General features: G+C 71.6%; 53 protein-coding genes and 1 pseudogene (1 of these 54 cut by a window edge). 34 read left to right on the top strand and 20 right to left on the bottom strand.

What is annotated here, in order from left to right; genetic code table 11:
- A protein-coding gene (locus tag ACWF79_RS06745) for a DUF2330 domain-containing protein (protein WP_453726965.1) crosses the window boundary here: on the bottom strand, window positions 1–582 show its beginning. Its footprint begins 612 nt before the window's first position; 582 of the gene's 1,194 nt are visible here — the first part of the coding sequence; its start codon is at window positions 580–582; its stop codon lies beyond the left edge, outside the window.
- Window positions 583–890: 308 nt separating this feature from the next.
- The gene (locus ACWF79_RS06740; RefSeq protein WP_453726964.1) at window positions 891–2,138 is read right to left on the bottom strand and encodes a cytochrome P450; all 1,248 of its coding nucleotides are present in this window, start codon (window positions 2,136–2,138) and stop codon (window positions 891–893) included.
- A gap of 259 nt (window positions 2,139–2,397) precedes the next feature.
- On the opposite strand from ACWF79_RS06740, the gene ACWF79_RS06735 reads away from it, so the two are divergent.
- The gene (locus tag ACWF79_RS06735) at window positions 2,398–3,576 is read left to right on the top strand and encodes a steroid 3-ketoacyl-CoA thiolase (RefSeq protein WP_453726963.1); all 1,179 of its coding nucleotides are present in this window, start codon (window positions 2,398–2,400) and stop codon (window positions 3,574–3,576) included.
- 128 nt (window positions 3,577–3,704) lie between these two features.
- Here ACWF79_RS06735 and ACWF79_RS06730 read toward each other — a convergent pair whose 3' ends face one another.
- From ACWF79_RS06730 to ACWF79_RS06700, 7 genes and pseudogenes are all read right to left on the bottom strand, one after another.
- A complete protein-coding gene (locus tag ACWF79_RS06730) occupies window positions 3,705–4,106 on the bottom strand; it encodes an aggregation-promoting factor C-terminal-like domain-containing protein (protein WP_453726962.1) in 402 nt (133 codons plus the stop codon).
- Window positions 4,107–4,413: 307 nt separating this feature from the next.
- Entirely contained in the window at window positions 4,414–5,391 is a 978-nt protein-coding gene (locus ACWF79_RS06725) for an ECF transporter S component (RefSeq protein WP_453726961.1), read from the bottom strand.
- Window positions 5,388–7,379: an ABC transporter ATP-binding protein gene (locus ACWF79_RS06720; RefSeq protein ID WP_453726960.1), complete on the bottom strand. Its 1,992-nt coding sequence runs from the start codon at window positions 7,377–7,379 to the stop codon at window positions 5,388–5,390. The genes ACWF79_RS06725 and ACWF79_RS06720 overlap by 4 nt, the downstream gene beginning before the upstream one ends.
- Before the next feature lie 281 nt (window positions 7,380–7,660).
- Window positions 7,661–8,755, bottom strand: a pseudogene (locus ACWF79_RS06715) (energy-coupling factor transporter transmembrane component T); the annotation flags it as partial.
- Window positions 8,752–9,441, bottom strand: a complete 690-nt coding sequence (locus ACWF79_RS06710; RefSeq protein ID WP_453726959.1) for an SCO2322 family protein — start codon at window positions 9,439–9,441, stop codon at window positions 8,752–8,754. The gene ACWF79_RS06710 and the pseudogene ACWF79_RS06715, both read right to left, overlap by 4 nt.
- Complete coding sequence (locus ACWF79_RS06705; RefSeq protein ID WP_453726958.1) at window positions 9,438–10,697, bottom strand: prenyltransferase/squalene oxidase repeat-containing protein; 1,260 nt, start codon at window positions 10,695–10,697, stop codon at window positions 9,438–9,440. Before ACWF79_RS06705 ends, ACWF79_RS06710 begins: the two co-directional genes overlap by 4 nt.
- A 331-nt stretch (window positions 10,698–11,028) precedes the next feature.
- On the bottom strand, window positions 11,029–12,069 hold the full coding sequence (locus ACWF79_RS06700; RefSeq protein ID WP_453726957.1) for an MBL fold metallo-hydrolase: 1,041 nt from the start codon (window positions 12,067–12,069) through the stop codon (window positions 11,029–11,031).
- A gap of 592 nt (window positions 12,070–12,661) precedes the next feature.
- On the opposite strand from ACWF79_RS06700, the gene ACWF79_RS06695 reads away from it, so the two are divergent.
- From ACWF79_RS06695 to ACWF79_RS06685, 3 genes are all read left to right on the top strand, one after another.
- On the top strand, window positions 12,662–14,056 hold the full coding sequence (locus tag ACWF79_RS06695) for an ApeA N-terminal domain 1-containing protein (protein WP_453726956.1): 1,395 nt from the start codon (window positions 12,662–12,664) through the stop codon (window positions 14,054–14,056).
- Between the two features lie 100 nt (window positions 14,057–14,156).
- Window positions 14,157–14,600, top strand: coding sequence for a GntR family transcriptional regulator (locus ACWF79_RS06690; protein WP_453726955.1), 444 nt, complete (start codon window positions 14,157–14,159; stop codon window positions 14,598–14,600).
- A gap of 11 nt (window positions 14,601–14,611) precedes the next feature.
- On the top strand, window positions 14,612–15,181 hold the full coding sequence (locus tag ACWF79_RS06685) for an HD domain-containing protein (RefSeq protein WP_453726954.1): 570 nt from the start codon (window positions 14,612–14,614) through the stop codon (window positions 15,179–15,181).
- On the opposite strand, the gene ACWF79_RS06680 is transcribed toward ACWF79_RS06685, so the two are convergent.
- Window positions 15,169–15,642, bottom strand: a complete 474-nt coding sequence (locus ACWF79_RS06680) for an NUDIX hydrolase (RefSeq protein WP_453726953.1) — start codon at window positions 15,640–15,642, stop codon at window positions 15,169–15,171. The two genes, ACWF79_RS06685 and ACWF79_RS06680, sit on opposite strands and share 13 nt — an antisense overlap.
- Window positions 15,639–16,409 (bottom strand): helix-turn-helix domain-containing protein, encoded by a 771-nt coding sequence (locus ACWF79_RS06675; RefSeq protein WP_453726952.1) that lies wholly within the window; start codon window positions 16,407–16,409, stop codon window positions 15,639–15,641. Before ACWF79_RS06675 ends, ACWF79_RS06680 begins: the two co-directional genes overlap by 4 nt.
- Window positions 16,410–17,082: 673 nt before the next feature.
- Between ACWF79_RS06675 and ACWF79_RS06670 the strand changes: the two genes are divergently transcribed.
- The 8 genes from ACWF79_RS06670 (at window position 17,083) to ACWF79_RS06635 (ending at window position 23,755) form a co-directional block, all read left to right on the top strand.
- Complete coding sequence (locus ACWF79_RS06670) at window positions 17,083–17,346, top strand: DUF6284 family protein (RefSeq protein WP_453726951.1); 264 nt, start codon at window positions 17,083–17,085, stop codon at window positions 17,344–17,346.
- Window positions 17,343–17,681, top strand: coding sequence for a hypothetical protein (locus tag ACWF79_RS06665; protein ID WP_453726950.1), 339 nt, complete (start codon window positions 17,343–17,345; stop codon window positions 17,679–17,681). The genes ACWF79_RS06670 and ACWF79_RS06665 overlap by 4 nt, the downstream gene beginning before the upstream one ends.
- Entirely contained in the window at window positions 17,678–18,703 is a 1,026-nt protein-coding gene (locus ACWF79_RS06660) for a DUF2637 domain-containing protein (protein ID WP_453726949.1), read from the top strand. The genes ACWF79_RS06665 and ACWF79_RS06660 overlap by 4 nt, the downstream gene beginning before the upstream one ends.
- On the top strand, window positions 18,700–19,032 hold the full coding sequence (locus ACWF79_RS06655) for an RRQRL motif-containing zinc-binding protein (RefSeq protein ID WP_453726948.1): 333 nt from the start codon (window positions 18,700–18,702) through the stop codon (window positions 19,030–19,032). Before ACWF79_RS06660 ends, ACWF79_RS06655 begins: the two co-directional genes overlap by 4 nt.
- A 14-nt stretch (window positions 19,033–19,046) precedes the next feature.
- Window positions 19,047–19,259 carry a hypothetical protein gene (locus ACWF79_RS06650; RefSeq protein ID WP_453726947.1) on the top strand — a complete coding sequence of 71 codons (213 nt, stop codon included), beginning with the start codon at window positions 19,047–19,049 and terminating at the stop codon, window positions 19,257–19,259.
- An 82-nt stretch (window positions 19,260–19,341) separates the two neighbouring features.
- Window positions 19,342–20,928 (top strand): hypothetical protein, encoded by a 1,587-nt coding sequence (locus ACWF79_RS06645; protein ID WP_453726946.1) that lies wholly within the window; start codon window positions 19,342–19,344, stop codon window positions 20,926–20,928.
- Window positions 20,929–20,930: 2 nt separating this feature from the next.
- Window positions 20,931–23,057, top strand: a complete 2,127-nt coding sequence (locus ACWF79_RS06640; RefSeq protein ID WP_453726945.1) for a hypothetical protein — start codon at window positions 20,931–20,933, stop codon at window positions 23,055–23,057.
- 209 nt (window positions 23,058–23,266) lie between these two features.
- Window positions 23,267–23,755 (top strand): hypothetical protein, encoded by a 489-nt coding sequence (locus ACWF79_RS06635; RefSeq protein ID WP_453726944.1) that lies wholly within the window; start codon window positions 23,267–23,269, stop codon window positions 23,753–23,755.
- Here ACWF79_RS06635 and ACWF79_RS06630 read toward each other — a convergent pair.
- Window positions 23,752–24,684, bottom strand: a complete 933-nt coding sequence (locus ACWF79_RS06630) for a hypothetical protein (protein WP_453726943.1) — start codon at window positions 24,682–24,684, stop codon at window positions 23,752–23,754. The two genes, ACWF79_RS06635 and ACWF79_RS06630, sit on opposite strands and share 4 nt — an antisense overlap.
- A gap of 201 nt (window positions 24,685–24,885) precedes the next feature.
- Here ACWF79_RS06630 and ACWF79_RS06625 point away from each other — a divergent pair, with 201 nt between their 5' ends.
- The 7 genes from ACWF79_RS06625 (at window position 24,886) to ACWF79_RS06595 (ending at window position 31,527) form a co-directional block, all read left to right on the top strand.
- Window positions 24,886–25,839: a bifunctional DNA primase/polymerase gene (locus ACWF79_RS06625; protein WP_453726942.1), complete on the top strand. Its 954-nt coding sequence runs from the start codon at window positions 24,886–24,888 to the stop codon at window positions 25,837–25,839.
- Entirely contained in the window at window positions 25,836–27,392 is a 1,557-nt protein-coding gene (locus ACWF79_RS06620) for a DNA primase family protein (protein WP_453726941.1), read from the top strand. Before ACWF79_RS06625 ends, ACWF79_RS06620 begins: the two co-directional genes overlap by 4 nt.
- A 101-nt stretch (window positions 27,393–27,493) precedes the next feature.
- Window positions 27,494–27,724 (top strand): helix-turn-helix transcriptional regulator, encoded by a 231-nt coding sequence (locus tag ACWF79_RS06615; RefSeq protein WP_453726940.1) that lies wholly within the window; start codon window positions 27,494–27,496, stop codon window positions 27,722–27,724.
- An 84-nt stretch (window positions 27,725–27,808) separates the two neighbouring features.
- Window positions 27,809–29,074, top strand: coding sequence for a tyrosine-type recombinase/integrase (locus tag ACWF79_RS06610; protein WP_453726939.1), 1,266 nt, complete (start codon window positions 27,809–27,811; stop codon window positions 29,072–29,074).
- A 132-nt stretch (window positions 29,075–29,206) separates the two neighbouring features.
- The gene (locus tag ACWF79_RS06605) at window positions 29,207–30,676 is read left to right on the top strand and encodes an aldehyde dehydrogenase (protein WP_453726938.1); all 1,470 of its coding nucleotides are present in this window, start codon (window positions 29,207–29,209) and stop codon (window positions 30,674–30,676) included.
- Window positions 30,676–30,909, top strand: coding sequence for a ferredoxin (locus ACWF79_RS06600; protein WP_453726937.1), 234 nt, complete (start codon window positions 30,676–30,678; stop codon window positions 30,907–30,909). Before ACWF79_RS06605 ends, ACWF79_RS06600 begins: the two co-directional genes overlap by 1 nt.
- Window positions 30,910–30,993: 84 nt before the next feature.
- Window positions 30,994–31,527, top strand: a complete 534-nt coding sequence (locus ACWF79_RS06595; protein ID WP_453726936.1) for a hypothetical protein — start codon at window positions 30,994–30,996, stop codon at window positions 31,525–31,527.
- Window positions 31,528–31,550: 23 nt separating this feature from the next.
- Here the strand turns inward: ACWF79_RS06595 and ACWF79_RS06590 are convergent, their stop codons facing one another.
- Entirely contained in the window at window positions 31,551–32,198 is a 648-nt protein-coding gene (locus ACWF79_RS06590) for a TetR family transcriptional regulator (protein WP_453726935.1), read from the bottom strand.
- Between the two features lie 218 nt (window positions 32,199–32,416).
- Here ACWF79_RS06590 and ACWF79_RS06585 point away from each other — a divergent pair, with 218 nt between their 5' ends.
- The 3 genes from ACWF79_RS06585 to ACWF79_RS06575 are packed head-to-tail and all read left to right on the top strand — an operon-like array spanning window position 32,417 to window position 35,662.
- Entirely contained in the window at window positions 32,417–33,748 is a 1,332-nt protein-coding gene (locus ACWF79_RS06585) for a glycosyltransferase family 4 protein (protein ID WP_453726934.1), read from the top strand.
- A 55-nt stretch (window positions 33,749–33,803) separates the two neighbouring features.
- Complete coding sequence (locus ACWF79_RS06580; RefSeq protein ID WP_453726933.1) at window positions 33,804–34,586, top strand: class I SAM-dependent methyltransferase; 783 nt, start codon at window positions 33,804–33,806, stop codon at window positions 34,584–34,586.
- Window positions 34,583–35,662: a prenyltransferase gene (locus tag ACWF79_RS06575; protein ID WP_453726932.1), complete on the top strand. Its 1,080-nt coding sequence runs from the start codon at window positions 34,583–34,585 to the stop codon at window positions 35,660–35,662. The genes ACWF79_RS06580 and ACWF79_RS06575 overlap by 4 nt, the downstream gene beginning before the upstream one ends.
- A gap of 5 nt (window positions 35,663–35,667) precedes the next feature.
- Here the strand turns inward: ACWF79_RS06575 and ACWF79_RS06570 are convergent, their stop codons facing one another.
- Window positions 35,668–35,958 carry a hypothetical protein gene (locus ACWF79_RS06570; protein WP_453726931.1) on the bottom strand — a complete coding sequence of 97 codons (291 nt, stop codon included), beginning with the start codon at window positions 35,956–35,958 and terminating at the stop codon, window positions 35,668–35,670.
- 111 nt (window positions 35,959–36,069) lie between these two features.
- Between ACWF79_RS06570 and ACWF79_RS06565 the strand changes: the two genes are divergently transcribed.
- Window positions 36,070–36,633 carry a hypothetical protein gene (locus ACWF79_RS06565; RefSeq protein WP_453726930.1) on the top strand — a complete coding sequence of 188 codons (564 nt, stop codon included), beginning with the start codon at window positions 36,070–36,072 and terminating at the stop codon, window positions 36,631–36,633.
- Between the two features lie 23 nt (window positions 36,634–36,656).
- Here the strand turns inward: ACWF79_RS06565 and ACWF79_RS06560 are convergent, their stop codons facing one another.
- The 3 genes from ACWF79_RS06560 to ACWF79_RS06550 all read right to left on the bottom strand — a co-directional run bounded on the left by ACWF79_RS06560 (window position 36,657) and on the right by ACWF79_RS06550 (window position 39,546).
- Window positions 36,657–37,667 carry an LLM class F420-dependent oxidoreductase gene (locus tag ACWF79_RS06560; RefSeq protein WP_453726929.1) on the bottom strand — a complete coding sequence of 337 codons (1,011 nt, stop codon included), beginning with the start codon at window positions 37,665–37,667 and terminating at the stop codon, window positions 36,657–36,659.
- A 116-nt stretch (window positions 37,668–37,783) separates the two neighbouring features.
- Window positions 37,784–38,620, bottom strand: a complete 837-nt coding sequence (locus ACWF79_RS06555; RefSeq protein ID WP_453726928.1) for a DUF5336 domain-containing protein — start codon at window positions 38,618–38,620, stop codon at window positions 37,784–37,786.
- A gap of 92 nt (window positions 38,621–38,712) precedes the next feature.
- The gene (locus ACWF79_RS06550; RefSeq protein ID WP_453726927.1) at window positions 38,713–39,546 is read right to left on the bottom strand and encodes an N-acetylmuramoyl-L-alanine amidase; all 834 of its coding nucleotides are present in this window, start codon (window positions 39,544–39,546) and stop codon (window positions 38,713–38,715) included.
- Between the two features lie 326 nt (window positions 39,547–39,872).
- Here ACWF79_RS06550 and ACWF79_RS06545 point away from each other — a divergent pair, with 326 nt between their 5' ends.
- On the top strand, window positions 39,873–41,429 hold the full coding sequence (locus ACWF79_RS06545) for a hypothetical protein (protein ID WP_453726926.1): 1,557 nt from the start codon (window positions 39,873–39,875) through the stop codon (window positions 41,427–41,429).
- On the opposite strand, the gene ACWF79_RS06540 is transcribed toward ACWF79_RS06545, so the two are convergent.
- Complete coding sequence (locus ACWF79_RS06540) at window positions 41,426–42,049, bottom strand: class I SAM-dependent methyltransferase (protein WP_453726925.1); 624 nt, start codon at window positions 42,047–42,049, stop codon at window positions 41,426–41,428. The two genes, ACWF79_RS06545 and ACWF79_RS06540, sit on opposite strands and share 4 nt — an antisense overlap.
- Before the next feature lie 127 nt (window positions 42,050–42,176).
- Between ACWF79_RS06540 and ACWF79_RS06535 the strand changes: the two genes are divergently transcribed.
- Window positions 42,177–43,214, top strand: a complete 1,038-nt coding sequence (locus tag ACWF79_RS06535) for an alpha/beta hydrolase (RefSeq protein ID WP_453726924.1) — start codon at window positions 42,177–42,179, stop codon at window positions 43,212–43,214.
- Here the strand turns inward: ACWF79_RS06535 and ACWF79_RS06530 are convergent.
- Window positions 43,173–43,541 (bottom strand): MerR family transcriptional regulator, encoded by a 369-nt coding sequence (locus tag ACWF79_RS06530; RefSeq protein WP_453726923.1) that lies wholly within the window; start codon window positions 43,539–43,541, stop codon window positions 43,173–43,175. The genes ACWF79_RS06535 and ACWF79_RS06530 overlap by 42 nt on opposite strands.
- Window positions 43,542–43,723: 182 nt before the next feature.
- Between ACWF79_RS06530 and ACWF79_RS06525 the strand changes: the two genes are divergently transcribed.
- The 5 genes from ACWF79_RS06525 to ACWF79_RS06505 all read left to right on the top strand — a co-directional run bounded on the left by ACWF79_RS06525 (window position 43,724) and on the right by ACWF79_RS06505 (window position 50,238).
- Window positions 43,724–45,892, top strand: a complete 2,169-nt coding sequence (locus ACWF79_RS06525) for an acyl-CoA dehydrogenase (RefSeq protein WP_453726922.1) — start codon at window positions 43,724–43,726, stop codon at window positions 45,890–45,892.
- Between the two features lie 13 nt (window positions 45,893–45,905).
- Window positions 45,906–47,099, top strand: a complete 1,194-nt coding sequence (locus ACWF79_RS06520; protein WP_453726921.1) for a lipid-transfer protein — start codon at window positions 45,906–45,908, stop codon at window positions 47,097–47,099.
- Between the two features lie 238 nt (window positions 47,100–47,337).
- Window positions 47,338–48,192 (top strand): MaoC/PaaZ C-terminal domain-containing protein, encoded by an 855-nt coding sequence (locus ACWF79_RS06515; protein ID WP_453726920.1) that lies wholly within the window; start codon window positions 47,338–47,340, stop codon window positions 48,190–48,192.
- Window positions 48,193–48,205: 13 nt separating this feature from the next.
- Complete coding sequence (locus ACWF79_RS06510) at window positions 48,206–49,282, top strand: Zn-dependent alcohol dehydrogenase (RefSeq protein WP_453726919.1); 1,077 nt, start codon at window positions 48,206–48,208, stop codon at window positions 49,280–49,282.
- Window positions 49,283–49,296: 14 nt separating this feature from the next.
- On the top strand, window positions 49,297–50,238 hold the full coding sequence (locus ACWF79_RS06505) for a 3-oxoacyl-ACP reductase (protein ID WP_453726918.1): 942 nt from the start codon (window positions 49,297–49,299) through the stop codon (window positions 50,236–50,238).
- Window positions 50,239–50,495: 257 nt separating this feature from the next.
- On the opposite strand, the gene ACWF79_RS06500 is transcribed toward ACWF79_RS06505, so the two are convergent.
- Entirely contained in the window at window positions 50,496–51,605 is a 1,110-nt protein-coding gene (locus ACWF79_RS06500) for a hypothetical protein (protein WP_453726917.1), read from the bottom strand.
- A 256-nt stretch (window positions 51,606–51,861) separates the two neighbouring features.
- On the opposite strand from ACWF79_RS06500, the gene ACWF79_RS06495 reads away from it, so the two are divergent.
- From ACWF79_RS06495 to ACWF79_RS06480, 4 genes are all read left to right on the top strand, one after another.
- Window positions 51,862–52,902 (top strand): ABC transporter substrate-binding protein, encoded by a 1,041-nt coding sequence (locus ACWF79_RS06495; RefSeq protein ID WP_453726916.1) that lies wholly within the window; start codon window positions 51,862–51,864, stop codon window positions 52,900–52,902.
- 90 nt (window positions 52,903–52,992) lie between these two features.
- Window positions 52,993–53,826, top strand: coding sequence for a Nif3-like dinuclear metal center hexameric protein (locus tag ACWF79_RS06490; protein WP_453726915.1), 834 nt, complete (start codon window positions 52,993–52,995; stop codon window positions 53,824–53,826).
- Window positions 53,823–54,566, top strand: a complete 744-nt coding sequence (locus ACWF79_RS06485; RefSeq protein ID WP_453727188.1) for a zinc ribbon domain-containing protein — start codon at window positions 53,823–53,825, stop codon at window positions 54,564–54,566. Before ACWF79_RS06490 ends, ACWF79_RS06485 begins: the two co-directional genes overlap by 4 nt.
- Window positions 54,566–56,041 (top strand): bifunctional RNase H/acid phosphatase, encoded by a 1,476-nt coding sequence (locus ACWF79_RS06480; protein ID WP_453726914.1) that lies wholly within the window; start codon window positions 54,566–54,568, stop codon window positions 56,039–56,041. Before ACWF79_RS06485 ends, ACWF79_RS06480 begins: the two co-directional genes overlap by 1 nt.
- Window positions 56,042–56,086: the final 45 nt, after the last annotated feature.

Here is a 56,086-nt window from a genome sequence, read left to right as displayed (position 1 = left end):
TGCCGAAGTGTGGGGGGCCAGCTTTACGGCGACGTACTCCCACTTCCGCTCCACGTACGGCGTCAGTTCGGTGGCCAGGCTGTCGGAGAGCTCGAAGCCGTTCTCCTTCAGCCAACCGCTCAGCGCCGCCGGGTCGGTGGCGGTCAGGCGCGCCACGTCGAAGGGGCCGAGCCGTTCGCGTCCGACGACGCCGACGTCAGGCGCGCCCGCCTCGGGCGCCCCGGCCGACGCGCCGTCCGAGCCGCCGAGGTCGAAGGGCCAGTCGTTGCCGCGCGGCCAGAAGTAGGGTCGTGTCCTGTACTCGGGCCGGGTGAGGTCCTCCAGCGCGTCGAAGAGCGCCGGGTCGCCGAGCGCCACGTCCGCGCGGCCGGGTACGGGCATGATCCAGGCGGCCCGCTCGGCGTCACCTCGCACGGTGAAGCGCATGACGATCTGTTCCGTACGGCCGTCCCAGCGCACCGCCGAGGTCTCCCGGTCAACGCCGATCCGGTGGTTCCGGTCCGGGATCATCGCCCCGCAGCCGCATGCGTACGCCGGTGCGATCAGCGAGCCGAGCTGGAGCGCGAGCAGCGCGACGATCATGGCCAGAAATCTGTGTGTCCCCCGCATGCCGGATCAGACGTCACGGGGGAGGGTCCGGTTCCGCTGGTCGCGCAGGCAGGGACGGGTCCGGCGCGCAGGCAGGGACGGGTCCGGCGCGCAGGCGGGGACGGGTCCGGCGCGCGGGCGGGGACGGTCCGGCGGTGCGTGGTCGGGGACTGTTCCGGCGCGCAGGCGGGGGCGGTCCGGGGGTGCGTGGTCGGGGACTGTTCCGGCGCGCAGGCGAGGACCGGTCGTGGCGGGTGGCGGGGGCCCCGGCGTAGGGGGGAAGGCCCCCGCCTCCCGGTCTGTCAGGAGCCGGCCCGGACCTGCAACTCCTTGATCCCGTTCAGCCAGGCCGCGCGCAGCCGCCGCGGTTCGCTCACGAGTGTCAGGTCGGGCAGCTCGTCCGCGAGCGCGTTGAAGATGAGGTCGATCTCGTTGATGGCGAGCGACTTGCCGAGGCAGAAGTGCGGGCCCCCGCCGCCGAATCCGAGGTGTGGGTTCGGGTCGCGCGTGATGTCGAAGGTCTCGGGACGCTCGAAGACCTCGGGGTCGTTGTTGGCGGAGGAGTAGAAGAGCCCGACCCGGTCTCCCCGACGGATCTTCTGGCCGCCGATCTCGGTGTCCTGCGTCGCGGTCCGCTGGAAGGAGACCACCGGGGTGGCCCAGCGCACGATCTCCTCGGCGGCGGTCGCCGGCCGCTCCCGCTTGTAGAGCTCCCACTGCTCGGGGTGGGTGAGGAAGGCGTACATGCCGTGGCTGATGGCGTTACGGGTGGTCTCGTTTCCGGCCACTGCGAGCAGCAGCACGAAGAAGCCGAACTCGTCGGAGGAGAGGTTGCCCTGTCCCTCGGCGGCGACGAGCTGGGTCACGATGTCCTTGGCCGGGCACTCCTTGCGCTCGGCGGCCAGGTTCATCGAGTAGCCGATGAGCTCCATGGCGGCCTCGGCACCGATCTCCTCGGTGATCGCGTACTCGGGATCGTCGTACGCGACCATCTTGTTGGACCAGTCGAAGATCCGGGCCCGGTCCTCCTGCGGTACGCCGATGAGTTCGGCGATCGCCTGGAGCGGCAGCTCGACGGCGACCTGGGTGACGAAGTCGAAGGAGCCTCCGGCGGCGGCGTTCCGCTTCGCCTCCTCCACGATGGTCCGGGCGCGGGCGCGCAGGGCCGTCTCCAGGGTGCGGATCGCGCGGGGCGTGAAGCCGCGCTGGACGATCTGGCGGACCCGGGTGTGCTCGGGCGGGTCCATGTTCAGCATGATCAGCTTCTGGACCTCGATCTGGTCCCGGGTGATGTGCTCGTTGAACCGGATGACGGCCGTGTTCTCGGTGGAGGAGAACAACTCGGGGTGCGTGGAGACGTACTTGACGTCCGCGTGCCGGGTGACGGCCCAGTACCCCTCGTCGTCGAAGCCGGTGACGCCGCGCGGCTGGGGGCACCACCAGACGGGGGCGGTCTGCCGCAGTTGGGCGAACTCCGGGAAGGGTATGCGGCTCTGGAGCAGATCGGGGTCGGTGGCGTCGAACCCTTCGGGGAGGTGAGGGCAGGGCATCGGCAACACACTCCTGACGGTCCATCAGATGATGACCGCAAGGTAGTAACGGGTTCTACAAGTCGCAAGGGATGCGGCCGGAACTGTTGCTGTGGTGATTGTGGGTGCTCGGGGCGGGCGCGGGTGCGTGCACAACCCTTGCGTACCGGCGGTAGCAGTCATAAGACTTCACTCAGAACTAGAACGCGTACTAGTTCCCCGTACCGCCCCCGTCGCGGAGTGCCGGGACACCCCGCCCGGGCGAGGAGAGGACGAGCTCATGGCCGCGGAACCCGTCATCGTCGAAGCAGTACGCACCCCCATCGGCAAGCGCGGAGGCGCGCTCGCCAACCTCCACCCCGCCTACCTCCTGGGCGAGACCTACCGTGAACTCCTCGGCCGCACCGGCATCAAGGCCGACTGTGTCGAGCAGATCGTCGGCGGTACCGTCACCCACGCCGGCGAGCAGTCCATGAACCCCGCGCGCAACGCCTGGCTCACCATGGGGCTTCCCTACGAGACCGCCGCCACCACCGTCGACTGTCAGTGCGGCTCGTCCCAGCAGGCCAGTCACATGGTCGCCAACATGATCGCCTCGGGTGTCATCGACATCGGCATCAGCTGCGGCGTCGAGGCGATGTCCCGCGTCCCGCTCGGCTCCGGCTCCAAGCACGGTCCCGGAAAGCCCTGGCCGGACGAGTGGAACGTCGACCTGCCCAACCAGTTCGAGGCGGCCGAGCGCATCGCCCGGCGCAGGGGCCTGAGCCGCGAACGGGTCGACTCCCTCGGTCTGCTCTCCCAGGAACGGGCCGCGATCGCCTGGTCCGAGGAGCGGTTCAAGCGCGAGACCTTCGCCGTCCAGGTCCCGACCACCGAGGAGGAGCAGGCCGCCGGGCAGGGCATGTGGCGGCTCGTCGACCGTGACGAGGGGCTGCGCGACACCAGCATGGAGGCGCTCGGCCGGCTCAAGCCGGTCATGCCGACCGCCGTCCACACCGCCGGGAACTCCTCGCAGATCTCCGACGGGGCGTGCGCGCTGATGTGGGCGTCCCGGCGGACGGCGCGCGCGCTGGGCCTCAGGCCCCGAGCCCGGATCGTCGCCCAGGCCCTCGTCGGCTCCGACCCGCACTTCCACCTCGACGGCCCGATCGACGCGACCCGCGCGGTGCTCGGCAAGGCCGGGATGTCGCTCAAGGACATCGACCTGGTCGAGATCAACGAGGCGTTCGCGTCGGTGGTGCTGAGCTGGGCGCAGGAGTTCGAGGCCGACCTCGACGGGCTCGTGAAGGTCAACGTCAACGGCGGTGCGATCGCGCTCGGGCACCCGGTGGGGGCGACCGGGGCGCGGCTCATCACCACGGCGCTGCACGAACTGGAGCGTTCGGACAAGGAGTTCGCGCTCGTCACGATGTGCGCGGGTGGGGCGCTGGCGACGGGGACGATCATTCAGAGGCTCTGACCCGGGAAACGCCGCAGGCCCCGCCCCTCCGGGAGGGAGGGCGGGGCCTTGCGGGTGAGACTGCCTGCTGACTGCGGCTGTCGACTGCCTACTGACTGCGACGGCCGACCGACTGCCGACTGGTGCTCTTAGTACCAGCCGTTGGCCTGCCAGAAGGCCCAGGCGGCGTTCGGGCTGCCGTAGCGCTCGTTCATGTAGTTGAGGCCCCACTTGATCTGGGTGGCCGGGTTGGTCTTCCAGTCCGAGCCGGCCGAAGACATCTTCGAGGCCGGGAGAGCCTGGACCAGACCGTAGGCGCCGCTGGAGGCGTTGGTGGCGGAAGGGTTCCAGTCGGACTCGTGGTCGACGATCTTGCTGAACGACGCGTACTGCGAAGCCGGGACGATCTGCTTGGCAATCTCCTGGGGAGTCGCGGCCGAGGCCGTGGACGTCGTGCCGAGCACCGCACCCGAGGCGCCGAGCAGCACGGCTGCGGTGGCGGCGAGGGACTTCTTGCGGGACGAGACACGGGGGGAGAGCGAGCGGAACACGAAGCGACCTAACGTCGGGGACATGGGGTGCGCCGGGCGTTTTCGGCAAGCCGGAACCAGAGCCCGGGGATTCCGGATCCGGTGGGGAATCGGCCTGTCCGAGGCGCTGCGCTGAGCGCTGCTTGCCTGGCGACGTCCACCAGACAACCAGGGCCGAACGGGCGATGCAACGACCCCCGGTACGAAGCGGAGTCGGACACGCGCCGAACGGCAGGGGGTCGGGGATGAGACGTTTTCGCAGGTAGCGAGGGCCTATGGGGGGATTTGGGAGGGTCTGCACCCTCTCCTATTTCACTTCGTACGTGACCTAGGTCCTGTGGGGCGCCTCACCCCGGAGGCCCCCTTCCGAGCCCTCGAATGTGACCTGGGCCTCGAAGTTGGCGCGTCGCGTGGCGCGCCGGAGCGCCTTGAGGAGCGTGCCGCCGACGGTGAGGGTGAGGACGACGGTGAGGACGGCGCGGCCGAGGTCCCAGCCGAGGGAGGTGGCGAGGAGGAAGGCGAGGAAGCGGACCATGTTCTCGTCGGCCGGCGCCCCGGGTACGAAGAAGATCCCGCCGTCCTGACCGGCGCCGCCCAGCGTGACCCAGCCGTACAGATTGGTGACGGTGCCGTACGCGAACGCCGCCACGAACCCGTACGCCGACAGGGTCAGCAGCTCGGCCCGGCCCCGGAGCGTGTCCGGGCGGGGGAGCAGGCCGGCGCCCATGGTGAACCAGCCCATGGCGAGCATCTGGACCGGCATCCAGGGGCCCACACCGCCCGTGAGCAGGGCGGACGCGAACATCGTGACGGCCCCGAGGACGAAGCCGAAGCCCGGTCCGAGGACGCGGCCGCTCAGCACCATCAGGAAGAACATGGGTTCCAGGCCGGCCGTGCCCGCACCCAGGGGCCGCAGGGCCGCGCCGACGGCCGCGAGCACGCCCAGCATCGCGACGGCCTTCGCGTCCATGCCGGAGTCGGCGATCGTCGCGACCACGACCGCGATGAGGAGGGGGAGGAGCGCGGCGAAGAACCAGGGGGCGTCGGCGGCGTGCGTGGTGACGGCGGAGTCACTGTCCGCGAAGAGGGGCCAGCCGATGGCGGCCAGCCCGACGAAGGACACGAGGGCGAGGGCGGCGACGGAGCGGACTCCGAGGCGGATGGGACGGACGAGGCGGGTGGGGCGGATAGGGCGGGCGGAGCGAATGGGGCGGGTGGGACGGATGAGGCGGGCGGAGCGGATGGGGCGGGTGGGGCGGCTCGGGCGGCCGGGCGGAGTCCCGGCGGGCGTGGGCGTCCTGCTCACAGGGCCTCCCTGACCTGCTCGACCGTGAGCCACGGCTGCGGGGCGAGGACCTTGGCGACCTGGGGGGAGAAGGCGGGGGAGGAGACGACGACCTCGGCCGTCGGGCCGTCCGCGACGACCTCGCCGCCGGCCAGGATCACCACCCGGTGCGCCAGCTCCGCGGCCAGCTCCACGTCGTGCGTGGCGAGCACGATGGCGTGGCCGGCGGCGGCCAGCTCGCGCAGGTGGGCGACGAGGCGGGCCTTGGCGGCGTAGTCGAGACCGCGGGTCGGCTCGTCGAGGAGGAGGAGCGGGGGGCGGCCGGTGAGGACGACGGCGAGCGCGAGTGCCAGGCGCTGGCCTTCGGAGAGATCGCGGGGGTGGGTGTCGTCCGCCACGTCCGGCAGCAGCTCGGACACCAGCGCCCGGCAGGTGCCGGGGGCGGCGCCGGCGTCGGAGTCGGCGGCGGAGCACTCGGCGGCGACCGTGTCGGCGTACAGCAGGTCCCGGGGCTCCTGCGGCACGAGACCGACGTGGCGGATCAGCTCGCGGGGGTCGGTGCGGTGGGGGGCGCGGCCGGAGACGAGGGCGGTGCCGAAGGTGGGCTCGACGATGCCGACGAGGGCGCTGAGCAGGGTCGACTTGCCGGCACCGTTGCGGCCCATGAGGGCGACGGTCTCCCCGGCGCGGACCTGAAGATCGACGCCGAGCAGCGCCTCGACGCGGCCGCGCCGGACACCGAGGGCACGGACGTCGACGAGGTGGGTGGGGGCGGGGTCGACCGGGGCGGTCGTGGGGCGCCGCAGGAACAGCGAGATTCCCCCACCCCACCCCTTCCCGAAACCCTGCCGGGGGCCGGCGGACGGCTGACCATCGGAGGCTTCCGCCCCCGGCGCTGCGGCAGCTTCGCGCCGCGCGGGGGCTTCCGCCCCCGGCGCTGCGGCAGCTTCGCGCCGCGCGGGGGCTTCCGTCCCCGGCGCTGCGGCAGCTTCGCGCCGCGCGGGGGCTTCCGTCCCCGACCGTGCGGCAGCTTCGCGCCGCGCGGGAGCTTCGTGTTGCTGGGCGGGCTCGTTCTTCAGCCCGTCCGGCGATTGAGGACCGGGGGTCCGGGGGCGGAGCCCTCGGTTACGGGAAGGGGCGGGGTTGGGGAGAAGCCCCGCAGGGCCCGCACCTGGCGACGCGCCCGCACACGCCCCCGGCGCCCGCCCCTCCAGGCGGGACCGGAGGTCGGACGCGCGGCGGCGGGCGTCGCGGACGGTCAGGGGGAGCGGGGTCCAGCCCGCCAGGCGGCCCAGGGAGACCACCGGCGGGTGGATCGGCGAGACCGTCATGATCTCGGCGGGCGGGCCCATGACCCCGTCCGGCAGCAGCAGGACCTGGTCCGCGTACTGGACCACCCGCTCCAGGCGGTGCTCCGCCATCAGGACCGTCGTGCCCAGATCGTGCACCAGCCGCTGCAGCACCGCGAGGACGTCCTCCGCCGCCGCCGGGTCCAGCGCCGACGTCGGCTCGTCCAGGACGAGGACCTTCGGGTGCGGGGTCAGCACCGAGCCGATCGCCACTCGCTGCTGCTGCCCGCCCGAGAGCGTCGCGATCGGCCGGTCCCGCAGCTCCGCGAGGCCCAGCAGGTCCAGGGTCTCCTCGACGCGCCGCCGCATCACGGCAGGGGCCAGGCCCAGGGACTCCATCCCGTACGCCAGCTCGTCCTCGACCGTGTCCGTCACGAAGTGCGCGAGCGGGTCCTGGCCGACCGTGCCGACCACGTCCGCGAGTTCGCGCGGCTTGTGCGTCCGGGTGTCGCGGCCCGCGACCGTGACGCGGCCGGTCAGCGTGCCGCCCGTGAAGTGCGGGACGAGCCCCGACACCGCGCCGAGCAGCGTCGACTTGCCGACGCCCGACGGGCCGACGAGCAGGACCAGTTCGCCCTCCGGGATCGTCAGGTCGATGCCCTGGAGCGTGGGCGCGGCCTCGTCCCCGTACCGCACCGAGACGTTCTCGAACCGGATCACGACGACTCCTTGGAGAGGGATACGGGTACGGATGCGGGGCCGGACGAGGGCGCGGATGCGGACCCGGAAGCGGACCCGGACACCGGTCCGGAAGCGGACCCGGACACCGGTCCGGAAGCCGACCCGGACACCGGCCCCGAAGCGGACCCCGGCCCCGGTCCGGAAGCCGACCCGGACACCGGTCCGGAAGCCGCCCCGGAAGCCGACCCGGACACCGGCCCCGAAGCGGACCCCGGCCCCGGTCCGGAAGCCGACCCGGAAGCCGACCCCGACCCCGACCCGGAAGCCGACCCCGACGCCGGTACCGGGGCCACCCACGCCGGCAGCAGTCCCAGCAGCAACGACACCGCGGGCCACAGCGGAAGCTCCGGCGCCTTCAGCGGGACGACGCCCGGGTGCAGCGCCTCGTACGCGTAGCCGTTCGCCCAGATCATCAGTGCCGCCACCGCCACGCCCGAACCGGCCACGAGCCAGGCCCGTGCCCCCCACCGGTCCGGCCGGTACCGGGTCCGTGCCGCGCGTCGGCCGCCGAGGCGGAGACCCGCCATGGCCGCGACGAGCCCGGCGACGACCAGCGGAAGGCCGTACCCCGCGCCCTGCGCCGCCAGCAGACCGTACGAGCCCGCGCACACGCCGAGCAGCCCGCCGAGCGTCAGCAGGTTCGTCGTCCGGCGCACCGCCCGCGGCACCCGCGCCGTACGTCCGTAGCCCCGCGCGTCCATCGACGCCGCCACCGCGATCGAGCGCTCCAGCGCGCCCTCCAGGACCGGCAGCCCGATCTGGAGCACCGCCCGCACCCCGCCCGTCGGCCGCCCGCGCAGCCGCCGGGCGGTCCGCAGCCGCACCACGTCGGCCACCATGTTCGGCGCGAAGGTCATCGCCACGACGACGGCGACCCCCACCTCGTACAGCGCGCCCGGCAGCGACTTGAGGAGCCGCGCCGGGTTGGCGAGCGCGTTCGCCGCGCCCACGCAGATCAGCAGGGTCGCCAGCTTGGCCCCGTCGTACACCGCGAAGACGACCTGTTCCGCCGTCACCCGACCGCCGATCCGCACACCCTGCGCCCAGTCGGGCACCGGCACCTCGGGCAGCGTGAACAGCTCCACGCTCCCCGGGATCGCCGAGCCCAGCACCACCGAGAACACCACCCGCAGGGCCACGACGAACAGGCCCAGCTTCACGAACGCCCCGTACGAACGCGCCCACGGGGCGTCTGTGCGCCGGGCCGCGACGACGTAGCCCGCGACGGCGACGATCAGGCCGAGGAGCAGCGGGTTGGTGGTACGGGAGGCGGCGACGGCCAGGCCGAGCGCCCAGATCCACCAGGCGCCCGCGTGCAGCGCGTTGGACCGGCTCGCTTCGGGGGCACGGATCATGCGCGGCGGCGGGCCTTCCAGAGCGCGGCGCCCCCGAGGACGACTACGGCGGCTCCGCCCACCAAAATCCCGACGGAGGGCCCGCCGTCGTCGCCACCGTCGCTCCTCGGCGCCGGGGTGGCCGACCCGGTGGGGTCGCCGGCGGGCCGGCTCTCCTCGTTCTTCGGCGGGTTCGTTCCCGCGACCTGCTCGCCGCAGCCCTTCGCCGGGTACCCGGCGATCCCGCACAGCAGCGCCGCGCTGTCGTACCGCAGCGGCTTGGCCACCGCGGCCAGGGCCTCCGCGCTCGTCGCGTTCTCCCGGACCTGCGCGCAGCCGGTCCTGACCGTCGGCGTGGGCGGCTTCTCGCCCTGCGGGGCGTCCCGCGGGGTGCCGAAGTCCACGACGACCGCCACCCGCTTGGTGCCGGCCTTCACCTCCGTACCGCCGCAGATGTCCGCGAAGCCGGGGGCGGTGGAGGGCCGGGCGGCGTCGCTCGCGTCCTCGCTGACCGCGAAGCGGAAGCCGACCGACCCGCCGTCGGAGGGCCGGGCGGTCGCCGGGCCCTGCGTCGCGTACCCCCACGTCGGGCCGCCGTCGCTCTCCCAGTACGACCAGTACCGGTAGCCGGCGGCCTGGGCGGGCGCGGCGACGGCGAGCGTCAGCGCCACGGAGGCGGCCGCCGCGAAGAGCCGGGGGGTCCTCACTTCCTGCGACCGCTCAGGAGGAAGCCGATGCCGATGCCGACGACCGCGCCGATGCCGATGATCCACCACAGGTTGGAGGAGGAGTCGGAGCCGTCCTTCTCGCTCGCCTTGGCCGTGGGGGACGGCGAGGCCTTCGGCGCGGGACCGGTGGCGGCCAGCTCCTTGAGGAGGTCGGTCGAACCGAAGGCGGTCGGGTCGACGCGCATGGCCTTCGCGGCCAGGATCAGCTGCGCGTACGCGGCGGGGCCGCTCTCCTTCGCCCATGCGGCGGAGTTCTGCTGGAGCCAGGTCAGCGCGCCGGACGCCTCCTTCGTGGCGCCGGCGGTGGCGAGCGCGACGACGGCGTCGGCGGTGTTGCCGTGGTCGGGCAGCTCGGTCGGGTCGGTGGCGCCGGGCATCGGCGGGGTGTTCAGGTGGCCGGTCTTCGCGAGCGCGGCGGCCAGGTAGGAGGCGCCGTTGAGCGCGGCGCGGTGGATCGTGGGCTTGGCCTCGGCCGTGCATACCGGGGTCTGCTGGGGCTCCACACCGCCCGCGGTGACGCCCTTGCCGAGCCCCGCGAGGGTGGCGGCCGCGGTCGCGTCGGCGTTCGCGAGCAGCTTGCCGTCCTTGTCGGGCTGGTAGGCGAAGGCGCCCGCGCCCTCCGTGGAGGAGCAGGGCAGAGCGAACGCGAGCAGGGCGTCGTAGGGCGTCCTGCCCTCGGCGGACTTCACCTCGCCGGGCTTCTGGCCGAGCGCGGTGAGCGCGCTGACGACGATCGAGGTGGAGTTGGCGTCGCTGGGGCTGCCGGGGTTGTAGCCCCAGCCGCCGTCCTTGTTCTGTACGCCCTTCAGCCAGCTCGCACCGGCCTCGGCGGCCTTGCGCAGCGGCTCCGGGGTGGCGCTCCCGCCCTTGACCCCGGTGAGCGCCTGCACGGCGACGGCGGTGGCGTTGGTGTCCAGCATGGTGGCCGGGTCGCAGGGCTTCGCCGGGTCCGGGCGGTAGGACGCGAAGGCGCCGTTGGCGCACTGCTGCTTCGTCAGCCAGTCCACGGCCGCGTCGGCGGGCTGCACACCGCTGGTCGTCTGGGCGATGAACGCCAGCGACTGGCGCCACACACCGTCGTACGTCGGGTCCTTCTTGCCGTACAGACCGGCCGGGATCGGGGGCGCGGGGGTCGCGGAGGGGGACGGGGCGGCGGACGCGACGGGGGCCATGCCGGTGCAGAGCACCGCTGCGGCTGCGAAGGCGGCGGCGCCGCGGCGGACGACGGTGGTCATGCGTGTGGTGGCCTCTCCTGCGGCCGGGCACCGGCACGCGTGAGGCACCAGGCTCGGCTCCGTATTCCTCGACGGTGCCGGCGGTCACGTCCCGGACGGGGCATTCCGGCTTCCGTCCTCGGACATCGGAGGCTCGCAAGCCCGAGGGCTCGGAAGCCCGAAAGCTCGAAGGCTCGAAGGACGGTCACGGTTGCGGGTCAGCGCCGGATTCGCACCGGCTTCCCCCCGTACGGGTGTGATGACGACTCGCACACTCTACCGGCCCGTATTCGGGGCGACCCGGGAGTGGGAGCCGCCTCACACCCGGGCCGGGGGCCCGGCGTGGGCGCGGTCACACCGCCACGTACGTCACCGGCTCCGTGCCCGCCACGGCCTCCGCACGGCCCAGCTTCACGAGCCGGCGCACGTGGGCCTCGGCCTCGCTGACCGCGATGTGGCGGGAGCCGTACGGGATCTGGTCCCAGGGGCGGTTCCACTCCATGCGCTCGGCGAGCTGCCAGGGGGTGAGCGGGGTCGAGAGGAGTTCCAGGAGTCCGACGAGCCGCTCCTCGTGGTGGTCGAGCAGCTCCCGTACCCGCCCGGCAGCGTCGGCGAAGGCGTACTGGTGGGCGGGGAGCACCTCGGCGACGCCGAGCCGGCCGATCCGCTCCAGCGAGTCCAGGTAGTCGCCGAGGGGGTCGGTGGCCGTGGAGTCGTCCGGGTCCTCGTAGAGGCCGATGTGCGGGGAGATCCCGGGCAGCAGGTGGTCGCCGGAGAAGAGCCGGCCGTGCCCCGGCAGCCGAGCCGGGTGCTCCTCCTCCAGGTGCAGGCAGACGTGGCCCGGGGTGTGACCGGGCGTCCAGATCGCGCGCAGCCGGCGGCCCGCGAGGTCGAGGAGCTCGCCGGGGACGATCTCCCGGTCGGGGAGGGCGGAGCGCAGGCCGGGCAGGGTGCTCGCGCGGCGGCCGGAGGTCCGGGCGGCGCGGAGCGGGGCGGTGTGCTCCTCGGGCGCGCCGACGGCCTCCAGTTTGCGGGCGAGGTAGTCGAGCCACGTACCGGGTTCGGACTCCCGGGTGCGGCGGACGACGGCGGTGTCGGCGGCGTGCATCGCGATCCACGCCTCGGACGCCTCCCGGACCTGCCCCGAGAGGCCGTGGTGGTCGGGGTGGTGGTGCGTGACGACGATCCCGTGCACGTCCCGTACGGAGGTCCCGAGCGCGACGAGTCCGTCGGACAGCTCGCTCCAGGACGCCGGATCGTCCCAGCCGGTGTCGATGAGCACGGGCCCCCGGTCGGTGTCGAGGACGTGGACCAGGGTGTGCCCGAGGGGGTTGTCGGGGATGGGCACCCGGATAGACCAGACACCTCCGCCGTGCTCGGTCACCTGGCTCATGGGCCCTCATCTCTGCGCGACGGCACGGTGCTTGCTCGACCATTGCCCACTATAACTAGAACTGACAGGTCGTCAGGGGCGCTTGCATAGCGCTGACTTCATCACCACCTGACCTGGGTGGCAGCCGTCATAGTTGGTCGTTGTCGTCCGTCATCGCGTACCCTCGCACGGCCCAGAGACGGCCCGGCGGCCCACGACGTCGGCGGGTGGATGCGGCGTCCCTACTCGGGCCCGGTTCGAACTCGGCCGGCCCACCCCACACGGGCCGGGTCTGTGGGGCCGCAGCACCCGACCGACGCAGGGCCCTGAAGAGTGCCGATGTGCCAGGCGCTTAGAAGAGACCTGTGCGGTGCGTGGTCTCGGGGCCGGTGACCTGGCACTTTGCCCCCTGACGCTGCGGTGCTGCCGGATCGTTCCCGCGTAATCACCGGAGGGTGTCGTTCCACGATCTTCCGAAGAGTCCGCAGCCGGCCAGGTGTCTTGAGGCCGACGGCCTCCTGCCTCGGTCCGGCGCGCATCGGATGAATCTGCTTCGGGCGGGGCTTCTCCGCGCCTACGATGTTGGCCGGTTGACCGGACGATGAGGGGTCTGATGGAACCATTCGAAAGTGATGGCCTTTTCTGGCTTCCTGGTCGGGATGCGGACGCGATCGGGGGACGCATCTCCTTCGATCCGGTGAAGGGTATTGGACTGTCCCTCATCGGTAGCTTTTCCGACTCGGAGTTCGGTGATGACTCAGGCGACGAGCCTGACTCCTCAACCATTCATGGAGTGGCTGGGAAGCGCTTCCTGACTCTTCTGGAATGTCGTGTGGTGTCAAGCAGGTTTGAATCCCCTGGCTTTAAGAGGGACGACCACCGAGCGAACTTCATGCTGGCTGGTCATTCGCTTCTAGATCCGGCTGAGCTCAAGATTGACCGTGCGTCATTCAGTCTTGTGAATATGTTCGACTGGGTTGGGGTCACTCCTATTTCTAGAAACGCTCAAATCGATCCGGCGACCGGGCAACTAGTGGACTACAGCCTGACGCTTAGGCCCTTGAGTCCCATGGAGCAGGGCTCTGTCGATGGGTGTAAGATTTCGCTATCAAGCAACTGGAAAGTTCTCGGTAGCGAGCAGAACCCGGGCTTCGAGTGTGACTTCTCCTTGAATGTCGATTATGAAACCCCAGCTGATTTTTCGGTAGTTCGGGCGGATATCTCAGTTCTGCAGGATCTCGTTACCGCCACGGCGGGCTCAGTGGCGATGCCGACGAAGATTGTCTTGCGGGTCCCTGTAGTGGACGAGGGTGAGGCTAGCAACGTCCATGCACAGCTCTACGGGACGCAGGTTGGGCAGGCTGACGAGAAGAAGCGCAGGCCTTCCGACATGCTGCTGACGTTGCAGCAAATTGGCGGCCTCCCTGCCATAGCTCGCTGGTTCGAGTTTCTGCGCGGCAGGAGAGTGGTCCTGGGATTGATGTTGTCCTCTGTGTACAACAGGACGCTGTACACGGAAAATAAGTTCTTTAACGCCGTATCGGCTGCGGAAACCCTTCATCGAATGCAGTTCCCTAACGAGGTGCGTCCGGCGGCAGAGTATAAAGCTTTCAAGGGGATGCTTGCGAGTTACGTTCCTAAGCGCCATCGGTCATGGCTGAAGGAGCAGCTCGGTCATTCAAACGAGCCTCGTCTGCGTCAGCGTCTTATCGAGCTCGCTGAATTTGGCGGACTTGCTGATGTTTTCGGTTGTGATGCGCAAGCGTGGGCAAAGTCGGTGACGAATGCCCGGAATCGGATGGTTCATTACGACGAGAAGAGGGGTGGGGGAGCATCGAATTTCGAGTTGTACTGGCTGTCGGAGTCGCTCAAGGTTATGACTTTGCTTTGCCTGGCCCGATTTTGTGAGTTCCAGGATGGATACAAGGAAAGTCTAGCTAGCAACGACTCGGTAGCTTTCATGGCGGAGCAATTGTCCCAAATCGTAGGGGCCAGCCAAGCCGAGTAGTTCGATACCTACCGGATCGCGTGTTCCCGAGGAGCGCCAGTCTGGGGGCTGGGCCCACATGCGACCCTGGAAACAGTCGAAACTGCCGGAAGGAGGTGCCGTGGCGGAGGCCAGCCCGCGCGGAACCTATTTGCTCATCGCCGACGTGCTACGGAAGGAAGTAGCCGAGGGGCCTGAGGGCGGTTCGCTGCCCTCGGAGGCGGACCTGATGCGCAAGCACAAGGTGTCCCGCAACACCGTCCGGCGCGCGCTCAAGGTCTTGGAGGCCGAGAAGCTCATCGCCTCAGTGCCGGGTGCCGGCTGGCGGGTCTCGGGGAAGCCCATCCCGCCACTCGTCGACCGTATGACCAACGTGATCGCTGAGGACTCCCTGTCAGTAGGCGACGCGTACCCATCGGAATCGAGGCTGGTCGAGCGCTTTGGAGCCTCCCGCACGGCGGTCCGGCGCGCACTCGCGCAGATGGAGGGCACCGGTCTGCTTGCCACTGTCCACGGAAAGGGGCGTACTGTGCGCGCCCTCCCGACGAACCTGGAGGAGTCATAGCCTTGGCGACCATGGGGCTTACCGACTGGGCGTACTCGCTCTCTGAATCGCTGCTGTCTGAGCCGTTGCCGCGCCGGTGGGCGCACTCCCTGGGGGTCGCCAATCGGGCCCGGACGCTGAGCCCGATCCTCGGCAAGGACGCCGAGCTGCTGGAGGCTGCGGCCGTCCTGCACGACATCGGCTACTCCCCGTCCATCGCCACCACCGGCTTCCACCCGCTCGACGGCGCGCGGTTCCTGCGCGACCAGGAGGGGGCCGACGAGCGCGTTGTCCGACTCGTCGCTCATCACTCCTGCGCGCTGCTGGAGGCGGAGGAACGGGGGCTCCGGGACCAGCTGGAGACGGAGTTCGAGCTGGAGCGGCCGGAGCTGGTTGATGCCCTCATCGTGTCCGACATGACGACGACGCCGGACGGCGGACACACGACGCCAGCGGCCCGCCTGAACGAGATCGTGCAGCGGTACGGCCCGGACACGATCGTCGGTCGTTTCATCCAGCGGGCGGCGCCTGAAATCTACGCCGCAAACGAGCGCGTGGAGCGCCGCATGGCTGCCGCCGCATCCGGTGCTCAGCCGATGTAGGGCTCCTGGCGCGAGTCGTCCAGACCGTGATCGATCCGCAGCCGCATGGACGGATGGATGTCCAACTGATCGAGGTCCGCTGGGTCCACCCAGCGGACCTCCTTCGATTCGCTGCTGGTGCGGAGAGTGCCCCCGACGGGGTGGGCCCGGAAGCAGATGGAGAACTGTTGCCGGACCTCGCCGTCGTCGTAAGCGAGCACATGCTCTGGGTCTGTGTAGAGCCCGACGATGCCGTCCACCTCGACGCTGATCCCGGTCTCTTCCTCGACCTCGCGCACGGCCGTGTCGCCGATGCGCTCGCCGATGTCGTGGCCGCCGCCTGGAAGGGCCCACAGGTCGTTATCCGTCTTGTGGATCAGGAGGAGGTGCCCGTGGTCGTCTCGGACCACGACAGTCACGGAGGGGACCACCGAGTTGGCTTTGGGTGCCTTCGGGTCGCGGAAGTAGTCGATCCGGCTCATGCGTCCGATCCTCCCAGGTCGGTGGGTGATGAGATGGGACGGGCGCTCTCCCAGACACGTTCAACGCTCTCCGCATAGGCGTCGAACAGCTCTCCTCCGGGAACGCGCTGGAGGTGCAGGACTGGCGCCATGTAGGCGCCGACGCCGTACAGGTGCCCGTTCGCCAGCATCACGTCATCGGCACGGTAGATCGAGTTGTAGAGCGTGGTGGAGTGCAGCCGGAACTCCACCCCGGGGAGCTTGAACAGCGGCGCATAGTTCACCAGCGCATTGCGAATCTTGCTCGCCATCGCCCCGCCGATGCCCTCGTCGTTGCCGCGCATGGCGACTGCGGCCGAGTCGGGGTCGCCGAGCATGAACCGGATCCGTAGGCCATCGGCCGACTTCTCCTTCACCACCTGGTGAAACGCAGCGTCCTCGGTGAGCCAGAAGCCCGAGTAAACCAGTACGTCGAAGTGCTGCTTGGCGCCGGCGTAGAGCTGCGGCCAAAGGCGACTCGGCACGACCGAGCGGTGTGGGTAGAGCTGGACCAACTCGGCGTTTCCTGCCTCAGTCACCTCCGCCGACGTCCGCTCTTCCGGCCAGAGGTAGGAGACCTCCCGCCCGAGAAGGGATGCCGTCGCGTACCTGTACCGGCGGTACGGCTGACGCTTGGGCTCATTGATCCAGCGCTCCACGGTCTTCGCCGACACCCCGAGCCGCTCGGCGATCTGATCTAGCGTCATGCCGCTCTCGACGATCGCGCCACGCAAGCGCTCATTGGCCATGCCGTGCACTCCCTCCCTGAGGGACGACTTGGGACGACTTCACCGTAGCGAAGACGTCCTGGAGTTGGGCAAGCACGGGGTTCATCGTCGTGCCTGATCAAGCCACGCTGTAAGCACCTCAGCGGGGCGGACTCGCGAAGTCGAAAAACTGAAGGACTTGACTCCGCGAACCAACCACTCCATCCTGAGGAACAGGTACTACATGTACCTCACGCCCGGAGGGCTCCGCACTAGGCGGGTCAGCTCGATGGAAGCGACTGCTGGTTGAGAACTGAACAGCGTGATCCACCGCAGTACGACGCCGTGACGACGCCGGCGTTGCGAGTGGAGACCAGCCGATCGAGACCGGGCCCGATGTCACAGCCGGCCCCACACCCCTTATGGGGGACACGCAGTCGGCTCTAAAGAACCGCGTGGACTACGTCCTGATCACCTCCGAGAACCAGACCTCCTCGGGGCGAGGGGTGCCGCGCGCATTGGAGGTCTGCGCGTCACCCCAACGCTTCCGCAGCCGTTCGGCTGCGGCCGGTTGCCTCCTCCGCCCGTCCGGCCCCCTCGCGGGTGCCGGACGGGCGGGGTCGAGGGGAGCCGGATGGTTCCAAACGGCTGAGGTCCCAGAGCAGCCACTCCGGGACCTCGTTCGGGCCGTTCCTGTCTGGAAGGAGCTGACCCTATGAAGTCCATCATCACACTCCCGGCCACGTCTGAGGCGCTGGCGTTCGACGGTGAGCCGTCGGCGGCGGAGCTGGACGCGATCGAGCGGGAGATGCCGTTGATCCTCGCGGAGGTCGACCTGCTCGACGTGCGGATCGCGATGCTTGACCGTCCGGCCACCGAGCTGGACGGTCGGAGCCTGCGCCGGGCCCGTAACCGGGTCCTGGTTGAGCGCCGGAAGCTGACGAACCGCGCCGCCTCCTCGCTGGGCGGTGCCGCGTGAACGCCGCGTTCCTCGCCGACATGGGCGCCCCGCTGCTCGCGCTGCGGGTGCTCGCCGTGGACTACCCGCACCTGCCGGCGCCGTGCGTCTCGCTCTCGACGGTCTACCCGGAGCGGCTGGAGCTGAGGTTCCACGACGACTTCGGCGCGTTCGAGGCGTGGCGGGAGGCGCTGGGCATCGACCCGGTGAACGTGGTCCACCGCGTTCAGAGCGACGGCCGCACGTGCGTCCTGGGTGTTCACGCCGACTACGCGGGCGCCGAGGTGCACCTGACCGGGTACGGCACCGTCCTGGCCGTCGAGGAGGCGCGTTCACGGGTGGAGGTGCCCGCGTGAACGACGTTCAGATCCGTTCAGCGGAGCGGGCACTGTCGGTCGGCACATGGCTGATCGTGGCAGGGGCGATGCTCTACTCGGTCCTCACCGTGACCCCGCTCATGGCGGCGCACACGGCCGACGAATGGGACTGGACCGCCCCGATCCTGCCCCTGGTCGTGGACGCGGCGGTCGTCATCGTGGTCCGCCTGGACTCGGTTCTGGCCCGGCTCGGCGGTCACGGCGGCCGGTGGCCCATCGCACTGCGGTGGATGACCGGCGGCATGACCCTCGCCCTGAACGTGGCCGACTCCGCGCTCAAGAAAGACCTGGTCGGCGTTGCCGTGCACGCCGTGGCGCCGCTCCTGCTCATCGTCACGGCAGAGACCGGTCTCGCCTACCGCCGCGCCATCTCCGGCGCCCTGGCTGCGCTCAAGGCCCGTGAACAGCTTGAGCGGCAGGAGAGGGAGCGGGCCGCCGCCGAGCGGGCCGAAGCCGCCGAGAAGCGCGTACGGGAGCAGCGGGAGTTCGAGGCCCGCCTCGCCCGTGAACAGCGTGAGCACGAAGCCGCCCTGCTCCGTGAACAGGCTGAACGCGAGGAGCGGGCGCGGCGCGAGGAGCGCGAGCGGGAGGCCGCTGCCGAGCGGGAGCGGCAGGCCGAGCGTGAACGCCTTGAACGGGAGCGTGAACAGCGGCGCGCGGCCGAGCAGGAGCGTGAACGGCAGCGGCAGGCCCGTGAACGGCAGGCCGCCCAGGAGCGTGAGCGGCAGCGCCGCGAGCGCGAGGAAGCGACCTTGCGTGAACAGCGGGAGCGTGAGGCACAGGCCGAGCGTGAACGCGCCGCGCTGCTCGCCGCCGGCCCCGCCACCGAGAAGCACCCCGAGGACCTGGCCCGCAAGACCGTGGCCGCCGCGTTCGGTGCGGGGCTGTCGGTGCGGCAGGCCGCCGAGCTGTGCGGCTGGTCGATCGGCTGGGTCTCCACCCGCTACCAGGAACTCCGAGACAACACCCCGGCCCCCGCTCTTGAAGGGGCCGCCCGGTGATCCCCACCTATCCGTGGCGGTGCGCCCCGGAGGGGTTGGCGACGTTCCGGCAGCTCCGCGCGCAGGGTCTGCGCCCGGGTGGTCAGGACGTCGTCGCTCAGCTGGAGCGGCCCCGCCGTCGGCGTGGCCCGCTCGTCGCCTACCTGTACCGGGTCGACCTGGCCAAGCCGGTACGGCCCATGACCCCGGCCAAGCGGGCCGCCCTGGAGCGGGCGAACGCCGCCCGCCGGGTCTGCCCGGAGTGCGGCCGGGACGCCGGCTACCGCATCCCGGTCTCGCTCGGCATGTGCGTCCCGTGCGCGGACGCCCCCACCGAACTCGCAGCCTGAACTGGAGGAATCCCATGGAGCACGGCCAGTCGCAGGGCTCGCACGCGTACGTGCTGACCCTGTCCAACCCGCGCGGGCAGGGCATGGTCAGCGGCACGATCACCCCGGCTCCGGGAGCGTCCCGCTACGACGTCTACCTCGACATTCGCCGCCACGCGGTGAGCGTCTACCCGTCGCTGGGGGACGCCACGGTCGTCTTCTTCTCGCTGGAGCCGAACACCCTCTGACCTGCACCTCTGGCAGGGCCCGACCATCCACCTTCCACAGCTTTGGTCGGGCCCCTGATCTCCCCTAAGGGAGGTAGCAAGGATGACGGACATCAGCACGGAGCCGGTAGTGGGCACCACCGCCCCGGCTCCGCCGACCGCTCCGCCCCCGCCGCCGGCCGCCGCCGAGCAGCCGGTGAAAGACACCGGGAAGGTGGAGAACACCCCGGGCGGTTGGCCCGTGGTGCCGCTCGCCACGACCGGTGTGAACAGCACGGTCAGCGGGGTCGCCGCCGCCGCACTCGTCGCCGGTCCGCCCGGCGCCGCCGTGGCGCTGGCCGGTGCCGCCCTCGTCGGCGGCGCCGCCCTGGCCCGCCGCGCCGCACGCAACCGCACCACCAAGACCACCGCGCGGGCCGCAGCGAAGAAGGTTCCCACCCCGCGCCCGTCTCTGCGGACCTCCACCGGTACCCGCAGCGCTGGTAGTTCGGCCGGCCACCGCGCGGCCGGATCCGGCAAGGGCGGTTCGGGGTCCTCCCGGGCCTCGAAGGGCCGTACCGGCTCCACCGGAACGTCCTCGCCGTCGGCGGCACGGCCGCAGCCGAACAGCCGCCTCGGGCAGGTCAAGGCGCTGCGTCAGTCGGCCCGCACCGCCCCCGGCTCGGGGTCGACGCGGGCGGAACGTCGCGCACAGGCTGTGCAGAATCGCCGGGCGGTCGCCGACACCCGTCGCAACACCCCCTCGTCGGCTCGCTCCTCCTCCGCCGGCCGCCCCGGTGCCGGGGGCAGCAAGGGCGGACCGGCCAAGAACCGGTCCGTAGCCGGTCGTTCGTGGCTGGGTGGGAAGGTCCGGGCCGGTCGTGACGCTGCGGTGCAGCGGGCCCGTACGGCTCGGGACCGCTCCGCCGCGCGGGCCGTGGACGGGGCTCGCGAGAAGGTTCGTTCGGCCCTGACCGCGAAGCAGGCCAAGGTGGCGAAGAAGGCCGTCCGCAAGGACGCCCGTAGGGCCCTGTGGAAGTCGGCCGTCAGGAAGCAGGGCCGCCGCCTGCTCGCCGCCCTCGCCGCCGCGCCGGTCGGTGCGCTCGGCATGCTCACCACGCCGCTCGGCCGGAAGCTCGGCATCAAAGCGCTGCAGCACCCCGGCCGGCGCCTGTACCGGCGTCTCATGCGGACCGCCGAGGAGCAGCAGGCCGTCCGGGACGCGGCGATCCGTGAGCGGCTGGCCGCCGCCGAGGCCGCGATCGACGCCGACCTCGCCGACAAGCAGCGGCAGATCGGCGGCACCGCCGAGCGTCCCTCGTTCCTTACTCCCGCAAGCCCGTCGTCTCCTGTGGAGGTCGTGAAAGTGTCCGGTTTCAAGTTCGAAGAGGCCGCCGCCGAGATGGAGAATGCGGCCCGCACCTACGAGCCCGAGACGGCCATGGAGATCCTGTCCATGGTCGACAACCTGCCCCAGGCCCTGAACCACGTCGCCGAGACGTTCAAGATCCTGGCCGAGCGCTCCGACTCGGAGTTTCCGCTGGAGAAGGACATCGCCGCCGCGTTCGACGAGATCTACGGCGCGCTGATGCGCGCGGTCGACGCCTCCGACCAGGTCGGGCCGCTGTTCCGGCAGGTCCACGAGCACGACATCGCCCGCCACGAAGACCCCCGCAACGGCATCGACGCCGAGAAGGGCTGGAACGTCTGACCATGGCCACCACCAACGACCCCAAGGTTTCCTCGGGGCCGGTGTGGGACTGGAGCGCCGGTCACGGACCCGTGACCGGCGCTCTGTCCGCCACCACCGGCGCCCTCGCCCTCGCCACCACCGGAGCCGCAACCGGCATGCCCCCCGGCTGGGCCCTCGCCGTCGGCACGGCCGGCGCGATCGGCCACACCATCTCCACCCTGCGCGAACGGCTCTCCGCCCGCACCGTCACCCTGCGGGCCTCCTCCTGGCTGCTCGGCGCCGGGTGGACCACGTGGGCCATGACCAGCGGCCCGCTGACCTGGACCGCGCTCGGTTCCCTCGCCGTCCTCGGTGTCGGCATCGGCACCGCCGCCCGCTCCACCAGCCTGTACGAGGACGCTCGCGAGCTGGAACTCATCGCGCTCGCAGACGGGCAGGTCGCCGCCGAACTCCAGGCAGAGCGCCGCACCCGGGCCGCGGAGTGGGTCGACCGCGTCCAGCGCGTCTGCGGCGTCACCCTCACCGTGCTGGCGATCGAGAAGTGGCCCACCGGCACCGGCTTCACCATCGACGCCGAACTCCCCGGCGGCACCACCTACAACCAGGTGGCGAAAGAATCCGCCCGGCTGTCGGCCGACGCCCGCCTGCCGCACGGCTGCACCGTCGCCGCCACCCCCGGCATCCACCAGGGCCGCGTCCTCATCGACGTCTCGACCGTGAACGTTATCGCCGGAGAGATCCCCTACCCGACCGACTACGGGCCCCTCTCGATTCACACGGGCCTGCCGTGGGGGGTGCGTTCCGACGGGCGGGAAGTCCCGGTCTACCTGCGCGAGCAGTGCGCGCTCATCGTCGGGCCGACCGGCTCGGGCAAGACGAACTTCGTCCACACCGTCCTCGCCGGATTCGCCCGGACCACCGACGTCCTGACCTGGGTCATCGACCTGAACGCGGGATCGGCCGGCCTGCCCTGGGTCCGCCCCGCCCTCGACGGCGACGGCAACCCCCAGGGCGAGACCCGCCCCGGAATCGACTGGCTCGCCTCCACCCCGGAAGAGGCGGCCCTGATGCTCGACACCGCGCTCAGGGTCGGGAAGCACCGCAAGGTCGCCTATCAGGACCTCATGGCCAAGGCGAACACCGACCTGCTGCCCATCTCCGCGCAGATCCCGCAGATCATGCTCGTCATCGACGAGGGCGCGGAGATCCTGGCCAGCAACGACCCCAAGATGCGCGACCTCGCAAAGAAGATCCTGGAGGTCATCCGGCTGCTGCGCGCCATGGGCACCCGCACCGTCCTGACCGCGCTCGGCGCCACCGCGGCCGTCCTCGGCAACCTCATGATCCGCCGTGAGGCCAAAGCCCGCGTCGTCCTGACCGGCGGCGAGGTCGAAGGAATGGACCTCTCCCGCATCTTCCAGAGCACCCAGGGGCTGCGGCCCGAGCAGGCCCCGTACAAGGGCGCCGGATTCATCGGCACCCCGGAGTCGGCGCCGGGCCTGTTCAAGTCGTGGCGGATCACCCCCAACCAGATCGCCGACATCGTCCGCGCCACCTCCGCCCTCCACCCCCGGCTGGACGACGTCTCCGCCAAGGCCGCTGGCCCGGCCTACGCCCGACGCTGGGACACCACCCGCACCGCGTGGATGCGCGACGGCACCGTCGCCGCCGAGCAGCCGACCACACGGGCCGCCGCCGACCGGCCGGCCCGCCCGGGTGGGCTGAACCTGTCCGCCCTGCGCGACGCTCCCGCACCGGCCGCGCCGGTGAGCGACGAGGACGCCCTCGCCGCCCGGTTCATGGCGCAGATCGACGCCGAGTTCGGCACCACCACCGAACCCAACCCGGACGAGCGTGAGGGGGGCGAGGGGCGGCCGGGGCTGAACCTGTCCGCGTTCCGGATGGAGCAGACCGACAGTGAGGCCCGCAAGGCCGCGCTGGCCGTGCTGCTCGCCGCCGGGCGCGAGGGCACGGGGGCGTCGGCGATCGCCCGCGCGCTCGCCGAGGAGCACGGCACCAGCCGGCAGACCGTCGTCGGCTGGCTCAAGGAGTGGACCGAGGACGGCACGGCGGTGCGGATCGGGACCGGCACCAAGACCCGCTACGTCCACCACCGCCACCACTCCGGCGACCCCGACCAGGCGTGACCGGTCTCGCTTGTCGCCCCCACCCCAGGGAGGGCCCTGGACGGCTCTCAGAGAGCCGGAAACGGCCTTTGACCTGGGAGACGACAAGCGACAAGACAAGACAAGCGACAAGCCGCACGACAAGCCAGACGACAAGCGACACGACAACCAGGCCACCGGGCAGCACCCCACCAACGGGGTGCTGCCCGGCCCGTTGAGAGGGGCACCTTGTGCACGAACCGACCGCGTATGAGATCACCACCCCCACCCCGTGGACGCCGCCGCCGGCCGCCGCCGCGCGGCCGGTGATCCTCCCGGCGGATATCCCGCCCGGGGTCGACTGGGTCACCCTCCCCAACGGCGTGCGGACCCTCGCCTACACCCACCCCGCGCCCCCGCCGCAGGTTCCGGTTACGGCCCCGCAGCCGATCCCGGCGTGGGCCAAGACCACCGCCCTGCTCGCCCCCACCGTCGGCGGCGGGATCGCCGCCGCCGGTATCGGACTCTCCTACGCCGCCCCGGGACTTATCGCCATGAGCCACGCCCTGTGGTCCGCCGCCGCCCTCGTCGTCGCCGCCGTCATCGCCGTGCCCGTCCTCATCCGCACCGCCCGCCGCGCCACCGGCAGCCGCGGCACCGGCGGCACGACGCACATCACGCAGAACATCACCGCCACCGGCCTGTTCGGCCGCGCCAACGGCACCCTCAACCAGCGCTAGGGCACCGGGAAGCCGGCGAATCCATCGCCGTTCTGCACGACGAGCGAGATGTTCTCGGAGTCGAGCCATTCGCGAACGTCGGGCGTGGGCTCGCTCGGCAAAAGCACGGCGACGCGGAGTCCCGCGGGGACTTCGTCCTTGAGATGCCGGCGGTAGTCGAGGAGCTGCCCCACTGCCATGCGGACATTGGCCCGGGTGGTCTGCCCCTTCGCTTCGTAGAGCACGTTGGCCGTGACGTCGTACAGGTCGGGCACGAGCGGACCGGGCTCGCCCTCCACCGTGATCTGGAAGCTCTTGAACTCGTGGCCAGCAGCGCTGAGGAATGTCTCGAACGCCGTCACCAACTGGCCTTCGCGTCGCAGCACGGTCCGCGGGCCGCCCTTGATGTTTGCGATTGTCTCGCTCGTCTTGTGCTGCTCGGTCTTCTTACCCTTGATCTCTTCAACGGCCAGCGCCGGCCACTCGACCGGCAGGTCGATGACGCCGCTCTTAGTCGCCGGGGGCACCGCGTCCTTCGGCTCGAAGAGAAGTACCGCGCCGGGCGCAGGGCGGAAACGGAAGACGAAGACGTTGCGCAGCACGTTGTGCTTGTCCGGCGCCCTACGGACCACGTACGGCAGGCTCGGATCCAACACCACCTGCCCGACGTACCGCTGCTTCACCAGCTTCTTCCCGGGCGCCGCCTTGCCGTCGGCGACGAACAGGTGAACCTCACGGCCGTCCGTGATGGTGTCCACGAGCGTCTTATTGCCGCGGACCATCTTCTGATCCCCCTCAGCACCGGCCCCCGTGTACAGGTACAGCGTCCCGAACTCGTCATCCTCGGCGCGGCCGTCGAAGGTGTAGCCGTGCTTCTCTCCGACGCTCGGGTCGGAGTACACGAACACCTTCCCCGAGTTCTTCGCCGGGACGATGCCGCCGCTGTACACCGAACCCCCGTAGGCATCCACGACTTCCTCGCGCGTCGTGATCAGGCCCGGAACGAGATCAAGAGTCGTCATCCCTCGAATCTAAATGCCCCCTCTGACAGCAGGGGCTAGATCCAGAAACCACGAGAGCGGTCCCCGTCTCGCCAAAGCCGGGACCGCCCTCGCCTACCAGCGCTTCTCACAGAACTGGAGACACTCAGCATGACCCAACACGCCCCCGTTCGGCGAGACCCGGACGGGTTGCCGAGTATCGACCTGCCCGGACTCGACCTGCTCGCGCACGCGATCGCTGCGGCCGGGCGCGGGTGGCACGTCTTCCCGCTTCGTCCCCGCGACAAGCGGCCCTCCGGCCACCCGGAGCGCATGTGCCCCGGCACCGGCCGGTGCTCCCAGGGGCACCGCACCCCGGAGCAGCGCGCCACGACCGACCCGGGCTTGCTCGCCGCGGCGTGGACGCACGCCCCGTACAACATCGGGATCGCGACCGGCCGGTCCGGGCTGCTCGTCGTCGACCTCGACATGGTCAAGGAGGGAGAGCCAGAAGGAACGCCTGACGGCGTGACTTCCTTCGAGGCGCTCTGTGAGCGCGCCGGGCAGACCGTTCCCACCACCTACCGGGTGCGGACCGCGCGCGGCGGGATGCACCTGTACTTCACCCAACCGCCCGGCGCCCAGCTCGGCAACACGGCCGGGCGGCTCGGGAAGCACGTCGACACCCGGGGCTGGGGCGGATACGTCGTCGCCCCCGGCAGCACCACCCAGGACGGTGCCTACGCCGTCCTGGACAGCATCGCCCCCGCCCCGCTGCCCGACTGGCTCACCCAGGCGCTCACGGAGCCGCCCAAGCCCGTGCGGGCCGCCGCCCCGGCTCCCGCGCTCACGAGCGGCGCCCGCGTCGCCGAGGTGGCGCTGGAGCGCGAGACCGCCGCCGTCCAAAACGCCCACGAAGGCGGCCGCAACGCCCAACTCCTGACGTCGGTAAGGGCGGTGGGCCGGTTCGTCGCGTGGGGAGACATCCCCCGGCACGTGGCCGAGGAGGCTTTTCAGGCGGCGGGGGAGGCGGCGGGACTGCCGCCGGCCGAGTGCCGCGCCACGATCCGCAGCGCGCTCGACTGGTCCCTCCGCACCGCCCGACCCAGGCAGGCCGCCGCATGAGCCGCGCCGAATCCCCCCTCCTGAAAAGCCCCATCCCGACCGATTTGCGGGCCGAGGACGCCGAACAGACCGCCGTGCCGCGAGCGGTAGGCGACTCGAAGGACGTCGCCGAAGGCGTCCCTTCTAGCACTGACCCGCACACGGTCACCGGGCAGGACATCGGCACGGAGGAGTTGCCGTCTCCGTCGAACCCCATGGCCGTTGCCCGGCGTCTCGTCCCCGACTGGCGTACGGAGGACGGCCGACTGCGGCTGCGTCGCTGGCACGGCATGTGGATGCGCTGGACCGGCACCTGCTGGCGCGAGTACGACGAAGCCGAGCTGCGCGCCGGCCTGTACCGGCGCCTGGAGCACGCCACCTTCGTCGCTGGGGAGGACAAGAACGGTTTCCCCGAGGTGCGGGAGTGGGCGCCAACCAAGACGAAGATCAGCAATCTGCTGGACGCGCTCTACGGCATCACGCTTCTGTCCAGCGACATCGACGCCCCGGCCTGGATCGACGGCGAGCGCGGCCGGCACGACGCCAGTCCGATTGTCGCGTGCCGCAACGGGCTGCTGCGGATCCGGGACCGTGAGCTGCTGCCGCACAGCCCCAGCTTCTTCAACCTCGCCGCCGTTCCCTTTGACTACGACCCGACCGCCACCGCCCCGGAGTGGGAGACGTTCCTGCGGGAGATCTGGCCGGACGACCCGGAGTCCATCGCCGCTCTTCAGGAGTGGTTCGGCTACGTCCTCTCCGGGCGGACCGACCAGCAGAAGATCCTGCTCATGAAGGGCCCGTCCCGCTCCGGGAAGGGCACGATCGCGCGGGTGCTGAAGGAGCTAGTCAGCAAGGAGAACCTGGCCGGGCCCACCCTCGCCGGGCTGGGGACCAACTTTGGGCTGTCAACGCTCATCGGCAAGCCGCTCGCGATCATCTCCGACGCCCGGTTGGCCAACGAGAACAACGTGGCCGTGGTCGAGCGGCTGCTGACCATCTCCGGCGAGGACACCATCGACATCGACCGGAAGTACCGCGAGCCCTGGACCGGCAAGCTGCCGACCCGGCTGATGATCCTCACCAACGAGCTGCCGAACTTCGGCGACTCCTCCGGGGTCATCGCCAACCGGTTCATCGTGCTCAACACGACCCGCTCGTGGCTGGGCAAGGAAGACCCCACCCTGCTCGACCGGCTGATCGCCGAGATGCCCGGCATCATCAATTGGGCCCTCGATGGTCTCGCCCGCCTGGAACGCACCGGACGGATCACCGCCCCGACATCCTCCCGGGACGCGGTCACGATCATGCAGGACACCGCCTCACCCACCAGTGCGTTCGTCCGGGAGCGCTGCATCACCGGGCCCATGCGGGAAGTCCCCGTGGACGTCCTGTGGGCCGCGTGGCGGGAGTGGGCCGAGGACAACGGCATGAAGTCCATCGGCACCAAGCAGGTCTTCGGCCGCAACCTGCTCTCCGTCGTCCCCCAGCTCCGCCGTACCCGCCCCCGGGATGCCTACGGCCGGCAGGTCGCCACCTACACCGGCATCACGCTCAACGTGGACCCACATCTCTGAGAGTCGCGACTCACCGCGACTCAAGACCTCGAATCCCGGCTTTGAGTCGCAGTGAGTCGCGACTCAAAGCAATGTCACTCCAACTTTTCGGAGGGCACTCGATGAAGCCCCACGCCGGCCCCCGGGCCACGCTCCGGGCCGGACTCCCGGACCGCTACCTCACCCCCGAAGACATCGCCGCGATGTTCAGCGTGCCGCTCGAAACCGTCTACCAGTGGCGCCGGAAGCGCACCGGCCCGCCTGGCTTCCGCGTCGGTAAGCACGTCCGGTACGACCCCGCCGCCGTCCAGCGCTGGACGAGTGAGCGCATAGCCGCCGACCTGGCTGCCTGAGACCAACAGTCGATAGACCAGCTCAGCGGGACGCGGCCGTGTGGCCGCGTCCCGCTGCCTTTCCCGAAAGAGGCACAGCACCATATGGCAGGTCACATCCAGGATCGCTGGTTCAAGGTCGAGACCGGGGCGGATGGCAAGCCGCGCCGGGTCAAGACCGAGCGTTTCGGCTCCGGCATGCGCTACCGCGCCCGGTACGTCGGCCCCGACGGCACCGAGAAGTCCAAGAGCTTCCCCGACAAGCAGAAGCGGTTGGCCGAGCAGTGGCTGACCAGCATCGAGGCGGACATGGCGCGAGGGGAGTACATCGACCCGAAGGTCGGCCGCACCACCTTCCAGCAGTACGCAGAACGCTGGGTCGCCGCACAGACGACGGACATCGCCACACGCACCGGGGCGGAGTCCAGGATCCGGCTGCACGCCTACCCGTACATCGGCGCCCGGCCCCTGAGTTCGTTCCAGCCCGAACACATCCGGGAGTGGCTGCGGAAGCTCGAAGACGCGGGACTGGCCGCGTCGACAAGGCGCACCATCTTCGCCAACGTGTCGGCCGTCTTCACCGCCGCCGTGGACGACCGGCTCATCGCACGGAACCCCTTCCGTGCCGCTTCCGTGAAGGCGCCGGCGCCGACTCCCAGGAGGGTCCGCCCGTGGACCGCCGAGCAGGTGTTCGCGGTACGGCAGGCACTTCCCGCTCACTACCGGGCGATGACAGACGTCGGGGGCGGCTGCGGTCTTCGGCAGGGAGAGATCTTCGGTTTGCCGGTCGACGAGGTGGGGTTCCTGACCGGATGGCTGCACGTGGGCTACCAGGTGAAGATGGTTGGCGGTCGGGCCGTCTTCGCGCCCCCGAAGCGGGGGAAGGTCCGTGACGTACCCCTTCCCGAGGAAGTGGGCCGCGCGCTCGCCGCCCACATGAAGGAGTTCCCACCGCAGGAAGTGACGTTGCCGTGGGAGACCCCGGACGGACCGCCCCTGACTAAGCGGCTCATGTTCACCACGGAGGAGGGCAAGGCGGTCGGTCGGCACTACTTCAACACCGCGTCGTGGAAGCCCGCTCTCGTGGCCGCTGGTGTGCTTCCCGAGCCAGAGCCGGGGGAGAGGGCCCAGTCGTCGCGCGAGGACGGCATGCACGCGCTGAGGCACTTCTATGCCTCCGTCCTGCTCGACGCCGGCGAGAACATCAAGGCGCTGAGCGGGTACCTCGGTCACGTGGACCCCGGTTTCACCTTGCGGGTCTACACCCACCTAATGCCGAGCAGCGAGAGCCGGACCCGGAAGGCCGTCGACGACGTGTTCCGGGCGGTCGGTGGAGCGGCTGACGGCCCAGAGACGGCCCAGGCGGCATAACGAAGGCCCCCACCGGCGGGAAAACCGCTGGTGGGGGCCGGTTTGGTCAGGAGTATGGCCAAGTATAACTAGAACTGGTATCAGTTCTGATACACAGTCAGAAACACTGCGGGTTCCGGGAGGCAGTCGGTCATGACCGAGCTTGTGGAGCACGGAAAGCTGTACATCGGCGGGGAGTTGACCGACCCGGTGGGCGGTGACGTCATCGAGGTGGTCTCGCCGCACACCGAGGAGGTCATCGGCCGGGTGCCGCACGCCTCCCGGGCCGACGTCGACCGGGCCGTCGCCGCCGCCCGCGAGGCCTTCGAGCACGGGCCCTGGCCCCGGACGACCCTCGCGGAGCGGATCGAGGTCGTCGGGCGGATCAAGGACGCCATCGCCGTACGGCACGAGGAGATCGCCCGGTCGATCAGCTCCCAGAACGGCTCCCCGTACTCCTGGAGCGTTCTCGCCCAGGCCCTCGGCGCCATGATGGTCTGGGACGCGGCGATCACCATCGCCCGTGAGTTCCCGTACGAGAGCAGGCGCGCCGGGGTCCTCGGGCCGATCATGGTGCGGCGCGAGCCGGTCGGTGTCGTCGCGGCGGTCGTGCCGTGGAACGTCCCGCAGTTCACCGCCGCCGCCAAGCTCGGGCCCGCGCTGCTCGCCGGCTGCACGGTGGTCCTCAAGCCCTCGCCCGAGTCGCCCCTCGACTCGTACATCCTCGCCGAGATCGCGACCGAGGCCGGGCTCCCCGACGGCGTCCTGTCCATCCTGCCCGCCGACCGCGAGGTCAGCGAGTACCTGGTCGGCCACCCGGGCGTCGACAAGGTCTCCTTCACCGGTTCGGTCGCGGCCGGCAAGCGCGTGATGGAGGTCGCCTCCCGCAACCTCACCCGCGTCACCCTCGAACTCGGTGGCAAGTCCGCCGCCGTCATCCTCCCCGACGCCGACCTGGCCGCCGCGGTCGCCGGGATCGTCCCCGCCGCCTGGATGAACAACGGCCAGGCGTGCGTCGCCCAGACCCGGATCCTCGCCCCGCGCAGCCGGTACGACGAGATCGCCGAGGCCCTCGCCGCCGCCGCGGGCGCGCTGGTGGTCGGCGACCCGCTCGACCCGGCCACCCAGGTCGGCCCGCTCGTCGCCCAGCGGCAGCGGCAGCGCTCGCTCGACTACATCAAGCTGGGCCAGGACGAGGGCGCCAAGGTCCTGACCGGCGGCGGCCGTCCGGCCGGCCTCGACCGCGGCTGGTACGTCGAGCCGACCCTCTTCGGGGCCGTCGACAACTCCATGCGGATCGCCCGCGAGGAGATCTTCGGGCCGGTGATCTGCCTCCTGCCGTACGGGGACGAGAGCGAGGCGCTCCGCATCGCCAACGACTCCGACTTCGGGCTCAGCGGCAGCGTCTGGACCGGGGACGTCGAGCATGGCGTCGACTTCGCCCGGCAGGTCCGCACGGGCACCTTCAACATCAACACCTTCAGCCTGGACATGCTCGGCCCGTTCGGCGGCTACAAGAACTCCGGCCTGGGGCGGGAGTTCGGCCCCGAGGGCTTCGGCGAGTACCTGGAGCACAAGATGATCCACCTGCCGGCCGGGTACGAGGGGCCGGGTGGTGCGTGATGGGCGACCGCTGGCACGTGGAGGTCGACCGGAGCGTGTGCATCGGCTCCGGCATGTGCGTCAACCACGCCCCGGACGGCTTCCGGCTCGACACGGCCCGCCAGTCCCACCCGCGCGAACCGGAGTCCGACGCGAACGAGCAGGTGCTCGCGGCGGCCGAGGGCTGCCCGGTGGAGGCGATCGTGATCACCCTGCTCGACGGAGGGGAACCGGTCTTCCCGCCCGAGGAGTAACCACGACCACTCGTTCACGCGTGCAAAAATCTTCCCTTGATCGCGGGGGCAACGGGCCCGTGTGCGCTCAGGATTGGGAGAGTTGTGCGCAAGGCGAAGATGGTGGCCGCGGCCGCCGGTGTGGTGCTGCTGGTGGCGGGCTGCGGCAGCGAGGGCGGCTCGGGCAAGAACAAGGGCGGTTCGTCCGCCTCCTCCTCGGGCTCCACGACCGGTGGCACGGAGACGGGCGGCGACAGCCCCACCGCGGCCGCGGTGGAGAAGGAGATCGAGGCCGCGGCCACGGCGGCGGGCTTCGTCCGGGACGCCTCGGGCGAGGACGTCCCGGCCGGGCTCAAGGAGTGCATGGTGTCGTGGACGCCCGACGCGAAGAAGGCGGCGGACCCGAAGAAGTCCTACGACGCCACGGTGACGACCCTGACCGGCGGCGGCTGGAAGGAAGGCCAGAAGACCGAGCAGACCGGGTCCACCATCAAGACGCTGAACAAGGGCGGTTGGTCGCTCAAGGCCAGCAACCACGGCGCCGCCGGCTTCTCCATCGTGATGTTCATCGCCACGGACAACTCCGCGAAGTGCGAGGCGCTGTTCACCGCCGACCTGGAGAAGAACAAGAAGCCGTAAGGGTGTTTCCGCGTCCCGTGGCGCTACGGCGCCGCGGGACCGGTCGGTGGCCGGACGGGGGTCGTCCGTCCGTCCGGTGCCGTCAGGTCGATCAGGCGGCAGACCGTCTCGATGTCGATCTTCACCTGCGCGATCGAGGCCCGTCCCGAGAGCCAGGTGATCAGCGCCGAGTGCCAGGTGTGCTCGATCACCCGTACCGCCGAAAGCTGCTGCGGCGTCGGGTGTTCGAGCCCCATCGCGTCCAGGATGATCGCCGTCGTCAGCCGCGAGACGGTGTCCACCTCCGGGCTCACGCTCCGGTCCGCGAACGTCAGTGCCCGCACCATCGCGTCCGCGAGCTGCGGTTCGCGCTGGAGCGCCCGGAAGGCCCGCATCAGCGTCTCGGCGACCCGCTCGGCCGAGGTCTCGCCCGCCGGGGGCCGCTTGCGCAGCGTGGTGTGCATGTGCTGGAGCTGGTCCTGCATCGTCGCGACCAGCAGATGGATCTTGGACGGGAAGTAGCGGTACAGCGTGCCCAGCGCCACCCCGGCGGCCTCGGCCACCTCCCGCATCTGTACGGCGTCGAATCCGCCCCGCCCGGCCAGCTGCGCGCTGGCGTGCAGGATGCGACGGCGGCGCGCCTCCTGGCGCTCCGTCAGGGGCGGCGCTGCGGGTCTGTCTTCCGCGGTCATGGAGTCCCGTTCCGTGCGGTGGGCGAGCGGCGGTACGGCCGGAGTATGGCGGGGCTTCCGCCGTGGCGCGAATCACCTGATCCGGCTCTCACGGCGGGGCTACCTGCCGGTAGATTCTGTGCTCCTTGAACGATCAAGAACGATCAAGTCTGAAACTTGTTCTAGATTAGCGCGAGCGGTTACGCTCCCGCGAAACGCAAGCTCGAAGGGGGCAGCGAGTGACTGCTGAGGCCATAGAGGCAGGCCCCCGCCAGGGCGTCACGGACGGTGGTCACGGTCCGTTGCGGATCGCTCTCCTCACGTACAAGGGCAATCCCTTCTGTGGTGGTCAGGGCGTCTATGTCCGCCACCTCTCCCGCGAACTCGCCCGCCTCGGCCACCACGTCGAGGTCATCGGCTCGCAGCCGTACCCCACCCTCGACGAGGGCGTCCCGCTCACCGAGATCGCCAGCCTCGACCTGTACCGCTCGCCGGACCCGTTCCGTACGCCGAAGCGGGACGAGTACCGCGACTGGATCGACGCCCTCGAGGTCGCCACCATGTGGACCGGCGGATTCCCCGAGCCGCTCACCTTCTCCCTGCGCGCCCGGCGCATGCTCGCCGCCCGCCGCGGCGACTTCGACGTCGTCCACGACAACCAGACGCTCGGCTACGGACTCCTCGGCGGCCCCCGGGTGCTGGGTGCCCCGCTCGTCACCACGATCCACCACCCCATCACCGTCGACCGGCAGCTGGAGCTCGACGCCGCCGACGGCTGGAAGCGCCGCGCCTCCGTCCGCCGCTGGTACGGCTTCACCCGGATGCAGAAGCGGGTCGCGCGCCGCCTGCCCACCGTCCTCACCGTCTCCGGCTCCTCCCAGCAGGAGATCGTCGACCACCTCGGCGTACGCGAGGACCGCGTGCGGGTCGTCCACATCGGCGCCGACACCGACCTCTGGTCGCCCGACCCGTCCGTCGCCGAGGTCCCCGGCCGGATCGTCACCACCTCCAGCGCCGACGTCCCGCTCAAGGGCCTCGTCCACCTCGTCGAGGCGCTGGCGAAACTCCGTACCGAGAACCCGGCCGCGCACCTCGTCGTCGTCGGCAGGCGCGCCGAGGACGGGCCGGTCGCGCAGGCCATCGAGCGGCACGGACTCGAAGGGGCCGTCGAGTTCGTCAAGGGGATCTCCGACGCGGAGCTCGTGGACCTCGTCCGCTCCGCCCAGGTCTCCTGCGTGCCGTCCCTGTACGAGGGCTTCTCGCTGCCGGCCGCCGAGGCCATGGCCACCGGGACCCCGCTCGTCGCCACCACCGGCGGCGCGATCCCCGAGGTCACCGGAGCCGACGGCGAGACCTGCCTGGCCGTGCCCCCCGGCGACGCGGACGCGCTCGCGACGGCGCTTGCGCGACTGCTCGGCGACGCGGACCTGCGGGCCCGCCTGGGCGCTGCCGGGCGCGCACGGGTTCTCGCCAACTTCACCTGGGCCCGCGCGGCGCAGGGCACCGCCGAGCTGTACCGCGAGGCGATCGCCGCGCGCGGCACCGCCGCCCGCCAGGGAGCCCGCCGGTGACCGCCGCCCCCCTGTCCCACCCCCGCACCGCCACCCCTCCGGAAGGGCAGACCCCGTGCTGACCGTCGACTTCACCCGCTTCCCGCTCGCCCCTGGCGACCGCGTGCTCGACCTGGGCTGCGGTGCGGGCCGGCACGCCTTCGAGTGCTACCGGCGCGGCGCCCAGGTCGTGGCCCTCGACCAGAACGGCGAGGAGATCCGCGAGGTCGCCAAGTGGTTCGCGGCGATGAAGGAGGCCGGCGAGGCCCCGGCCGGCGCGACCGCCACCGCGATGGAGGGCGACGCGCTCAACCTGCCGTTCCCCGACGCGTCCTTCGACGTCGTGATCATCTCCGAGGTCATGGAGCACATCCCGGACGACAAGGGCGTCCTCGCCGAGATGGTCCGCGTGCTCAAGCCCGGCGGCCGGATCGCGATCACCGTTCCGCGCTACGGCCCCGAGAAGGTCTGCTGGGCGCTCTCCGACGAGTACCACGAGGTCGAGGGCGGCCACATCCGCATCTACAAGGCGGACGAACTGCTCGCCAAGATCCGCCAGGCGGGCCTCAGGCCGTACGGCACCCACCACGCGCACGCGCTGCACTCCCCGTACTGGTGGCTGAAGTGCGCGTTCGGCGTGGACAACGACAAGGCCCTGCCGGTGCGGGCGTACCACAAGCTCCTGGTCTGGGACATCATGAAGAAGCCGGCCCTGACCCGGGTCGCCGAGCAGCTGCTCAACCCGGTCGTCGGCAAGAGCTTCGTGGCGTACGCGACCAAGCCGCACTCCCCCTCGCTTGCCTGGGGGGACCCCCAGCCCAAGGCTGACGCCGTCGACACCGCGGACGCCGCCAAGTGACCTCTCCCGAGCAGATCGCGGAGCACCTGCTCCTGCCCGGGGTCCTCACCGCCGAGCAGGCCGCCGAGACCGTCGCCGGGATACTCGCCGTCCAGCGCGAGGACGGCGCGATCCCCTGGTTCCGCGGCCACCACCTCGACCCCTGGGACCACACCGAGGCCGCCATGGCCCTGGACACGGCCGGCGAACACGCGGCGGCGGCCAGGGCGTACGAGTGGCTGGCCCGGCACCAGAACGCCGACGGCTCCTGGTACGCGGCCTACCGCGACGGCGACCCGGACGACGTCACCGACCGCGGCCGGGAGTCCAACTTCGTCGCGTACATCGCCGTCGGCGTCTGGCACCACTACCTCGCGACCGGCGACGACGCCTTCCTCGACCGGATGTGGCCGGTCGTCTACGCCGCCGTCGAGTTCGTCCTCGCCCTCCAGCGGCCCGGCGGGCAGATCGGCTGGAAGCGGGAGGCGGACGGCACGGCGGTCGACGACGCGCTGCTCACCGGGAGTTCCTCCATCCACCAGGCGCTGCGCTGCGCGCTCGCCATCGCCGAGGCGCGCGAAGAGCCCCAGCCCGACTGGGAACTGGCGACGGGCGCGCTCGGCCACGCGATCCGCAACCACCCCGAGCGCTTCCTCGACAAGTCCCGCTACTCGATGGACTGGTACTACCCGGTCCTCGGCGGCGCCGTGACGGGCGCGGCGGCCACCGCCCGTATCGACGCGCGCTGGGACGACTTCGTCGTCCCCGGGCTCGGCGTACGGTGCGTCCTGCCCAACCCGTGGGTGACCGGCGGCGAGAGCTGCGAACTCGCCCTCGCGCTGTGGGTGACGGGCGAGTCCGACCGGGCCCTGGAGATCCTCCAGTCCATCCAGCACCTGCGCGCCGAGGGCGGCATGTACTGGACGGGGTACGTCTTCGAGGGCGACAAGGCCGTGTGGCCGGAGGAGCTCACCACCTGGACGGCCGGCTCGCTGCTGCTCGCCGTCGCGGCGCTCGGCGGCGACGAGGCGACCGGGGCGGTCTTCGGCGGGGAACGGCTGCCGAGCGGCCTGGAACCGGACTGCTGCGGCGACTGATCTCGTCAGTGGCGGCGGCGCAGGCCGCCGGCCACGGTGTGGCCGATGGCGAGGTAGACGACGGCGGCGAGACCGTAGCCCGCGACGACCCGTGCCCAGGTCTCGTCGAAGGTGAACAGGTCGTGGGACCAGCCCGCCAGCCAGCGGGCCGCCTCCTGGACGAACTCGACCAGGCTGTTGGCCCGGTTGGCCTCCAGCAGGTACATGAGGATCCACAGGATGATCAGACCGGCCATGATGTCGGCCGCCGCGGCGATGATCCTGGCCGCTGTCGTCGTACCGCTGCGTGAAGTCATGGGGTTCGGATTGCCGCGATCCGGTGGCGGAAACCCGTTCGGGGTCCCCCGGGTGGCGGAGCGTCGGGGGCGGGGCGAGGGTGGCGCCAAAGCCCTCAGGGAGGTTCAGCCGTGCCCCGTTCCGTTCCGCCGGTTCCCTCCGGTCCGATACGCCGCGGTGTCGTGGCGCTCCTGCTGGCCTGCACCCTGCTCCTGACGACGGCCGCCTGCGGCGGCGACGACGAGCAGAGCGCGAGCGGCAGCGCCACGGCGAGCGCGACGGCCGAGCGCCAGAAGCTCGCCAAGACCCGGTTCGTCGCCAACGCGGGCCTGGCGGCGGGCGCCACGTACCAGTGGATCGTCAAGCCGTACCGCGCGGGCAAGTTCAAGAAGGGCGCGGACGGCCAGAAGTTCGCGCTGGTCAAGGCCGGTCTGGCGGGAGCGTTCGCGTACAACCGGCTCAAGGCGGCGGTGAACAACGCCAAGGGCGACGAGCACCTCTCGAAGGCGGTCGCGCCGCTCACGGCCGGCATCGACAAGCTGAAGGACCTCGGGACCAAGCTCCGCAAGGGCGAGGCGAGCGAGGCGGACGTCGGCACGTTCGAGGACGTCATCACCAACGTGAAGGACGCGGGCGCGAGCGCCGGCGCCGTGGTGACGGACAAGGTGCCGAGCACCTCCCAACTGGGCGGCTGAGCTCCCCGTTCAGCTCCGCGAGCCTAGACGTTCAGCTCCGCGAGCAGCCTCAGCGTGGCCGGGTCCGGGGCGGTGACCAGCAGGTCCGTGACCGGGCCCTTGCGCCATTCCTCCAGGCGTTCGGCGATCCGCTCCCTCGGCCCGACGAGCGAGATCTCGTCCGCGAAGGCGTCGGGCACCGCGAGCACCGCCTCCTCGCGGCGGCCGGCCGCGAACAGCTCCTGGATGTGCCGCGCCTCCGCCTCGTATCCCATGCGCGCCATCAGGTCGGCGTGGAAGTTGCGGGCCGTGTGCCCCATGCCCCCGATGTAGAAGCCGAGCATCGCCTTGACCGGCAGCAGCCCCTCGGCGGGGTCGTCGCAGAGCTGCGCGCGCACCATCGGGGCGACCCGGAAGCCGTCGGGGAGCCGGTCCGGGAGGGCGTAGACCTCGGCGTACCGCCAGGGTGTCCAGTAGAGCGGCAGCCAGCCGTCGGCGATCCGCAGGGTCTGCGCGATGTTCTTCGGGCCCTCCGCCCCCAGCAGCACCGGCAGATCCGCCCGTAGGGGGTGGGTGATCGGCTTGAGCGCCTTGCCGAGGCCGGTGCCGTCGTCTCCTGCGTACGGGTGGGAGTGGAACCGCCCGTCGAGCCGGACGGGTGCCTCGCGACGCAGGACCTGCCGGATGACGTCCACGTACTCCCGGGTCGCCGTCAGCGGGGAGCGGGGAAAAGGGCGGCCGTACCAGCCCTCGACGACCTGCGGCCCGGAGAGGCCCAGGCCGAGCGTCACCCGACCGCCGGAGAGGTGGTCGAGCGTGAGCGCGTGCATGGCGGTGGCAGTGGGCGTCCGTGCGGCCATCTGCGCGACGGCGGTCCCGAGCCCGATCCGGGAGGTGTGCGCGGCGATCCACGTCAGCGCCGTGAACGCGTCGGACCCCCACGCCTCGGCCGTCCACACCGAGTCGTACCCGAGCCGCTCCGCCTCGCGGGCCAGTTCCAGGTGGGTGGGGGAGGGGCCGCGCCCCCAGTAGCCGAGGGTGAGTCCGAGGCGCATGGCCGGAACCTTTCTGACGCTCCGTCAGGTCATCCGTTCCGGGACTGTACGCCAACGGCCCCCCGCCCGGAAGGGATTCCGGGCGAGGGGCCGTCGGCTCCGTCAGAGCGCGGCGATCAGCCGCGCTGGATGCCGGTGGTGTCCTGGAGGACGCCGCGGCGGCCGTCCTGCGTCTGGGCGATCAGGCCCGGGCCGCGCTGCTCGACCGCCAGGTACCAGGTACCGGGTGCCAGTTCGGCGATGGGGGTCGGCGAGCCGTCCTCCGCGTACAGCGGACGGGCGACCGGGACCGCGAACCAGAACGGGGCGAAGTCGCCGGCCGGCTGCTGGCCCTGCGTCTGCGCGGCGGTCTGCTGCGGGGCGGGGGCCTGGCCCTGCGGGTCGGGCTGCGGCTGACCGCCGTACGGCTGCGGCTGGGCGCCGTAGGGCTGCGGGGCGCCCGGGTAGCCGTAGCCACCGGGGACGCCCTGCTGGGCGGGCTGGCCAGGCTGCATGCCGTACGGCTGCGGGGCCTGCGGCTTCGGGGCGCTCAGGAGGGGGCCCTTGAGGGCGGGGACCAGCGGCGCGGCGACGGCCGCGGCGGCCAGGATCAGGGAGGCGATCAGGCCGAGGATGAGACCGGCACCGGCGTTGTTCGACTCGAACATCCACATCAGCACGTTCCAGGCCGAGGCCACGGTGAACGCGACGCCGATCTGGCCCAGCTCCAGACCCACGACCTTGCGGGGCTGCGGAAGCGTGCGCGCGTACACGACGAGCGCGGCGCCCGCGATGCCGAGGAAGAAGGCGCCCCAGCCGAGGGGCGAGGCCTCCCAGGAGTTCGTGCTCGGAACCTGGTTGCAGATCTCGGGGCTGGCGTCACAGCCGCTGATGTCGAGGAACGAGGCGATGAACAGCACCACCGCTGCACCGATCAGAACGCCATCGCCTCGAGTGAGGGAGCGGATATTCACGTAAGAATCCTTCGTCGGGTCGTCTCGTCGGGGTGGCGCGAAGCACGGGGGCGGCCCCCTATCGTACGGAGGGAATCTATCGCCCGTCGGTACTACCCCTTGAGGTAGGTCCCGATGCCGTCCGCGATTCCCCGCGCCGCTTTCTGGCGCCATGCCGCATTCGAGAGGAGTGCGGCGTCCTTCGGATCACGCATATTGCCGCATTCGACGAAGACCTTGGGCACGGTCGAGAGATTGAGGCCCCCGAGATCGTCGCGGACATCCAACCCCGTGCCGTCGCCGAGGTAGTTGGCGGGGGCGGTGCCGGTCGCGCGGGCGAAGTGCCGGACGACGGCCTCGCCGAGGGTACGGGAGGGGCCGACGATCTTCGTGGTGTCGGCGCTGCCGGAGCTGACCCGCGCGGGCACGATCACGTGGAAACCGCGGTTGCCGGTGGCGGAACCGTCGGCGTGCACGGAGACGACGGCGTCGGCGCGGGCGGCGTTGCCGGTCCGGGCGCGCTCGTCGATGCAGGGGCCGAAGGGGCGGTCGGCGTCGTGGGTGAGGAGGACCTTCGCGCCCTGGGCCTTGAGGAGATCGCGCAGGCGGTGTGAAACATCGAGGGTGAATGCGGCTTCGGTGTAATCGGCGTCGGTGGAGGTGCCGGTGGTGTCGCATTCCTTGCGGCCTGTGCCGATATCAACCTTCTGGTTGATATCCCGGGAGTGACGGAAGTTGCCGGGATTGTGGCCGGGGTCGATCACGATCGTGCGACCGGCGAGCGGGAGGGCGGGCGTACGGGTGGGGGCGCTCGTCGTCGCCTTGGCGTCGGTGGCCTTCGGCGCGGCGGCGTTCGAGCCGCTGCCGCAGCCGGCGAGCGCCGGGAGGGCGGCGCAGGCGGTGAGGGCTCCGGCGAGGGCGCGCATGGTTCGGTGGTCGTACGGCACCTTGCGACTCTAGTCGGAGGTTGCGGTGGGTGTTCGGTCGACGCGGCGGGACTGTGAAGGCCGCGTGGGGGGTATGCAGAGAGCACGCACGGACCGTGGGGGGAACTGTGGCGGGGGAAGAGCCGAACGACGCACGTCAGGCGGGGGAACCGGACCCGCGAGGGGTCTCTGAGACGCCGTGGGCGTATGGGGCTCCGGGGACATCTGGGGCTGGCGGAACGGCAGGGGCGGAGGGGGTGCGGGGGGCGCCTGGGACACCGGGGGTGCCTGGAGCGCCTCACGGCGCCGGGCCTGTGGTTCCGCCGCCGCCCGCGGAGCCGCCGGCCGTGCCGGCGCCGCCCTCACCACCGCCACCTTCGAACCCGGCGCAGGCAGTCCTTGTCGGATTACTGAACCTGTCCTGTCTGGGGCTCGGCTACGTCCTGCTCAAGCAGTGGATCCTCGCCGCCGTCTGCTGGCTCGCGACGGCCGTGCTGCTGCTGGTGGCGCTGCCCGCCGACGTGGACGGAGTGCCCACCGGCGTCCTCGTCGGGTACGGCGCGTTCCTGCTGGCCGCGGCAGTCGACGGAGCCCGGCGCGGTCTGCGCGCCCCGCTCGCCCTGGGCGCCGGCGCGACAGGGGCAGGGCCCGGGATGCGGCGGCTCGCGCTTCCCCTGGCGCTCGGGCTCGTCCTGCTCGCGGTGCCGGTCGGCGGCTCCGTCGCCTACGGCGCGGCGCGCGACGAGGCGGTGGAGCGGTCGCTGCTGGCCCGGCTCGCGGGGGCGGACGAGCAGGTGAAGTCGGTGGAGGGCCAGAGCTTCAGCGGCGCGGAGCACACGTACCGCAAGGCGCTCGCCGTCTATCAGGAGCTCGGCACCGAGCACGCCGGTTCGCGGGCGGGCCGCCTCGTCCCCGACCGGCTCGCGGACTACTACGCGTCCGTCTCCGCTCCGTACACGCAGAAGAAGTACTGCGAGGCCGTCCCGGGTCTGCAGCATCTGCGCGCCCTGCCGCAGGCCGTGGACCGCGACCTCGTCGACGGGCTGACGGGCAAGGCGGACGACCCGCTGGCCCACTCCTGGTACGAGTGCGGGATCAGCGGACTCGCCGGCGCGGGCACCGGGACGACGGCCGGGGACCACCTGAACGCGCTGCTGTCGACGTTCCCCGACTCCTCGTACGCCAAGAACGTCGAGCCCACGGTCCGGGAGGCCTTGCGGACCCGGTCCGCCGCGATCGCCGACGGCGGCACGGACCCCTGCGCGGCCGTCGTCGAACTGGAGCGTTTCCGCACCACCGTCGACCTGCTGCCGAAGGCCACCTTCGCCGCCGTCTCGGCCGACACGGGCAAGGAGATCCAGAAGGGCGACTTCGCCTGCGGGGTCGAGCAGTTCGAGGACAAGGAGTTCAGCCAGGCCGTCCAGGCGATGACGGAGTACGTCGAGCAGTACCCGGACAGCCCGCAGGTCGCCCACGCGCGGTCGATCGCGATCGCCGCCGAGATAGCCGCCGAGACGCCGGCGGCGGGCGCGCGGCTGCCGTCCGCCACCCCGCCCGGCGGCTCACGGATGGTCATGGTCGTGTCCAACGACGGCCCCGGCGAGGTCGAGCTGCTCTACACCGGGCCGGTGACGGGCCGGGTCACGCTGAAGGCGTGCGGGAGCTGCACGACGTACGGGGACATCCTCGCGCGGGGCGCCGCCAAGCCCAAGGTGTGCTCCGGGCCGTCGTCCAAGTACCCCAAGGCGACGCTGATGCTGCCCGCCGGCGACTACCACTTCCTGCAGAAGCGGTCGGGGACGGCGGGTGCGCTGTCGGCGGCGGACAAGTCGAGCACGGCGAAGATCGAGCCGGGATACAGCTACACGAACTGTCTGTACGTGACGTCCCGGTTCGGCTACTAGAGGCGGCGCAGCACACGGAGGGAGTCGGTGACCGAGACCTCCTCGAAGTCGCCGGACTCCAGGGCGCGGAGGTAGATGCGGTACGGGGCCTGGCCGCCGTCCTCCGGGTTCGGGAAGACGTCGTGGATGACGAGCAGGCCGCCGGCGGCGACCTTGGGCGCCCAGCCCTCGTAGTCGTTGGTCGCGTGCTCGTCGGTGTGCCCGCCGTCGACGAAGACGAGGCCCAGCTCGCCCGCCCAGACCTTGGCGACCTGCGGGGAGCGGCCGACGACGGCGATCACGTGCTCCTCCAGGCCCGCCTTGCGCAGCGTCCGGCGGAAGGTGGGCAGGGTGTCCATCAGGCCGACCTCGGGGTCGACGACGGTCGGGTCGTGGTACTCCCACCCCGGCTGCTGCTCCTCGCTGCCCCGGTGGTGGTCGACGGTCACCGCGACCGTCCCGGCCGCGCGGGCCGCGTCCGCGAGCAGGATCGTGGAGCGCCCGCAGTACGTCCCGACCTCCAGCAGCGGCAGCCCCAGCTTGCCGGCCTCCGTGGCGGCGGCGTGCAGTGCGAGCCCCTCGTCGAGGGGCATGAAGCCCTTGGCTGCCTCGAAGGCGGCGAGGATCTCGGGCGCGGGCATGGGTCCTCCTACTGGCGGGTACGCAGGTGCGAGCGCCCATCGTGCCCTACGCACCCCACGCGAACCACAGGCACGCCCCCGGGGAGCCCGGGTCTCCGGTGGCGTGCGGTGTGATTGGCTGCTCGGCATGGACTCCCACGCACCGAGGACGGCGCCCCCCTTCGACCCCGAACTGGCCCGCGCGCTGGAGTCCTTGGACCCGGAGTCGCTGGCGCCCATCACCCCGGAGAACCTCGTGGCCCGGCGGGAGCGGGACGCCGCCTCGCGGCCCCGGCCGACGGCCGAGGAGCTGCGCGCCGACGGCCGCTTCGAGGTGGCGGAGCTGCGCGTGCCGGGTCCGCAGGGCGCACCGGAGGTGACCCTCGTGAGCGCGCGGCCGGCCGGCACCGCCGGGCGGCCCCTGCCGCTGCTCTACTACATGCACGGGGGCGCCATGATCATGGGCAACGCGTGGTCCGTGCTGCCGCGCATCCTGACCGAGTGGGCCGATCCCCTGGAGCTGGCCGTCCTCTCGGTCGAGTACCGGCTGGCGCCGGAGACGCGGTATCCGGGCCCGTTGGAGGACTGTTACGCCGGGCTCGTCTGGGCGGTGGGGCACGCGGCCGAGCTGGGCATCGACCCGGACCGGATCGTCATCGGCGGCAAGAGCGCGGGCGGCGGGCTCGCCGCCGCCCTCGCCCTGCTGGCCCGGGACAGGGGCGGCCCGGTGGCGCGGGGGCAGCTGCTCCTGTGTCCGATGCTCGACGACCGCGTGGACACCTTCTCCAGCCACCAGATGTCGGGCCTGGACCTCGGGGACGTCCTCACGCACACGACGGCCTGGCAGGCGTACCTCGGCGACCTCCACGGCTCGGCGGACGTCCCGCCCCACGCGGCGCCCTCGCGCGCGACGGACCTCTCCGGTCTCCCACCGGCCTACATCGAGGTCGGATCGGCCGAGATGTTCCGGGACGAGGACATCGCCTACGCCGACACGATCTGGCGGTCCGGCGGTCAGGCCGAACTCCACGTCGTGCCGGGCGCCTACCACGCCTTCGACGGCATCGCGCCGCTCGCCGCCGTCAGCCAGGACGCCCGTGCCACCCGCACCCGCTGGCTCCGCCGCCTCCTCGGTCAGGACGGCTCAGTCCCGCGGGGAGGCCTGGGCCGGCGGCCGGAGGGGTGAGTCGACGCGGGTGGTGAGCTCCTCCCGTAGGGCGGCGAGTTCGGACATGCGGGCGTCGATCAGCTGGATCTTCTCCCTGAACAGCGCGGACAGCGCTGCCGCGGCGTCCGGCGCGTCCCGCAGGTCCTCTCCGGTCCGGGCGATCTCCGCGAGGGAGAACCCGAGCGTCTGCGCGGTGCGGACGTAGTGCAGCCAGGGCAGCGCCTCGGGGGGAAAGTCGCGATATCCGTTGGCAAGCCGTCGGCTCTCGATCAGGCCGACCTTCTCGTAGAAGCGGATGGTGTCCGTCGTCGTGCCGGCCTGGTCGGCCAACTCTCCGATGCGCATGGCTCCTCCGTAGCGTCGTGGGCTTGTGAGTCATGGGCTTGACCTTGGACCGTACTCCAATGTCTGGCGTGAGGCCCGCCTTGACGTCCCGAGTCGGCCTGCTCGCCCCCCGCGTGGCGGAACCGCCGATCGATCGTCTCCTGACCTTCCGTCAGATTGGAACGTGTTCTAGTCTGCGAGCCATGGGCATAGGAATCACGCAAGAGCAGCGGGAGTTGGCCCAGGCCGTGCGCGGCTGGTTCGCCCGGGTCGTACCCCCTGAGGACGTGCGGAAGCTTCTCGACGCGCCCGCCGAGAGCGGGGTGGGGCGGCCCGGGTACTGGGACGGGCTCGCCGAGCAGGGGCTGCTCGGGGTCCATCTGCCCGAGGAGTACGGGGGCGGGGGCGGCGAGCTCGTCGATCTGGCCGTCGTGCTCGAAGAGGCCGCGCTGGCGCTCGTGCCGGGGCCGTACCTGCCCTCCGTGCTCGCCGGGGAGATCCTGCGCCGCGCCGGTGCCGGCGGCCTGGTCGCCGAGCTCGCGAGCGGCGCCCGGATCGCGGCCGTCGCCCTCGGCCCGGGCAGCCTCACCGCCGCCCCGTCCCCCGCCGAAGGCGGCCTCGTGCTCGACGGCACCGCCCCGCCCGTCCTCGGCGCCGCGCAGGCCGACCTGCTGATCGTCCCCGCGCGCGCCCCCCACGGCACCGTATGGCTCGCCGTGGACGCCGACGCCCTCGCCGTCCGCCCGCACGAGAGCGCCGACCCGACCCGGCCGACCGCCGAGGTCACCGCCGACGGCACCCACGTGCCCCCCGACCGGGTCCTGGACCTCGATCCCACCCTCGTACCGGAACTGGCCGCCGTGCTGTTCGCCGCCGACGCCTGCGGGACCGCCGCCCGGGCGCTGGAGACGGCGACCGAGTACGCCAGAACACGTGAACAGTTCGGGCGGCCCATCGGGCAGTTCCAGGGGGTCAAGCACCTCTGCGCCGACATGCTCGTACGGGTCGAGCAGGCCCGCGCCCTCGCCTGGGACGCCGCCCGGGCCACCGAGGACGACGCACGCTCCCTCGTCGCGGCCCTGGCCGCCGCCACCGCCCTCGACGCCGCCTACAGCTGCGCCAAGGACTGCATCCAGATCCTCGGCGGCATCGGCTTCACCTGGGAGCACGACGCCCACCTCCCGCTGCGCCGCGCCCTCGTCGCCCGCCAGCTCCTCGGCGCCGGTGACACCCACCGGGCCCATGCCGTCCGGCTCGCCGCCGACGGCGTCCGGCGCGAGCTGCGGCTCGAACTGCCGCCCGAGGCCGACGCGTTCCGCGCCGCCGCGCGCGAGGCGATCGCGCCCGCCGTCGGCCTCGACCCGGGCGCCGCCCGCCGCGCCCTCGCCGCCACCGGCTACGCCGCCCCGCACCTGCCCGAGCCGTACGGCCTCGGCGCCGGACCGCTGCACCAGCTCGCCGTGCAACGGGAGCTGGAAGCGGCGAACGTCACGCTCGGCGCGCTCGGGATCGCCACCTGGGTCGTCCCCTCCCTCCTCGCGTACGGGACGGCCGCACAGCAGGAGCGCTACCTCGCCCCCACCCTGCGGGGCGACCTGCTCTGGTGCCAGCTCTTCTCCGAGCCGGGCGCCGGCTCCGACCTCGCCTCCCTGCGTACGAAGGCGGAACGGACCGAGGACGGGGGCTGGCGGATCACCGGCCAGAAGGTGTGGACGAGCGCCGCCCAATGGGCCGACCACGGCATCCTGCTCGCCCGTACCGACCCCGACGCCCCCAAGCACCAGGGGCTCACGTACTTCCTCGTCGACATGAAGAACACCCCCGGGATCGACATCCGGCCGCTGAAGGAGATCACCGGCGACTCGCTCTTCAACGAGGTGTTCTTCGACGGCGCGCCGCTTCCGGCCGACGCCGTCGTCGGCGAGGTGAACGACGGCTGGCGCGTGGCCCGCAACACCCTCGGCAACGAGCGCGTCCACATGGCCGACCAGGTCGCCTTCGACTCCGGGCTCGAAGCGCTGATCGAGCGGGCGGCCGGTGCCGACAGCGCCGTACGCGTACGGATCGGCGCCCTGGCCGCCGAGGCCCACGCGCTCGCCTGCATCGGCCTGCGCACCACGATGCTCCAGGTCTCCGGCCTCGAACCGGGCGCGGGGGCCAGCGTGCGCAAGCTCGTCCAGACCGTCCACCAGCAGAGACTCGCCGAGCTCACGCTCGAACTGCTCGGCCCCGAGGGCGCCGTGCGCGAAGGGGCGGGGGAGCGGGCCGTCCACGGGCTGCTCATGTCCCGCTGCCTCACCATCGCGGGCGGCACCACGCAGGTCCAGCTCAATGTCGTCGCCGAGCGCCTGCTCGGCCTGCCCAGAGACTGAGGGGGAACCGGAGATGGGAAAGGCGTACATCGTCGGCGTCGGGATGACGAAGTTCGAGAAGCCCGAGACGCGCGACTGGCAGTACTGGGACATGGCGAAGGAAGCGGGGACGGCGGCGCTCGCCGATGCCGGGATCACCTACGACCGGGTCGAGCAGGTCCCCGTCGGCCACTGCTTCCAGGCCTCCACGGCCGGGCAGCGCGCCGCGTACGAACTGGGCCTCACCGGCGTGCCCGTCTACAACGTCAACAACAACTGTGCGACGGCGTCGACGGCGCTGATGATGGCCCGGCAGTTCGTGGAGGGCGGGATCAGCGACTGCGTTCTCGCGCTCGGCTTCGAGAAGATGGCGCGCGGGGCGCTGGGCGGAGGATCGGACGGCGGGAACTTCAAGACGTCCCCGGTCGCCCGGCACTACGGGATCATGGCCGCCGCCCACGGCTTCGAGATGAGCCCGCCCACCGCGCAGATCTTCGGCAACGCGGCCCGGGAGCACATGGAGCGGTACGGGACGACGGAGGCCCAGCTCGCGGCCGTCGGCGCCAAGAACCACCAGCACTCGGCGAACAACCCCCGCGCCCAGTTCCAGGACGTGTACACGGTCGACGAGATCCTCGCCGCAAAGACCATCCACCGGCCGCTGACCAAGCTCCAGTGCTCGCCCACCTCCGACGGCTCGGCGGCGGCGGTCGTGGTGTCGGAACGCTTCGTGGTCGAGCACGGGCTGCACGACAAGGCCGTCGAGATCGCCGCGCAGGCCATGACCACGGACACCGAGGACTCGTTCGCGTCCGGGTCCTGCATCGATGCCGTCGGACGCCCCATGTCCCGCGCGGCGGCCCGGCAGGTCTACGAGAGGTCCGGCCTCGGCATCGAGGACGTGGACGTCGTGGAACTCCACGACTGCTTCTCCATCAACGAGCTGCTGACCTACGAGGCCCTCGGCATGTGCGAGGACGGCGCCTCCGGGAAGCTCGTCGAGTCCGGCGCGACGACGTACGGCGGCCGCTGGGTCGTGAACCCGTCCGGCGGGCTGATCTCCAAGGGCCACCCGCTGGGTGCCACCGGTCTCGCCCAGGCGGCCGAACTGGTCTGGCAGCTACGGGGCGAGGCGGGCCCGCGCCAGGTCGCGGGGGCGCGCGTCGGCCTCGCACACAACATCGGCCTCGGCGGAGCGGCGGTCGTGACGATGCTCCGGAGGTCGTAGAGGCAGTTCCTGGTGGTCCTCCTCGCCCGCCGAAGAACTTGAGCTGACGTGCCGTCAGATCTGGCCGTCCGAGGGGTTCTCAAGTCATCCGGGCTCGGCTATACATGAGGATCACCGACCTAGAACGCGTTCTAGAACGGAACGGGCGCGTACGGGCCGGTCCCCGCACGGCCTCGGTGCGGCCGACGGTGCGGACGGTCGCACCGAGGTCTTCCACACTCCAAGGAGCAGCATCCCCATGCCCATTGATGCCGCCAAGGCCGTCGCCGCCGAGCCCCGCAGCGCCGAGATCACCTGGGACCACAAGGACGTCCAGCTCTACCACCTGGGACTGGGCGCCGGCACCCCGGCGACCGACCCCGGCGAGCTCCGCTACACCCTCGAATCCCGGCTCCACGTCCTGCCCAGCTTCGCCACCGTCGCCGGCGCCGGGATGGGAGTCGTCGGCGGGCTCTCCGCGCCCGGCATCGACATCGACCTTGCCGCCGTCCTGCACGGAGGCCAGTCGATCACCCTCCACCGGCCGGTCCCCGTCAGGGGCAGGGCCGTCACCACCTCCCGCGTCGCCGCCGTCCACGACAAGGGCAAGGCGGCCGTCCTCGTGCTGCGCTCCGAGGTCGCCGACGACGACGGCCCGCTGTGGACCAGCGACGCGCAGATCTTCGTCCGGGGAGAGGGCGGCTGGGGCGGCGACCGCGGACCCTCCGAGCGGCTCGAACTCCCGGACCGCGACCCCGACAAGACCGTCGAGCGTCCCGTACGGGACGACCAGGCGCTGCTGTACCGGCTCTCCGGCGACTGGAACCCGCTCCACGCCGACCCGGAGTTCGCCGCGCTCGCCGGATTCGACCGGCCGATCCTGCACGGACTCTGCACCTACGGCATGACCCTCAAGGCGGTGGTGGACACGGTGCTCGGCGGGGACGTCGCACGCGTCCGCTCGTACCGCACCCGCTTCGCCGGGATCGTCTTCCCGGGCGAGAGCCTGCGTATCCGGATGTGGACCGGTGACGGCCGCGTCCAGGTGTCGGTCACGGCCGTGGAGCGCGAGGACGCTCCCGTGCTCGCCGACACCCTCGTCGAGTATTCGTGATTGGAGCCGCACCATGCGCGCAGCCGTACTGCACGAGATCGGCCAGGACAAACTGGAGGTCCTCGACGACGTCGAGGCGGTGGGATTCGGCCCCGGCAGGGTGAAGATACGGGTCAGGGCGACCGGACTGTGCCACTCCGACGTCTCCGCCATGAACGGCGTGCTCCCGCAGCCCGCGCCGTTCATCCCCGGCCACGAGGGCGCGGGCGAGGTCGTCGACGTCGGCGACGGCGTCACCGGCCTGACCGAGGGCCAGCGGGTGCTGCTGTGCTGGCTGCCCGCCTGCGGCAGCTGTCCGGCCTGCAAGCGCGGCCAGACCCAGCTCTGCCTGGCCGGCTTCGTCAACGCCGGCACCCCCAACTTCCGTAGGCCCGGCGGGGAGGTCTTCGGATTCGCGGGGACCGGCACGTTCGCCGAGGAGGTCGTCGTCGACGCCGGCTGCGCCGTCCCGATCCCCGACGACGTGCCCTTCGACATCGCCGCGCTCATCGGCTGCGGCGTGACCACCGGACTCGGCGCGGCGATCAACACGGCGAAGGTGGAGGCCGGTTCGTCGGTCGCCGTCATCGGCTGCGGCGGCGTCGGGATCTCCGCGATCCAGGGCGCCAAGCTCCAGGGCGCCGCCCAGATCGTCGCCGTCGACCCGGTCGAGTCCCGCCGCGAGGCCGCGCTGCGCTTCGGCGCGACCGAGGCCGTCGCCCCCGACGCGCTCGCCGACGCCAAACAGCGCGTCACGGCGGGCGAGGGCTTCGACTACGTCTTCGAGGTCGTCGGCAAGTCCGCCACCGCCCGTACCGCGTACGAGACGACCCGGCGCGGCGGCACCCTCTGCGTGGTCGGCGCGGGCGCGCTCGACGACTACCTGCAGCTCAACATGTTCGAGCTGTTCTTCGACGAGAAGAGGATCCTGCCGTCGATGTACGGGGGCGGTGACGTGCTGCGCTCGTACGAGCGGGCCATCGCGCTCTGGCGGGCCGGCCGGATCGACCTGGAGTCCCTGATCACCCACCGGGTACCGCTCGCCGGAATCAACGAGGCGCTGGAGCAGATGCGTACGGGTGTGGCGCTGCGCACCTGCATCGAGATCTGAGAGGACTCCCACCGATGTCACTCCCACTTGAGGGGCTGAGCGCCATCGTCACCGGCGCCGGCCGGGGCCTGGGCCGGGCCGAGGCGCTGGAACTCGCCCGCCTGGGCGCGGCCGTGGTCGTCAACGACTACGGGCAGCCGGGGCGCGACGGCTCCGGCGAGGCCTCGGCGGCGCCCGCCGAGGAGGTCGCCGATGAGATCCGCGCGGCGGGCGGCCGGGCAATCGCGCACCTGGGCGACGTCGCCGACTTCGCGACCGCGCGGGGCCTGGTGGACCTGGCGGTGGGCGAGTTCGGGAAGCTGGACATCCTGGTCAACAACGCGGGCATCCTGCGGGACCGGATGGTCTTCTCAATGAGCGAGGAGGAGTGGGACTCGGTGATCCGGGTCCACCTCAAGGGCCACTTCAACACCACGCACTTCGCGGCGGTGCACTGGCGGGGGCGGGCGAAGGCGGGGGAGTCCGGCGTGTACGGCCGGATCGTCAACACCTCGTCGGAGGCGTTCCTCGCGGGCTCGGCGGGCCAGCCGAACTACGCGGCGGCCAAGGGCGGCATCGTGGGCCTGACGACGTCGACGGCGCTGGCGCTGGCGAAGTACGGCGTCACGGCCAACGCGATCTGCCCACGGGCGCGGACCCGGATGACGCAGGACGTCTTCGCCGGCTTCGCGGAGCCGGGCGAGGGCGAGCTGGACGCGCTGGCGCCGGAGCACGTGGCGCCGGTCGTCGGCTATCTGGCATCCCCGGCCGCGGCGGCCGTCAACGGCCAACTGCTCGTCGTGCACGGCGGGATGGTGGCGATCGTGGAGCGGCCCAAGGTGTCGGCGAAGTTCGACACGGCGAAGGACGCGTTCACGTACGAGGAGCTGGACGGAGTGCTGTCCCCGCACTACGCGGGCCGCCCGGCGGGCGAGACGTTCGCGGCGTCGGAGGTCCTGGGTCTGAAGCGGGGGTGAGGGGGCCGGCAAGGAGACGGCCCCGGGGGTGACCCCGGGGCCGTACTCCGTGCTGGACTGCTCAGGCGAGGGCTCGGGCCCCTGCTACTGCTCCGCGTCGCGGCGGTGGCGGCCGTGAGAGGAGGACGTGGAGTCCTCCGACGGCGCCGCCTCGCCGCGATGCTTTCCGGAGCCCTGCGACTCCGTCCCGTCCGTACGCGCTTCCGACATGGTGGAACTCACCCCGTATTGATCGCTGTTCTCGTGCGGCCGAGATTCTAACCAGCGGCCTTGCGGTCGGCGAGGGGAGCCTGCTGGAGCGGCACGGGTCGGCAGACACGCGGCTCGACCGTGACCGCGACCGGCTCCGGATCCGGCGGCACGGTCAGTCCGGCGAGCCCGCAGGGCGTCTCCTGCGTCGCGTACGGCAGGTGCAGCACGCCCTCCGGTGTCCAGACGCCCGAACCGGCCAGCCACCCCGCGGGCGCGGCCAGTTGGTGCATCCGGCGGCCGGCCGGCCGCCACATCCCGACCCAGCTCCCGGCCGCCGCGTCGATCCGCAGCGCGACCGAGCTGCTCTCCGGCAGCAGCACCTGCCCCGGCTGTACGGCGAAGGGGGTCACCGCGGCGTCGTCCAGCCGCAGGCACTCGGGGAACCGGATCGGCAGCAGACTGCCGAGCACGCCCCAGCCGAGCCGTTCGTGCCCCGGGGACGGGGCGTCGGAGCGGATCAGCAGCAGCCCGCTGTCCGGGTCGGCCATCAGCAGCCGGTCGTCGCTCTCCTCGGTGATCTGGAGCAGCGGAGTCACCTCGCCACCGCGCTCCAGGTCGACCGCGACCGCCTTCACCGGGCCGCCGTCGAGGCACCGATCGAGGGCCAGCATCCGCCCCGTACGGTCCAGCCAGACGCCGCCCGTGCAGCGGCCCTTGACCTCCGCGACCTGCTCGGGGCCGAACGCCCCGCCCGCCACCAGCCAGATCGTCGTAGTCTCCGCGCCGACGGACATCGCGTAGCCGCAGATGCCGTCCGGGGACGGCGGCAGCAGGACGAGCTCCTCCGCCTCGACGGCGCCCAGGGGGAGTTGGCCGGTCCCCGGTCCCGTCGGATAGAGAAGGGAGAACGTGTGGCGGCGGCCGTCGACCCGGCGGCCGACGAGGACCCGCCCGTCCGCGAGCGGCAGCAGCTGGGTGTGGGCTTCCTCGGGCTGGTCGAGGGGGAGCGGTACGGCGTACGGCTCCGGACCGTCCAGCGTCCACCGCTCCGCGTACAGGGCGTCCCCGGTGCCGGCGAGCCGCGCCGCGTACGCCCCGTTCGCCGTGATCGTGAATCGCGCAGGCCGCACCGCGCCGCCGTCGTCCGTCGTTGCCTCGATGGCACAGGCTGTCATCGACTCGTCACCTCCGGCCACCGAAGCTAGTTTTCGCACTTCCTGCCGAACAACACGAGCCCGGTCACTTCACACATAAGGGTGGCCGTGAATCGATTCTGCTGAGGTGCGGGGGCCGGGTGTGCTGGCGAGGTGAGCGATGCGTAAGGTAAGGCGGGCCTAAGTGGAGCCTGTGAGTCCGGGTGTGGGCCTGTCCCGCGCCGGTCCGCGCACGGCTCCGAGCCGTCGTTCCCGCACCCGTACAGGAGCAGCTCTCATGTCCCTCCGCCGCCGCGGCACCGCCGCAGCCGTCGCTCTCGCCGCCGCGCTGTCCCTCGCGGCGTGCGGAGGCGGCGCCGACGAGAAGCCCGCCACCTCGGACAAGAAGGAGGGCGCCGCCAAGAAGGACGTCGCCACGGGCGGCAAGGACTTCGGCGACGCGGCGGCGAAGACGGCGGCGATGGGGACGGACGCCAAGCCCGGCCAGTTCCCGCGCACCCTCACCCACGCGCTCGGCAGGACGGAGATCGCCGCCGCCCCGAAGCGGGTCGTCGTCCTCGACGTCGGCGAGCTCGACAACGTCGTCTCGCTCGGCATCAAGCCCGTCGGTTACGCCCCCGCCGAGGGGGACGATGGCATCCCCACGTACCTGGCGAAGGACGCGGGCGCCCCCAAGTCCGTCGGCACGATCAACAACCTCAACCTCGAGGCGATCGCCAACCTGGAGCCCGACCTGATCCTCGGCAGCCAGCTGCGCGCCGCCGACAAGTACGACGAGCTCTCGAAGATCGCCCCCACCGTCTTCTCCATCCGCCCCGGCTTCACGTGGAAGGAGAACTACCTCCTCAACGCCGCGGCCCTGGACAAGACCGCCGACGCGAAGACGAAGCTCGCCGCGTACGAGACGAAGGCCAAGCAGCTCGGCGGCGACATCGGCCCGAACAAGCCGACCATCTCCATGGTCCGCTACCTCCCGGGCAAGATCCGCCTCTACGCCAAGGCGTCCTTCATCGGCACGATCCTGGAGGACACCGGCCTGCCCCGGCCCAAGAACCAGCAGATCAACGACCTCGCCGCCGAGATCAGCCCCGAGAAGATCGACCAGGCCGACGCCGACTGGATCTTCACCGGCGTCTACGGAGACCCGAAGGCCACCAAGCGCGACACCGCCCAGGCCAACCCGCTGTGGAAGAACCTGAAGGCGGTCAAGGCAGGTCAGGCCAAGGACGTTCCGGACGAGACCTGGTACCTGGGCCTCGGCGTGACCGCGGCGAACAGCGTCCTCGACGACCTGCGCGCCGACCTCGTGAAGAAGTAGAGAGCGGCAGCCCAGGGGCGTCGTGCGCGGATGACCATGGTTGTCCACAGGCAGGACGGCGGGGCGCGAGGGCCAGGTAGCCTTTCCCTCGTGCCCCGTCTGTCTGAAGTCATCGCCGAGCTCGACGCCCTCTGGCCGCCCGAGAGGGCCGAGCAGTGGGACGCCGTCGGCACGGTCTGCGGTGATCCCGACGCCGAGATCACGCGTGTCCTCTTCGCGGTCGATCCCGTCCAGGAGATCGCGGACGAGGCGATCGCGCTCGGCGCCGACCTGATCGTCACCCACCACCCGCTCTATCTGCGCGGTACGACGACGGTCGCGGCCTCCCACTTCAAGGGCCGGGTCGTGCACACGCTCATCAAGCACGACGTCGCCCTGCACGTGGCGCACACCAACGCCGACACCGCCGACCCCGGCGTCTCCGACGCCCTCGCGGGCGCCCTCGACCTGCGGGTCGTCGGCCCCCTGGTCCCCGAGAACAATCTGGGGCGGATCTGCGAGCTCGACCACGCCGAGACACTGGGCGAGTTCGCGGCCCGCGCCGCGAAGCGGCTGCCCGCCACCGCGCAGGGCATCCGGGTCGCCGGAGACCCGGGCATGACGGTCCGCCGGGTCGCCGTCAGCGGCGGCTCGGGCGACAGCCTCTTCGACGCCGTGCGAGCCGCGGGCGTGGACGCCTTCCTCACCGCCGACCTCCGCCACCACCCGGTGTCCGAGGCCACCCAGGCCACCCACCCTTCCTCCGGTCCGATCGGACTGGTCGACGCCGCCCACTGGGCCACCGAGTGGCCCTGGTGCCAGCAGGCCGCCGCCCAGCTCGACGAGATTTCCGACCGCCACGGCTGGGACCTGCGCGTCCACGTCTCGAAGACGGTCACCGACCCCTGGTCCTCCCACCACACCTCCCCTGGAGCCCCCAACTGAACGCCGCGCCCGCCGACCAGATCCGACTCCTCGACGTCCAGGCCCTGGACGTCCGTCTCCAGCAGCTCGCCCACAAGCGCAAGTCCCTTCCCGAGCACGCCGAGATCGAGTCGCTGACCAAGGACCTCACGCAGCTGCGCGACCTGCTCGTCGCCGCGCAGACCGAGGAGAGCGACTGCGCCCGCGAGCAGACCAAGGCCGAGCAGGACGTCGACCAGGTGCGCCAGCGCGCCGTACGGGACCAGCAGCGCCTCGACTCCGGCGCCGTCTCCTCCCCGAAGGACCTGGAGAACCTCCAGCGCGAGATCACCTCGCTCGCCAAGCGCCAGGGCGACCTGGAGGACATCGTCCTGGAGGTCATGGAGCGCCGTGAGTCCGCCGCCGAGCGGGTCGCCGAGCTGACCGAGCGGGCCTCCTCCGTCCAGGCCAAGACCGACGACGCGACCGCCCGCCGCGACGCCGCGCAGGCCGAGTTCGACAGCGAGGCCGCGTCGATCGGCAAGGAGCGCGAGCTCGTGGCCGCTTCCGTGCCGGCGGACCTGCTGAAGCTCTACGAGAAGCTGCGCGAGCAGCAGGGCGGCGTCGGCGCGGCCCGGCTGTACCAGCGCAAGTGCGAGGGCTGCCACATCGAGCTGAACATCACCGAGCTGAACGAGGTCCGCGCGGCCGCGCCGGACGCGGTGGTGCGGTGCGAGAACTGCCGTCGGATCCTGGTCCGCACGTCGGAGTCCGGCCTGTAATGACGGCCAGGAGCGGAGCGGTCGGCGAGGTCGTCGTCGAGGCGGACGGAGGCTCGCGGGGCAACCCGGGGCCCGCTGGTTACGGTGCGGTGGTCCTGGACCCGGTCACCGGTGAGACCCTCGCCGAGCGCGCCGAGTACATCGGCGTCGCGACGAACAACGTCGCCGAGTACAAGGGCCTGGTGGCCGGACTCAAGGCGGCGCGCGAGCTGTTCCCGGACGCCAAGGTGCACGTCCGGATGGACTCCAAGCTGGTCGTCGAGCAGATGTCGGGGCGCTGGAAGATCAAGCACCCGGACATGAAGCCGCTGGCGGCGGAGGCGGCCCGGGTCTTCCCGGCGAGCCAGGTCCGCTACGAGTGGATTCCGCGCGAGAAGAACAAGCACGCGGACCGGCTCGCCAACGAGGCGATGGACGCGGGCAAGCGCGGCCGGCAGTGGGAGCCGTCGGCGTCCACGGCCGCCCTGGACAGGCCGGCGGCGCCGTCCGTCGCGCCCTCGGGCCCTCCGGGCGACGCGACGGCGGGCGCGGCCCGCGCGCGAGCGGCGCTGGCGGGCGCGGGTGTCGGTTCGGCTTCGGGTGCTGGTGCTGGTGCTGCTGGTACGCGTACGGGGTCCGGTACCGGTATCGGTACGGGCTCCGGTGGGGGCCGCGCCGACGACGGGCTCTTCGCCGCCGACGAGACCCTCGCGGCCCAGGCCCGCGCCTCGCTGGCCACGGCCGCGACCGCCGAGCGGGAGTCCGCGGCGAGCGGTGACTTCGAGGCCGAGGCGGGCGCGGCCGCCCACCCCGGCCGCGCGACGCACGGTCCCGCGGCTGCCGGCGCCCCGGGGTGGGGAGCGCCCGACATGGGTGCGCCGGCCACCTTCGTGCTGCTTCGGCACGGCGAGACCGCGCTCACGCCCGAGAAGCGGTTCTCCGGGAGCGGGGGCACCGACCCCGAGCTGTCCGCCGCCGGACTGCGCCAGGCGGACGCCGTCGCCGCCGCGCTCGCCGCGCGCGGGACGATCCAGGAGATCGTCAGCTCGCCGCTCAAGCGGTGCCGCCAGACCGCCGAGGCCGTCGCCGTTCGCCTCGGACTGGACGTGCGGATCGAGGACGGGCTCCGCGAGACCGACTTCGGCGCCTGGGAGGGTCTGACCTTCGCCGAGGTGCGCGAGCGGTACGCCGAGGACCTCGACGCCTGGCTCGCCTCGCCGAAGGCCGCCCCGACCGGCGGCGGCGAGAGCTTCGCGACCGTCTCCCGCCGCGTCTCGGCGACCAGGGACCGGCTGACCGCCACGTACGCGGGCCGTACGGTCCTCCTCGTCACGCACGTCACGCCCATCAAGACCCTGGTCCGGCTGGCCCTCGGCGCGCCGCCGGAGTCCCTGTTCCGGATGGAGCTGTCGGCGGCCTCGCTGTCGGCGGTGGCGTACTACGCGGACGGCAACGCGTCCGTACGGCTCCTGAACGACACCTCGCACCTGAGGTGACCGCAGGCGCGTGAGGACGGGGGCGGGGCCACGGAGTTCCGTCTG

The organism is Streptomyces sp. NPDC054975, from assembly GCF_053609105.1.
This window is presented reverse-complemented; position numbering and strand designations above follow the sequence as displayed.

Coding starts and splice junctions, on each gene's coding strand:
- ACWF79_RS06740 (WP_453726964.1), bottom strand. CDS start 2,138: ATGCCCTGCCCTCACCTCCCCGAAGGGTTCGACGCCACCGACCCCGAT.
- ACWF79_RS06735 (WP_453726963.1), top strand. CDS start 2,398: ATGGCCGCGGAACCCGTCATCGTCGAAGCAGTACGCACCCCCATCGGC.
- ACWF79_RS06705 (WP_453726958.1), bottom strand. CDS start 10,697: ATGACCACCGTCGTCCGCCGCGGCGCCGCCGCCTTCGCAGCCGCAGCG.
- ACWF79_RS06700 (WP_453726957.1), bottom strand. CDS start 12,069: ATGAGCCAGGTGACCGAGCACGGCGGAGGTGTCTGGTCTATCCGGGTG.
- ACWF79_RS06695 (WP_453726956.1), top strand. CDS start 12,662: ATGGAACCATTCGAAAGTGATGGCCTTTTCTGGCTTCCTGGTCGGGAT.
- ACWF79_RS06685 (WP_453726954.1), top strand. CDS start 14,612: ATGGGGCTTACCGACTGGGCGTACTCGCTCTCTGAATCGCTGCTGTCT.
- ACWF79_RS06680 (WP_453726953.1), bottom strand. CDS start 15,642: ATGAGCCGGATCGACTACTTCCGCGACCCGAAGGCACCCAAAGCCAAC.
- ACWF79_RS06675 (WP_453726952.1), bottom strand. CDS start 16,409: ATGGCCAATGAGCGCTTGCGTGGCGCGATCGTCGAGAGCGGCATGACG.
- ACWF79_RS06670 (WP_453726951.1), top strand. CDS start 17,083: ATGAAGTCCATCATCACACTCCCGGCCACGTCTGAGGCGCTGGCGTTC.
- ACWF79_RS06650 (WP_453726947.1), top strand. CDS start 19,047: ATGGAGCACGGCCAGTCGCAGGGCTCGCACGCGTACGTGCTGACCCTG.
- ACWF79_RS06645 (WP_453726946.1), top strand. CDS start 19,342: ATGACGGACATCAGCACGGAGCCGGTAGTGGGCACCACCGCCCCGGCT.
- ACWF79_RS06640 (WP_453726945.1), top strand. CDS start 20,931: ATGGCCACCACCAACGACCCCAAGGTTTCCTCGGGGCCGGTGTGGGAC.
- ACWF79_RS06625 (WP_453726942.1), top strand. CDS start 24,886: ATGACCCAACACGCCCCCGTTCGGCGAGACCCGGACGGGTTGCCGAGT.
- ACWF79_RS06620 (WP_453726941.1), top strand. CDS start 25,836: ATGAGCCGCGCCGAATCCCCCCTCCTGAAAAGCCCCATCCCGACCGAT.
- ACWF79_RS06615 (WP_453726940.1), top strand. CDS start 27,494: ATGAAGCCCCACGCCGGCCCCCGGGCCACGCTCCGGGCCGGACTCCCG.
- ACWF79_RS06610 (WP_453726939.1), top strand. CDS start 27,809: ATGGCAGGTCACATCCAGGATCGCTGGTTCAAGGTCGAGACCGGGGCG.
- ACWF79_RS06605 (WP_453726938.1), top strand. CDS start 29,207: ATGACCGAGCTTGTGGAGCACGGAAAGCTGTACATCGGCGGGGAGTTG.
- ACWF79_RS06600 (WP_453726937.1), top strand. CDS start 30,676: ATGGGCGACCGCTGGCACGTGGAGGTCGACCGGAGCGTGTGCATCGGC.
- ACWF79_RS06590 (WP_453726935.1), bottom strand. CDS start 32,198: ATGACCGCGGAAGACAGACCCGCAGCGCCGCCCCTGACGGAGCGCCAG.
- ACWF79_RS06570 (WP_453726931.1), bottom strand. CDS start 35,958: ATGACTTCACGCAGCGGTACGACGACAGCGGCCAGGATCATCGCCGCG.
- ACWF79_RS06560 (WP_453726929.1), bottom strand. CDS start 37,667: ATGCGCCTCGGACTCACCCTCGGCTACTGGGGGCGCGGCCCCTCCCCC.
- ACWF79_RS06540 (WP_453726925.1), bottom strand. CDS start 42,049: ATGCCCGCGCCCGAGATCCTCGCCGCCTTCGAGGCAGCCAAGGGCTTC.
- ACWF79_RS06535 (WP_453726924.1), top strand. CDS start 42,177: ATGGACTCCCACGCACCGAGGACGGCGCCCCCCTTCGACCCCGAACTG.
- ACWF79_RS06530 (WP_453726923.1), bottom strand. CDS start 43,541: ATGCGCATCGGAGAGTTGGCCGACCAGGCCGGCACGACGACGGACACC.
- ACWF79_RS06525 (WP_453726922.1), top strand. CDS start 43,724: ATGGGCATAGGAATCACGCAAGAGCAGCGGGAGTTGGCCCAGGCCGTG.
- ACWF79_RS06520 (WP_453726921.1), top strand. CDS start 45,906: ATGGGAAAGGCGTACATCGTCGGCGTCGGGATGACGAAGTTCGAGAAG.
- ACWF79_RS06515 (WP_453726920.1), top strand. CDS start 47,338: ATGCCCATTGATGCCGCCAAGGCCGTCGCCGCCGAGCCCCGCAGCGCC.
- ACWF79_RS06510 (WP_453726919.1), top strand. CDS start 48,206: ATGCGCGCAGCCGTACTGCACGAGATCGGCCAGGACAAACTGGAGGTC.
- ACWF79_RS06505 (WP_453726918.1), top strand. CDS start 49,297: ATGTCACTCCCACTTGAGGGGCTGAGCGCCATCGTCACCGGCGCCGGC.
- ACWF79_RS06500 (WP_453726917.1), bottom strand. CDS start 51,605: ATGACAGCCTGTGCCATCGAGGCAACGACGGACGACGGCGGCGCGGTG.
- ACWF79_RS06495 (WP_453726916.1), top strand. CDS start 51,862: ATGTCCCTCCGCCGCCGCGGCACCGCCGCAGCCGTCGCTCTCGCCGCC.
- ACWF79_RS06480 (WP_453726914.1), top strand. CDS start 54,566: ATGACGGCCAGGAGCGGAGCGGTCGGCGAGGTCGTCGTCGAGGCGGAC.